The organism is Propionivibrio sp. (assembly GCF_049316945.1).
Lineage (GTDB): Bacteria > Pseudomonadota > Gammaproteobacteria > Burkholderiales > Rhodocyclaceae > Propionivibrio.
This window is the reverse complement of the sequence record NZ_JBMOJE010000026.1, coordinates 1-47254: the sequence shown is the minus strand read 5'-3', so window position 1 is coordinate 47254 and position 47254 is coordinate 1. Positions and strand designations below refer to the sequence as shown.

General features: G+C 57.8%; 34 protein-coding genes. 19 read left to right on the top strand and 15 right to left on the bottom strand.

Annotated features, from left to right (window positions below):
• Positions 1-361: 361 nt before the first annotated feature.
• The 3 genes from ACOYNV_RS08340 to ACOYNV_RS08330 form a co-directional block, all read right to left on the bottom strand.
• Positions 362-1633, bottom strand: coding sequence for a TAXI family TRAP transporter solute-binding subunit (locus ACOYNV_RS08340; protein ID WP_422899302.1), 1272 nt, complete (start codon positions 1631-1633; stop codon positions 362-364).
• Positions 1634-1709: 76 nt separating this feature from the next.
• Entirely contained in the window at positions 1710-2000 is a 291-nt protein-coding gene (locus ACOYNV_RS08335) for a hypothetical protein (RefSeq protein WP_422899301.1), read from the bottom strand.
• Positions 2001-2606 (bottom strand): copper-binding protein, encoded by a 606-nt coding sequence (locus ACOYNV_RS08330; RefSeq protein ID WP_422899300.1) that lies wholly within the window; start codon positions 2604-2606, stop codon positions 2001-2003.
• Positions 2607-3002: 396 nt separating this feature from the next.
• Between ACOYNV_RS08330 and ACOYNV_RS08325 the strand changes: the two genes are divergently transcribed.
• The 12 genes from ACOYNV_RS08325 to ACOYNV_RS08270 all read left to right on the top strand — a co-directional run bounded on the left by ACOYNV_RS08325 (position 3003) and on the right by ACOYNV_RS08270 (position 25100).
• On the top strand, positions 3003-5927 hold the full coding sequence (locus ACOYNV_RS08325; protein ID WP_422899299.1) for an HD domain-containing phosphohydrolase: 2925 nt from the start codon (positions 3003-3005) through the stop codon (positions 5925-5927).
• A gap of 209 nt (positions 5928-6136) precedes the next feature.
• On the top strand, positions 6137-6400 hold the full coding sequence (locus tag ACOYNV_RS08320; RefSeq protein ID WP_422899298.1) for a hypothetical protein: 264 nt from the start codon (positions 6137-6139) through the stop codon (positions 6398-6400).
• Positions 6400-6825, top strand: coding sequence for a type II toxin-antitoxin system VapC family toxin (locus ACOYNV_RS08315; protein WP_422899297.1), 426 nt, complete (start codon positions 6400-6402; stop codon positions 6823-6825). Before ACOYNV_RS08320 ends, ACOYNV_RS08315 begins: the two co-directional genes overlap by 1 nt.
• Positions 6826-7060: 235 nt before the next feature.
• Positions 7061-10357: a helicase-related protein gene (locus tag ACOYNV_RS08310; protein WP_422899296.1), complete on the top strand. Its 3297-nt coding sequence runs from the start codon at positions 7061-7063 to the stop codon at positions 10355-10357.
• A 30-nt stretch (positions 10358-10387) separates the two neighbouring features.
• The gene (locus tag ACOYNV_RS08305) at positions 10388-10639 is read left to right on the top strand and encodes an antitoxin (protein ID WP_422899295.1); all 252 of its coding nucleotides are present in this window, start codon (positions 10388-10390) and stop codon (positions 10637-10639) included.
• On the top strand, positions 10639-11046 hold the full coding sequence (locus ACOYNV_RS08300) for a type II toxin-antitoxin system VapC family toxin (protein ID WP_422899294.1): 408 nt from the start codon (positions 10639-10641) through the stop codon (positions 11044-11046). The genes ACOYNV_RS08305 and ACOYNV_RS08300 overlap by 1 nt, the downstream gene beginning before the upstream one ends.
• Positions 11047-11291: 245 nt before the next feature.
• On the top strand, positions 11292-15779 hold the full coding sequence (locus tag ACOYNV_RS08295; RefSeq protein WP_422899293.1) for an Eco57I restriction-modification methylase domain-containing protein: 4488 nt from the start codon (positions 11292-11294) through the stop codon (positions 15777-15779).
• Between the two features lie 104 nt (positions 15780-15883).
• Positions 15884-16813 carry a BRO-N domain-containing protein gene (locus ACOYNV_RS08290; protein WP_422899292.1) on the top strand — a complete coding sequence of 310 codons (930 nt, stop codon included), beginning with the start codon at positions 15884-15886 and terminating at the stop codon, positions 16811-16813.
• A 496-nt stretch (positions 16814-17309) separates the two neighbouring features.
• Positions 17310-19682, top strand: coding sequence for a TOTE conflict system archaeo-eukaryotic primase domain-containing protein (locus tag ACOYNV_RS08285; protein ID WP_422899291.1), 2373 nt, complete (start codon positions 17310-17312; stop codon positions 19680-19682).
• Positions 19683-19823: 141 nt separating this feature from the next.
• Complete coding sequence (locus tag ACOYNV_RS08280) at positions 19824-21773, top strand: DNA topoisomerase IV subunit B (protein ID WP_422899290.1); 1950 nt, start codon at positions 19824-19826, stop codon at positions 21771-21773.
• 168 nt (positions 21774-21941) lie between these two features.
• Positions 21942-24290 carry a DNA topoisomerase IV subunit A gene (parC, locus tag ACOYNV_RS08275; protein WP_422899289.1) on the top strand — a complete coding sequence of 783 codons (2349 nt, stop codon included), beginning with the start codon at positions 21942-21944 and terminating at the stop codon, positions 24288-24290.
• 348 nt (positions 24291-24638) lie between these two features.
• Positions 24639-25100, top strand: coding sequence for a CreA family protein (locus ACOYNV_RS08270; protein WP_422899288.1), 462 nt, complete (start codon positions 24639-24641; stop codon positions 25098-25100).
• A 382-nt stretch (positions 25101-25482) separates the two neighbouring features.
• On the opposite strand, the gene sodC is transcribed toward ACOYNV_RS08270, so the two are convergent.
• Positions 25483-26007, bottom strand: coding sequence for a superoxide dismutase [Cu-Zn] SodC (gene sodC / locus ACOYNV_RS08265; protein ID WP_422899287.1), 525 nt, complete (start codon positions 26005-26007; stop codon positions 25483-25485).
• 470 nt (positions 26008-26477) lie between these two features.
• Between sodC and ACOYNV_RS08260 the strand changes: the two genes are divergently transcribed.
• Together ACOYNV_RS08260 and ACOYNV_RS08255 are read left to right on the top strand one after the other, a co-directional pair.
• The gene (locus ACOYNV_RS08260; RefSeq protein ID WP_422899286.1) at positions 26478-27965 is read left to right on the top strand and encodes an ABC transporter ATP-binding protein; all 1488 of its coding nucleotides are present in this window, start codon (positions 26478-26480) and stop codon (positions 27963-27965) included.
• A gap of 7 nt (positions 27966-27972) precedes the next feature.
• Complete coding sequence (locus tag ACOYNV_RS08255) at positions 27973-28521, top strand: SRPBCC family protein (protein ID WP_422899285.1); 549 nt, start codon at positions 27973-27975, stop codon at positions 28519-28521.
• 43 nt (positions 28522-28564) lie between these two features.
• On the opposite strand, the gene aas is transcribed toward ACOYNV_RS08255, so the two are convergent.
• From aas to ACOYNV_RS08240, 3 genes are read right to left on the bottom strand one after another with little or no spacing between them, the layout of a single operon-like run.
• Complete coding sequence (gene aas / locus ACOYNV_RS08250; protein ID WP_422899284.1) at positions 28565-30712, bottom strand: bifunctional acyl-ACP--phospholipid O-acyltransferase/long-chain-fatty-acid--ACP ligase; 2148 nt, start codon at positions 30710-30712, stop codon at positions 28565-28567.
• Between the two features lie 18 nt (positions 30713-30730).
• The gene (locus ACOYNV_RS08245) at positions 30731-30961 is read right to left on the bottom strand and encodes a hypothetical protein (RefSeq protein ID WP_422899283.1); all 231 of its coding nucleotides are present in this window, start codon (positions 30959-30961) and stop codon (positions 30731-30733) included.
• A gap of 26 nt (positions 30962-30987) precedes the next feature.
• On the bottom strand, positions 30988-31242 hold the full coding sequence (locus ACOYNV_RS08240) for a hypothetical protein (protein WP_422899282.1): 255 nt from the start codon (positions 31240-31242) through the stop codon (positions 30988-30990).
• Positions 31243-31245: 3 nt separating this feature from the next.
• Here ACOYNV_RS08240 and murJ point away from each other — a divergent pair, with 3 nt between their 5' ends.
• Both murJ and ACOYNV_RS08230 read left to right on the top strand, forming a co-directional pair.
• Complete coding sequence (gene murJ, locus ACOYNV_RS08235; protein ID WP_422899281.1) at positions 31246-32784, top strand: murein biosynthesis integral membrane protein MurJ; 1539 nt, start codon at positions 31246-31248, stop codon at positions 32782-32784.
• 20 nt (positions 32785-32804) lie between these two features.
• Positions 32805-33434 carry a YbhB/YbcL family Raf kinase inhibitor-like protein gene (locus ACOYNV_RS08230; protein ID WP_422899280.1) on the top strand — a complete coding sequence of 210 codons (630 nt, stop codon included), beginning with the start codon at positions 32805-32807 and terminating at the stop codon, positions 33432-33434.
• A gap of 65 nt (positions 33435-33499) precedes the next feature.
• Here ACOYNV_RS08230 and ACOYNV_RS08225 read toward each other — a convergent pair whose 3' ends face one another.
• The 8 genes from ACOYNV_RS08225 to ACOYNV_RS08190 all read right to left on the bottom strand — a co-directional run bounded on the left by ACOYNV_RS08225 (position 33500) and on the right by ACOYNV_RS08190 (position 43726).
• Positions 33500-35560, bottom strand: coding sequence for a sodium-translocating pyrophosphatase (locus tag ACOYNV_RS08225; RefSeq protein WP_422899279.1), 2061 nt, complete (start codon positions 35558-35560; stop codon positions 33500-33502).
• Between the two features lie 173 nt (positions 35561-35733).
• Positions 35734-36387: an adenylate kinase gene (gene adk, locus ACOYNV_RS08220; protein ID WP_422899278.1), complete on the bottom strand. Its 654-nt coding sequence runs from the start codon at positions 36385-36387 to the stop codon at positions 35734-35736.
• Between the two features lie 127 nt (positions 36388-36514).
• Positions 36515-37279 carry a 3-deoxy-manno-octulosonate cytidylyltransferase gene (kdsB, locus tag ACOYNV_RS08215; protein WP_422899277.1) on the bottom strand — a complete coding sequence of 255 codons (765 nt, stop codon included), beginning with the start codon at positions 37277-37279 and terminating at the stop codon, positions 36515-36517.
• A gap of 15 nt (positions 37280-37294) precedes the next feature.
• Positions 37295-37471, bottom strand: a complete 177-nt coding sequence (locus tag ACOYNV_RS08210) for a Trm112 family protein (protein ID WP_422899276.1) — start codon at positions 37469-37471, stop codon at positions 37295-37297.
• 212 nt (positions 37472-37683) lie between these two features.
• Positions 37684-41622 carry a glycogen debranching protein GlgX gene (gene glgX, locus ACOYNV_RS08205; RefSeq protein WP_422899275.1) on the bottom strand — a complete coding sequence of 1313 codons (3939 nt, stop codon included), beginning with the start codon at positions 41620-41622 and terminating at the stop codon, positions 37684-37686.
• Complete coding sequence (gene lpxK, locus ACOYNV_RS08200; protein ID WP_422899274.1) at positions 41579-42655, bottom strand: tetraacyldisaccharide 4'-kinase; 1077 nt, start codon at positions 42653-42655, stop codon at positions 41579-41581. The genes glgX and lpxK overlap by 44 nt, the downstream gene beginning before the upstream one ends.
• A gap of 35 nt (positions 42656-42690) precedes the next feature.
• Positions 42691-43107 (bottom strand): ExbD/TolR family protein, encoded by a 417-nt coding sequence (locus ACOYNV_RS08195; protein WP_422899273.1) that lies wholly within the window; start codon positions 43105-43107, stop codon positions 42691-42693.
• Between the two features lie 10 nt (positions 43108-43117).
• Positions 43118-43726 (bottom strand): MotA/TolQ/ExbB proton channel family protein, encoded by a 609-nt coding sequence (locus tag ACOYNV_RS08190; protein WP_422899272.1) that lies wholly within the window; start codon positions 43724-43726, stop codon positions 43118-43120.
• A 314-nt stretch (positions 43727-44040) separates the two neighbouring features.
• Here ACOYNV_RS08190 and xseA point away from each other — a divergent pair, with 314 nt between their 5' ends.
• The 3 genes from xseA (at position 44041) to ACOYNV_RS08175 (ending at position 47100) form a co-directional block, all read left to right on the top strand.
• Positions 44041-45396 (top strand): exodeoxyribonuclease VII large subunit, encoded by a 1356-nt coding sequence (gene xseA, locus ACOYNV_RS08185; protein WP_422899271.1) that lies wholly within the window; start codon positions 44041-44043, stop codon positions 45394-45396.
• Between the two features lie 100 nt (positions 45397-45496).
• A complete protein-coding gene (locus ACOYNV_RS08180) occupies positions 45497-46084 on the top strand; it encodes a superoxide dismutase (protein WP_422899270.1) in 588 nt (195 codons plus the stop codon).
• Between the two features lie 230 nt (positions 46085-46314).
• The gene (locus ACOYNV_RS08175; RefSeq protein WP_422899269.1) at positions 46315-47100 is read left to right on the top strand and encodes a type I restriction-modification system subunit M; all 786 of its coding nucleotides are present in this window, start codon (positions 46315-46317) and stop codon (positions 47098-47100) included.
• Positions 47101-47254 lie beyond the last annotated feature (154 nt).

Sequence of the window (47254 nt, the reverse complement as noted above, 5' to 3'; positions counted from 1 at the left end):
ACTAATTTCCTATAAATACTGAATAAATACGGACTGGATCAGGAAGTCTGAAGGTGATGAACCTTGATCGCTTCGACCTTGCGTAACAGCAGTAAATCTAGCGGGTTGAAGTCCCGTCCGGGGAGTTGTCCGTACGCCCCGGTAGCATGAGGAAGCGGCGTCGTGGTAACACGGGGTCGTGCGTTTACAAACAGCAAGAGAGCAGGCCGTAACGCAAGCGAACCCATGCCTACCCTCGGGGTATAACCCCAGGCGAGGGAAGGGTCCCTGCTTTGTTCACGCACCCCAAGGGTATTTCCTACGGGGCAGCTTCGCGCTGTTCGCCGTGTTCGCTGTGGTCAACTGCCTTCTCTTGGTTGAATCAGGCCTTTCGTCTGCGTTCAATAAGCAAGCGAATCTGCGACAGCATGGCTGAAATTGCGTTTACCCGCTCTGCAGTAATCTGTTCCTGCGCGAAACGGTCGAGCATCCATTCCGCAAGGGTATCCAGTTCTTCCTCGATGGAATCCAACTGATCGGGGGCAGCCGTTCTTACCTCGTGCAAAATGGCCGACAGCCGCGCGAGATGCTGTCGTGTCTCGTTCGGCCGATGTCTGCGCCAATTGCTTCTAATCCAGTAGGCGACCGAACCAAAAAGACCGCCGATGATTGAAATATTGAACAGCATATCCATGGCTTGTTCAAAAAAGCTCACCTGACTGCCATCAAAATAGGCTGCAGCGCCCGGATGGACGGGAAGAACGCCTTTCTTGTCGGTATCCGGCGCTTCAATCTGCCCGACCAGCGGCATCGTTGCGGCAAGCTTGGCCCGGGTCATCATCAGCAAGCGCGTCATCTCGCCGGCGACGTCCTTGAACATGGATTTTTTGGCCACCAGTCGAACCGTGACCGCCACCGTAGTCACCTCTTCGCCCGGGATGGCGGGCGCTGCGACAAACGCGCCCCGAGGAATTTCCATCGCTTCATACACCGGGTATTGATCGGCAATCGCCTTGGCTTCCAGATCGATGAATTTCGGAGGCTTCTTTGTCGCCTTGACAATGGATTTGACCGCCTCGGCGACGGGGCCTGGTCCGACAGGACTGATGGCTAGCGCTGCAAAAACCCGCTTGTCGTGCAGCGCGGCGCCGATCTCTGCCGGACTCGTTTTGACGATATTGCCCGGTTCGAGGCCATAAAATTCCATTACTGTCCTGAGCAAGGGATCGTCCTCTGCCGTACCCTCAAGAACGGCAATCTTTTTCCCGACCAGGTTCTTCATTGAGGCAACGGACGATTTCGCTGGCGCCATGATGACGATTGGCATTCGCCGCAAAACGACGATCGTGCCGCCGTTGGCCACTGCCGGGTGATCACTCCTGGCAGCGGCGAGATCAAACTTGCCGCCCTGAAGTGCCAGGGCACTTTCCTCAAGGCTCGCAACTTCCTCCCAAACCAGGCGGGCACGGGGATGCTCTTCAGTCAGTTCACGCTTGAACGCGGCAATGAAAACTTGCCCATCACTCCCGATCGGGCCGGTTGTTATGCGGATGGTGTAGCCCGGAGATAGTGCCCAAGGGAACCAGAACCAGGCAGCAGCCGCTGCGCTGGCGGCAAAAACCAGCAATCCGGCGACCACAAATCGTTTAGCCATTCAACGACAGGCGCCAGGGAATGCAGGCCAGGAAAGCCGGATATTGTCGGCTTTCCTGGCGCTGAAAATCCGGCCTCTACGCCTTGCCCTGCTCATTCTCCAGCGCTTTGGTCGTAATGTCGCGATAGAGTCCCATCATCCGTACCGCCAGATCCTCATACTCCGGATGGCGTGCCAGAAGCGGCTTCAGTTGATTGGTATCGGCAAACACCAGTTCCAGAAAATCGATATCCATGTCATCCAGAATCCCGCCCTGGTCCACTTTGTCTTTCAGGTCGAGCGCTCGCGGCAGTCGCTGTTCCTGCATGCGCTTCACAATGACCGCGAGCATGCCCGCATCTTTAGCCTCTTGCGATTCATTAGCCATTTACTTCACCCCCTTCGCCGGCGTGCCCGGCCTGACAGAAATCACGGAGGCCTCGACAAAGGTCGACTCGACCTGATCGCCAACGGCGACGTCCTTCAACAAGGATTTATCCTTGACCTTCAGATCAAGCGTCCGCTGCGGGCCGCGCAAGCTTATCGTTCCGGCCTTCTTGTTCACCGCCGTAACATCCGAGATGATGCGAACGGATGTGGATTCTCCACCCATCGGTTTTTCACCGGGCTGGGCACTGATTGTTTCGCCACTCTCGACCCGCTTGCGCAACTCCTTGCCGCCCTTCTTCAGTTCAAAGGTCAGCGACTGAATGTAGTTCAGGGTCACGATATCGCCGACCTTCAACTGCGCAAAGTTTTTCACTTCGGGTCCGGCCACAAATGACAGCTCATTGCCGCTCCCGCCTTTGATCACCACGTGCCGGGTGGCCGGGTTGATGGCGGTGATGGCACCCTGCAGGACGATCGTCTCGGCGGTACTTACCGTTCCCTTGCCTTTTTCGACAACGACAGCACTGATTGGCGCCATCTGCGCAAAAGCCAGTGTTGGTAAAACCGCGAGAGCGGCAACAAGCATTGAAAACGAGTATTTCATGAAATATCTCCTGTAAAAATTGGAAAAAAACAACACACCGATCATTTGCCGGGTATGTGGCAGACAATCAATTCAAATCATCGTTCTTGTAATACCTGGTTCCCTTGCCGGTCGGAACGAAAAATACCGGGCGGGATTCGTACCCGCCGGAAGACAGCGCTTAAACACGGCGCACGTTAAACTCCGGTTAATCTTGAAGTTGCAGCAATCAGGATATGCCGTAACCCGGCTTCTGCCATTGTCTCAAACCTTTGTGCTGCAAGCCATACAGCCTTTTGTTTGGTGGTGTCTGTCGCACAAGGCAGCATTCCAAAGCAGTTCAAGAAGGCCATGCAGCCAGGTAACAGCAAGGTTTCTGGCTCTTTTATTGTCCATGCCTGAACGGGAGTAGTCACCATGAAACGCCGCTTTCCACTCCATATCCACATCTCGACGCTATTCCTGGCCCTGTTGCTGATTGTCGGAGGCGTGATCGGCGGGCTCGGTTACAAGATCAGTAGCGGCATCCTCAAGTCGACGGCTAACGAGCTAAGCGAACGCATCGGACGCGAGGCGCTGCGCGAATTCGCCAACATCATCGCTCCGGCCGAGATGGCCACCCGGCTGTTGAGCCTTGATGCTGTTACCCAGGCTACATCCCTTGAGCAAAGGCTGGAGAATCTTGGCTTCATGCGCGAGGCCTTAAGCAATTCTTCCGAACTCACGTCGCTCTATGTCGGCTATGGAAATGGCGACAGTTTTCTTGTCCGCCGTATCGCTAACGAGGCCGAACGAAATGACTTTGCCGCCCCGGAGCAGACGGACTACATCGTACAAAGCATTGACCATGAGCAGGGGATTTTGCGCGGTCGTTACATCTTTCTGGATTCGGCGCTGGCCACCCTGCGCAGCGATGACCGTCCCGACTATGCGAGTAGCTATGATCCGCGTACCCGCAACTGGTACAAAGCTGCGCTGATCGCCAGCGGGCAGATCAAAACTCCACCTTACCTTTTCTTCACCACCAAAAAGGTTGGCACCACGATCGCCAACCGAGCCGGCAAGGGTGATGCCGTGGTCGGCGCCGACATCCGTCTGGAAACACTTGACCAGACTCTGGCGCAACTAAAGGTGACGCCCGGGACGCAGATTGCAATGGTCAACCGGTCGGGACTAATCCTCGCCCACGAGAACAATGCGAGAAAAATCCGGCTGTCGGCCAATGCCAACGACAAGCCGGTTCTGGCCAACATCACCGATTATGGGGTTCCCGTTCTCGCGCAACTGGCACCGATAGTGCGCAGCATTAACAGTGAAATTGCCCAGAACCTGATGCAGGAGGTCGATGGTGAGCTATGGCACGTATCGGTCAGCCCCTTGAAGCTTGAAGGGGCCAACACCCTGTTCCTGATTACCGCCATTCCCGATGACGAACTGATGGCCGCTGCCCACACGCTGATGCGTCACTCTTTCATCGTCATGGCGCTCGTTATCCTGCTGGCGATTCCGATCACCTGGGCGCTGGCGCGCGCCGTATCGCAACCCTTGCGTAAACTGGCTGGCGAAGCCGATGCCATCCGCCACTTCGAATTCTCGAAACCGATCAGCGTCGAATCCAACGTACTCGAAGTCAGCGATCTGGCGCAGACGATGGACAGCATGAAGCATACGATCAGCCGCTTTCTCGACATCAGCCTGGCGGTCGCGGCGGAAAATAATTTCGAGCGACTGTTGCCACACCTGCTGAGCGAAACCATTTCAGCAGCAGACGCCGATGCGGGCGTGCTATACCTGACCGACGAGGATAAGTTGTTACCGGCAACCGGTCTCATGGCGGATGGAAGCGCCTTGCCCAGCAGCGCCCCGGTCGTTGATCCGGCTGCAAGCAGCCCGTTATTCAGCGCTGCCATGGCCGCCCGAACCGCTCACTCCGCACGCCTGACTGAGGCCGACATTCAAGCACTGGATCTGGCGGAAGCAATAAAGGCCAGTGGCGCAACCCACGCCATCGCGGTGCCGCTCCTCAACCGCCAGCAAAATCTGGTCGGCGCGATGGTGCTGCTACGTCTTGATGAAACGGACGACGCTCGCCTGAGCTTCATCGGTGCGCTTTCGGGATCAGCCGCCGTCTCTCTTGAAGCCAAAGAGTTGATCCAGGCCCAGAAGCAGTTGTTTGAAGCCATGATCAAACTGATCGCCGGAGCCATCGATGCCAAGAGCGCCTACACCGGCGGGCACTGCGCCCGCGTTCCGGTAATCACCAAGATGCTGGCCCGCGCTGCCTGTGACCAGACCACTGGCCTGTACAAGGATTTCCACCTGAGCGAGGATGAATGGGAAGCGGTGCACGTCGCTGCCTGGCTGCATGATTGCGGCAAGGTGACGACCCCGGAATACGTCGTCGACAAGGCGACCAAGCTCGAAACGCTTTACGACCGCATCCACGAAATCCGCATGCGCTTTGAAGTGCTCAAGCGTGATGCCGAAATCACCTGCCTCAAGTCGATCACCACCGGCGAGCCCGAGGCCACTGCCCGTGCGAAACTGGCGGCAGCCCTGGCGCAACTTGACGATGACTTTTCCTTCGTCGCCACCAGCAACGAGGGCGGCGAGTTCATGGCGCCCGAAAAGCAGGATCGCCTCAAAACAATCGCCGCGCGCACCTGGCTGCGCACCCTCGACGACCGGATCGGCATTTCCCACGAAGAAAATGAACGCAAGGCGCGCTCACCAGCGCCCGACTTGCCGGTCAGCGAAGCGCTACTCGCCGACAAACCTGAACACCTCTTTGGACGCCAAGCCCAGGACAGGATAGCGCCGGACAACAAATGGGGCTTCAAAATGCAGGTTCCCGAACTGCTCTACAACAAAGGCGAGCTCTACAATCTCAGCGTCGCGCGCGGCACGCTGTCGGAGGAAGAGCGTTACAAGATCAACGAGCACATCGTGCAGACCCTGATCATGCTCTCCGCACTGCCCTTCCCCAAGCACCTGCGCAACGTTCCCGAAATCGCCTCCGGCCACCACGAGAAAATGGACGGCACCGGCTATCCGAAACGGCTGCGCGGCGAAGAAATGAGCCCGCTGGCACGCATGATGGCCGTCGCCGACATCTTCGAAGCACTGACCGCCGTTGATCGCCCGTACAAGAAAGGCAAGACGCTTTCGGAAGCCATCAAGATCATGTCGCTGATGAAAAAGGACCAGCACATCGATCCCGACCTGTTCGATCTGTTCCTGCGCTCCGGCGTTTATCGTGAGTACGCCGAGCGTTACATGCGGCCTGAACAGATTGATGCGGTGGATATCGAGGCCTATGTCGAAAAAGTTGCGACGAACTGAACTCCTACTACTGGCAGAGCAATGCCCGTTCGGAAATCAAGCCTTACCGCCAAGTTCCAGAAATCTATCTGGCCTTTTTATGACCGTTCAATCAGGTGAAATCCGCTAGATTTGCACTTAGAAAATTCTCGATCACCAGGAAAAATGAATTGATCCGGCTTTCACAAGGCGGGTAAGATTTACGGGTTCCCATATTTACGGAGATCATCATGAAAACCACTATCGAGATGCCCGACGACCTGTTTCGCAAGGCCAAGGCGGTAGCCGCCCTGCGCGGGCAAAGCATGAAAGACCTCATTACCCAACTTCTGACACGGGAAATTGGCGCCCCACTTGCGCCTACGGCCAGCGCGAGGAAAAAGGCGGCTGATGCCTTTAGCCAGGAACTGGAAGCCCTCGCCACCCAAGTTTGCAACAAATGGAAAACCGGATTGAGCGCAACTGATGCCGTGCGCGAACAGAGACGCGGTTGATGGTGATTGATGCATCGGTCTGGGTCGCCGCCTTCCTTGCCCGTGATGCGCATCACCTTGACGCGGCTGTTTTGCTGCGTCGCCTGGTTGAAGAAGGCATCACGGTCACGACACCGCTTCTGGCGCTATCCGAAGTGGCCGGCGCCATCGCCCGCCAGACCGATGACTCCGGACTGGCTGAAAAAATCACGGCTTTTCTGCATATACAACCCTGGATTCAATTCGTGCCTTTAACCGACGATCTCGCGATGGAAGCCGCGACCTCCGCCGCACAGCAGCGTTTGCGCGGTGCCGATGCAGTTTATGTGGCTTTGGCAGCGCAGCGCACGCTGACTCTGGTCACGCTGGATCGTGAAATGTTAGAACGAACGAAAGAGGTAGTGACCAGCGTAACCCCGACAGATTGGTTGAAACAACACGGATAAATAATCGGGAAAATTCAAACATACCAATTTGCTTGTAGGACTAAAGTAAAAAAGGGAGTACTTTCCTGCAGATTATCCGATGACGATGCGATGTGCATCAACAGTCGGTTACACAAAAACCAATCGATATACTGTGGCCAGTGCGAACTCCCTCGATTCCAGGTAGCAAATTTCAAGGTGAAAATGATGAATTCGCATCCTCCAGCAGTGCAAAAAATTGAGGCAAGGGGAATCGATGGCTGCTAAAGGATCAAACAGTTTCGGAATCCGTGACAACTATGGTTGCGGCAGGGTTTCCGATTTTCTGGTTGAAAAAGTTTCGGATGGCAGCGCCCTCTCCGTCGTTTCAGCCTATTTCACCATATACGCCTACGAAGCTCTTGCAGATCGCCTTGATCGCATTGATACGCTTCATTTCCTGTTTGGCGAACCCAGATTTATCGCCACGCTCGACCCGGAAAAGACCGACAAGAAATCCTTCAAGATTGAAGACGAAGGGCTGGAACTTGCCAATCGCCTGCAACAGAAAGAAATCGCCAGGCGCTGTGCGGCCTGGATTCAAGACAAGGTCGAAATCCGCTCGATACGTCAAGCCAATCTGCTGCACGGCAAGCTTTACCACATCCACGACGGCCACCGGGAGCACGCCATTCTCGGCAGTTCCAATTTCACCCGGCGCGGGCTAGGGCTTTCGGCCACACCGAACATTGAACTCAACCTGATTGTTGACAGTGACCGCGACCGGGCCGAACTAAAGGAATGGTTCGACAACATCTGGACCGATGACAAATTGGTGGCTGACGTCAAGGAAGAGGTGCTGAGCTACCTGGCGCAACTCTATGTCAATCACGCTCCGGAGTTCATCTACTTCAAAACGTTATTTCACGTCTTTGAGCGCTTCCTGTCTGGACAGGATGATGATGCCCAGCTTTTTGACCGAACCGCCATTATCGATAGTGACATCTGGAAAGCGTTGTTCGACTTCCAGAAAGACGGCGCCAAGGGCGCCATTCACAAAATCAATGCCCATAACGGCTGCGTCCTTGCTGACAGCGTCGGCTTGGGCAAAACCTATACCGCGTTGGCCGTAATCAAATACTACGAGCTTCGAAACCTTCGCGTCATGGTGCTCTGCCCCAAGAAACTGCGCGACAACTGGACGGTGTATCTCGCCCAGAACAATAGCGAACTAAACCCCTTCCTGAAGGATCGCTTCGCTTACACCGTTCTCTCTCACACCGACCTTTCACGGGAGACCGGCAAGGTGGACGGTGTCGATCTCGCCACGCTCAACTGGGGCAACTTCGATCTCATCGTTATCGATGAATCGCACAACTTCCGCAACAACGTGAAGGGCAAACGCGACGAGAACGGCAACATCATCCGCAAGAGTCGCTACGAGCGCTTGATGGAAGACATCATCCAGGCCGGCGTAAAAACCAAAGTAATGCTGCTTTCGGCCACACCGGTAAATAACGACCTAAAGGATCTGCGCAACCAGATTTACTTCGTTACCGAAGGGCGTGATGCCACGTTCTCGCAAAGCCTGGGCATCCACAGCATCAAAGACACCCTTACCAGCGCGCAAAAAAACTTCATGGAATGGGCCAAGCGCGCTGGCGACAAAGATGCCGTTGAGCTGATGGATCGACTGCCGGCAGGTTTTTTCACTCTGCTTGACGAGCTCACCATTGCCCGCTCACGCAAGCACATCAAGCGCTACTACCGTGCCTCGCTAGCCACCATCGGACAGTTTCCGAAGCGTGCCAAGCCACAGTCGATTTACGCTGACATCGACAGCAAGCATCGCTTCCCGACCTATGACCGGCTGAATGAGGAAATCGAAAAATACCAACTCTCCCAGTTCAAACCCTCGGCCTATGTGCTTCCGCAGTTCAAGGCTTTTTACGCTGGCGAAGGTGCCATCAAAAACTTCAACCAGGAAACTCGCGAACGCTTCCTGATCGGCATGATGAAGGTCAACTTCCTCAAGCGTCTGGAGAGTTCTGTGCGCTCTTTCGCCATCACCATGGATCGCACCGTCAAAAAACTTGAAGACCTGGAAGCGCGCATAGGCAAGTTTCAGGAGTTACGCGATTCAAAGGCGCAGGAATTGCAGGCAGAACTATTCATCATGGAAGCAGAAGAAGATGAAGAATTGCGTGAGGCCTTTGAAGTCGGCACCCTAAAATATCGCCTGGAGCACATGGATGTTGATCGATGGCTCGCCGATTTGGCCAGCGACAAGCAGCAACTATCCATGCTGGCAGAAAGCGCCGATGGCGTAACCCCGGAGCGCGATGCCAAACTCACTGAACTTAAAAAGATAATCGAACAAAAGGTCAGGCACCCAAGCACGAATAACCACGGGGAAGAGAATCGTAAGATCATCGTCTTTTGCGCTTTTGCTGACACCGCTGCCTATCTGTATGAGGAGCTTGAAGACTGGGCGCGCGAAACACTGAGCGTGCATATCGCGCTGGTCTCTGGCGGCACCAAGCCCAACCGCACAAGCTTTGGTCACGCCGATTTCAGCCAGATACTCACCAACTTTTCGCCGCGCGCCAAGCAGCGCGCCAAGATGAAATCAATGCCGCAAGACGGCGAGATAGACATCCTGGTAGCAACCGACTGCATCTCCGAAGGCCAGAACCTGCAAGACTGCGACCTGCTGGTGAACTACGACATCCACTGGAACCCGGTGCGCATCATCCAGCGCTTCGGTCGTATCGACCGCATCGGCAGCCAGAACAAGGAAATCCAGCTCATCAATTTCTGGCCGACGCCCGACCTCAACAAATACATCAACCTGAAAAACCGTGTGGAAGCCCGCATGGCGCTGGTCGACATCGCCGCCACTGCCGAGGACAACATCCTGCAAGCGGAAGACCTGCGCGAACTGATTACCGTAGACCTGCGCTACCGAGACAAGCAACTGCTCAGGCTCAAGGACGAAGTGCTCGACCTTGAAGATTTCAACGAAACCATTTCCATCAACGAATTCACCCTCGACGATTTCCGCATGGAACTGGCCACCTACATCGAAGCCAACCGGGAAAAACTCGAAGAAGCCCCCTTTGGTCTCTACGCCGTCGTACCGCCGCACGCTGAATTTCAGACCATCAAGCCCGGCGCCATCTACTGCCTCAAGCAACGCGCCGAGGCAGTCGGCAATGAAGCGGTCAACCCGCTCCAGCCCTACTTCCTCGTCTATATCCGTGATGATGGCGAAGTGCGCTACAACTTCACCAGCCCGAAACAGATTCTCGAAATCTTTCGTGCCGTAAGCCAGGGCAAAGCCGAACCCTACGCCGCCTTATGCGATCTGTTTGATGTTGAAACAATGAACGGAGAAGACATGAGCCGTTATGGCGACCTGCTCGAAAAGGCCGTCAGCGCCATCGCCGCACAGTTCGAGCGCAAGAATGCCGGCAATCTTTTTTCCGGGCGCGGCGGCAAACTTACCGACGCGGGCAAGCAAGTGAAATCCACAGGTGACTTTGAACTCATTACCTGGCTTGTGATAAAGTAGCTACGATTCCATATGTACAAGGAGGCGGCCATGTTAGCTACCGCAAAACTGTTTCAAACCGGACACAGTCAGGCCGTCCGCTTGCCCAAAGCCTTCAGGCTACCGGGCGACGAGGTATGGGTACATAAGAACGAAGTCACTGGTGTGGTCACGCTCACCCCGAAAAAATGCAAGACCGATGGCCTGGACAAGTTATTCAGGTTGATTGAAGAAGCGACGGTGCCGGAAGAATTCATGGCCGAGCGAGATAATCGGGCAGGTGACTTCCGCGAGATTTTTTGATGCTGATTTATCTGCTCGACACCGACATTTGCAGCGATGCGATCAAACGCAAACAACCAGCGCTATTGAGCAAAATACGCGCTGGACTGGTTAGCGAAGAAATTGCCATTTCCGCCATAACCCGAGGCGAATTGCTCTATGGCCTTGAACTCGTCCCTGATGCCACGACGCTTAAAATCGCCGTTTTCGCATTTCTCGACTACATGCCCTGCCTGGAGTGGCCGGTTGCAGCGGCAGACCACTATGCCAAACTGCGGAGTGCACAAAAGATCACGGGAAACCTCGTCGGCTATATGGACACCCTGATTGCCTGCCATGCCCTCGCTGAAAATCTGATCCTGGTCACCAACAACGAACGGGATTTTGCGCGTATTCCTGGCTTGAGCATCGAAAACTGGACCGTTTGAGTAAGACTAGGAAAATTCCCTGAAACGACTAATCAGCACAACAGGTCTGCAAGCCTTATGAAATGGCGATCTACAAGGCATGCCTTCGAAGAATGGCGTATTCATTGGCTTACCTGGCAGATGAGTTGTAGAACGCCTATTGGCGCGGCTAACAGAAGGGCTTTGCCAGATTCGGCAGACTCCGGCAAGCCTGGAATCTTTACATCAACCTGCTTCGACAAGACCGTCTACTTGGGCCACATACAATGAGCGACATAAAGCTACGCACCCGCCTTGAAGTAGCCCTGAAGTCAACGGCCACGGGCGACTTGCACAAATGCGCTCTCGAATTACTCACCACCCTCGGCTACGCAAGCAACAAAACCCTGGACTGGCCCACACAGCCCGAGTCGTTTGCCAAAGAACTGGAAACACTGCTCGGCGGCAACCATCGGCTTAACGCCGAAGCGGCCTGCCTGGCCGACTGGCAAAGCGTGAACTTCCTGTTCCAACTCACCAACGACGAACTTCCTGCGCTCGCCGCCGGACAAATGAGTTTTTTCAGCGATACCGGAGTCCAGCCCTACCAGATAGAAAGCTTCATCTTTCTGGCGGTTGATCTTAAAACAGGCAACTGGTCTCGCACTCGACTGGCTCGCATCACGCGCGAGGTCAACCGCCTCTTCCCCATGCCGGTAATCATGCTGTTCCGGCATCCTGGGCACGACCAGGAACCCATGCTTTCACTGGCCGTGATCAACCGGCGCAGCCATAAACGCGATACCGCGCGCGATGTGATGGACGGCAAAATTTCCATCATCAAGGACATTGACCTTCATAAGCCGCATGCCGCCCATCTCCGAATCCTGGAAAGCATGGCGCTGGCACCGGTGAGCACGAAATACGTGCCTTCCAGCTTTAACCAGCTCTACGAAGCCTGGATGACCGCGCTGGACGTCAAGGCGTTGAACGAGAAGTTCTACAAGGAGTTGTCCGACTGGTACTTCTGGGCGCTGCGCGAAGAAACCGGGGTGCGCTTTCCCAAAGGCCAGCCGCTGGATGACTCTCACGACCCGGCCATTACCGGCCGCCCGTCAGTAGCCATGATCCGACTGCTTACGCGGCTGATTTTTGTTTGGTTCCTCAAGGAAAAAAGGTTAGTGCCGAGCGAACTTTTTGACGAGAAAGCACTTACCAGCCTTCTGCTCACCGCTCCTTGCTTGCAACCGCGCGAAGGCAACTATTACAAGGCGGTACTGCAAAACCTATTCTTTGCCACCCTGAACACGGAGACCACCGCTGAAGACGAAGACGGAAACAGGCAGCGCGTATGGCGCGAAGATGCTGGCTCCAAGCGACTTGAGAAATACCTTATCCATACGGTTTACCGCTACAAGAAGGAATTCAAGGCTCCTGACGACGCCATTTCACTCTTCCGCAAAGTGCCTTTCCTGAACGGAGGGCTGTTTGAGTGCCTGGACAAATTGGTAACGGATGAAGACCTGGAACGAGACCAAGACCTGGCCGCGCTGGTAGTAACCGAAGGTCGCCAAACCGTGCTGCGCGTGGATGGTTTTTCTGAACGCCCAGAAAACCCGATCTACCTACCTAACGAGCTATTTTTTTCCGACGGTAAAGACGGTGTTGATCTCAACGAGATTTATCAAACCAAGAACCGCAAATACAAACCACGCGGTCTGCTGAAGATATTTGAAAGCTACAAGTTCACCATCGAAGAGAACACCCCGGTAGAAGAAGAAGTCGCCCTCGACCCGGAACTCTTGGGAAAGGTATTCGAAAACCTGCTGGCCAGCTACAACCCGGACACCAAAACCACCGCCCGCAAGAAAAGCGGCTCGTTCTACACCCCGCGCGAAGTGGTCGATTACATGGTGGATGAGGCATTGGTGGCTTACTTTGCCCGCTACTTGAACCCATCTCCCGCAAGCGGGAGAGGGGCAGGGGTGAGGGCGGATAATCTACCACCACACCCCAACCCACCCGCCAAACTGCCAGATGACATTCGCGCTTATGCCCGTGAACTGCGCACCAGACAGACAGATGCAGAAACCCTGCTCTGGCATCTACTCCGTAACCGTCATTTCCTTGACCTGAAATTTCGTCGCCAACATCCTGAAAGCCGCTACATCCTCGATTTTTACTGCGCTGAAATTAAACTTGCCATTGAACTGGACGGCAGCCAGCACATGGAACAAGCGGACTACGATCAGGCGCGTACTGAATTTCTGGAAAAACAGGGAATTCGCGTATTGCGGTTCTGGAATAATCAACTACTTATGGAAACGGAAGGGGTGCTTGAGGCGATCTATCAAGCCGTGATGGATATCCAAGCCCCCTCACCCCCTGCCCCTCTCCCGCTTGCGGGAGAGGGGAGTGAAACCCGCCTGCGCCAGCTTCTCAGCTACCGCCACAGCGGGCACGACTTCAATGCTGGTGAAACACAGCAACTGATCCACGCTATCGAACAACTGCGCGTTCTTGATCCGGCCTGTGGTTCGGGCGCCTTTCCCATGGGTATCCTGCAAAAGCTGGTGCATGTACTGCGCAAGCTTGACGACAACCCTCCCAACGCGCTGTGGAAAGCACAAAACCGCTGCCCGCTGGAACAACATCTGGTCAGCGCCAAAACCTTGCCCGACCCCAACCTACGCGAAGAGCAGATCGCCCAGGCGCAGGCTGCCCTGATCAAATTCGACCAGGATTTCGCTGACCCGGACTATGCAGACTACGCCCGCAAGCTCTACCTGATCGAAAAATGCCTGTATGGCGTGGACATACAGCCCGTAGCGGTGCAGATCGCCAAACTTCGCTTCTTCGTCTCGCTGGTGGTCGAACAGAAGCTCGACGCCGGGCACAACCGGCTCACCCCGTTGCCCAATCTGGAAACCAAGATTGTCGCCGCCAACTCGCTGCTGCCTATCCCGCGCACCTCCCGCCAAGGCCAGTTGTTCGACAGCCCTGCCGTCGCCGAAAAGGAAGCTGAACTGCGCGAAGCCAACGCCAGTCACTTCGCTGCCAAGCGTTTCTCCGACAAGCGCAAGCGCAAAGCGCGCATCCTGCGCTTGCGCGACGAACTGGTAGCCTTGCTAAAAGCTGAACACATGTTGCGTGACCCCGGCGACGCTGACCGCATGGCTGCCTGGGATCCGTTTGACCAGAACCGTCACGCCGACTTTTTCGATCCCGAATGGATGTTCGGCTTCTCACGCGGCTTCGACGTGCTCATCGGCAACCCGCCCTATGTGCGGCACGAATCCATCAAGGACGACAAGCCGCGCTACAAGCCGCACTACGACTGCTACAACGGCACGGCTGACTTGTATGTGTACTTCTACGAACGCTCGTTCCAGTTGCTCAACCCCTACGGGTGCTTAAGCTTCATCACCAGCAACAAATGGTTCCGTGCCAAATACGGTGAAGACCTGCGCCGCTACATGGTCAGCCACACCAAGATGCGCCAGATCATCGACTTTGGCGACGAAGCCGTCTTCGATGCGCTGGCTTATCCGACCATCGTCATAGCCACCAAACGGGTCAAGCCGGTCGCCTTGGACGAAGTGCGCAACGACGTATTGGCCTTGAATTGGGACAGCAACAACCCGGCGCACCAGGTCGCGCACTTCCCGGAGGTGTTTGCCGCCGAGCATTTTTCCGTTCCACAAGCGGAATTGAAAGTGGGCGGCTGGCAACTGGAACCACCGACTCAGCGCCGCCTGCTGGAGCGTTTGCGTAAGGCCGGGCAACCCTTAGGAGATTACTGCCAGGGTTACTTCTATCGTGGGATTTTGACTGGACTGAACGAAGCCTTCGTCATTTCCCGCGAACAACGGGATGAAATGATTTCCCAAGACCCGAAATCGGCTGAAATCATAAAACCGTTTTTGCGGGGCAAGGACATCAAGCGCTGGAACGTCCAGTTCGCTGAGCAATACCTTATCAAGATTGAATCGTCTGAAAACAAGCAACATCCTTGGAGTGGATTGCTGCTGGCTAAAGCCGAAAAATTGTTTGCAAAAACTTACCCTGCCATTTACGCCTGGTTTATTTCCGAAGGAAAACGGCAACAGCTCATTGACCGGTCTGATCAAGGCCACTACTTTTGGGAATTACGGTCTTGCGCATATTGGGAAAAGTTCGAGCAGCCAAAAATCATCATCCCAGCTATTGCAGCGAGTCCAATTGCATCAGTTGACGAGCTTGGTTATTTCAGCAACAACAAATCCACAATTTTCATTCCCGCTTCTATCGCACTAGCCACATCATGCGTTAACTCGCCGATCGCAGCTTGGCTAGCGACCCAGACTTTTGCCACCAAACAGGGCGGGTTCTTCGACTTTGAGCCGCGCTACTCCGGGCAAATTCCGATAGCAACAACGACCCCGCCCCAACTTGCTTCAATCGAATGGCTCGTTAGGGCAATCACAATAGGAATTGCCGCGTTAGAGTATGAACGACTCCTCAATGGCCTAGTTTACGAACTGTTCTTCCCCGAAGAATTGCACGCCAAAGGTATCCGCCTGTTCGACGCTTGCACCGAGGCCGGCATCGCCGATTGGCCTGCGCCAGAGGTAATCGAGGGCAAGAAGAATCCCGAAGCGGTTGCGCGGCTTGGATGGAACCTACATGCCAAAAGCACAGCCGAAGAAATCTTCCAGCCCAGCCACCCTATCTACGGCATGTTGTTCGAGTTGCAAGCCGTGGAGGTTGTCCGCTTGATTGAGGGTGTAGCGTGACCGTACTCACACCCCATCTACGCCATGCTCTTCGAACTGCAATCGCTGGACGTGGTGCGCCTCATCGAGAGGCGTGAATAGTACGGAATCAGGGAGCAAACATAATGAGCAAGAAAATCATGACATCTGCCGAATCTGAAAAACACCTCGTAGTCTTTCAGGAAAAAGCAATCCGCCGAACCTGGCACAACGAGGAATGGTGGTTCTCGGTTGTCGATGTCTGCGGTGTGCTGACCGATAGTCCAGATCACGGCGCTTATTGGCGCAAGCTAAAACAGCGGCTGATTTCGGAGGGTAGTGAAGCTGTGACATTTTGTCACGGGTTGAAACTTGAAGCCCAGGACGGCAAGCAGCGAGTAAGCGACTGCGCCAACACCGAGGGACTGTTTCGCATCATCCAGTCCGTCCCCTCGCCCAAGGCCGAACCCTTCAAGCGTTGGTTGGCGAAAGTGGGTTACGAGCGCGTCAAGGAAATCGAAAACCCGGAACTGGCCGGCACCCGCGCTCGCGAGCTATACCAGGCCAAGGGTTACCCGCAGGCGTGGATCGAAAAACGCTTGCGCTCGATTGCCGTGCGCGGCGAACTGACCGACGAATGGAAGGAACGCGGTGTGCAGGAGGGCAAGGAATACTCCATCCTGACCGCCGAAATCGCCCGCGCCACCTTCGGCGTCACGCCGGGCGCCCATAGCCGGCTCAAGGGGCTGGACAAGGTCAAGACCGGCAACAACCTGCGCGACCACATGACCGATCTGGAGCTGATTTTCACCATGCTGGGAGAAGCCGGCACGACGGAAATCGCCCGGCGCAAGGATGCCCAAGGCTTTGCCGATAACCGCAGAGCTGCCAGGGAAGGCGGCACCGTTGCCGGCGATGCGCGCAAGGCGCTGGAAGCCAAGAGCGGCAAGCCGGTCGTGAGTAAAGCGAACTATCTGGAAGTGCCCGTCGCGGCAACCGCATTGGAAGATGCCGCCGTGTCGACTATTAAAAGCAAGGCGGCTATTCGCAAGAAATTGGGTGAGAGCAAGACGTAACTGCCTTGCTTGCCTCCGCCCAGTCGCAGCATGGATGTCGCGGGTTTATTTTCAACTTTCCATAAGATTTCGATGTCGAACGACCGCTCGACGCCAAGGGATTCCTTGGTGAGCGTATGGCATCCGGCACCTACCGTGAAACCACCGATCAACCTGCTTTCTCGAAGCTGATGAATTTACAACAGGCGATTGATAAAAGTCGCTCATTTCGCAAGCTATGTAGGGAATGGTCGAAACAGATGGCATGACGCATTTGAGCTGGTTCTGGTAGAAATTTCGGGGATGAGGAATGCGGTTATTACTTCACTGAATTTCATACGGGAAGGCTGCAGACCTCATGGATTGGCGTTATACAGACTATGTGCCTGAAGAATGGCGTATTTAATGCTTCTTCGTCTTGCTTGCTTGTAGAACGCCTATTAATGAGGATTACAGAGGATGTGTTTTTTTGGTAACTTAGCCAGGGACAACAAGAAATCCAGTCAGGACGATGCGCGTGACTCAGTCCCCACCTGAAGATGTAAGCCATCTGCGCGAAGAGAATGCACGCCTGGTGGCGCTATTGGAAGCCAGCGGGATCGACTGGCGTTTGCCGCCGAAGCTGGAACCTTTGGCGGCCAATCCGGTAGTGATTCCGGCAGCAATCGAACCGTCGCGATTCAGCCCCGAGCAAAAAGTATCGCTATTTCGCCGCCTGTTCCGGGGCCGTACCGACGTCTATCCGGTCCGCTGGGAGAGCAAATCCACCGGCAGGCCGGGCTACGCGCCGGCCTGCGCCAACGAGTGGCGTGTCGGCGTTTGCGAGAAGCCGCGCATCAAGTGTGCGGATTGCGGCAATCGCCTGCTGATACCGCTGTCGGACGAAGTCATCTACAAGCACCTCACCGGCGATCACACAATCGGCGTCTATCCGCTGCTGCCCGACGACACCTGCCATTTCCTCGCCGTCGATTTCGACGAGTCCGAATGGAAAGAGGATATTCTGGCCTTCGTTCAGTCTTGTCGCGAACTGGGTGTGCCGGTGGCCCTCGAAATTTCGCGTTCGGGCAATGGTGCGCACGCCTGGCTGTTCTTCGCCGGCAGCGTGTCGGCACGCGATGCGCGTCGGCTTGGCACAGCGATCATCAGCCACACCTGCGCCCGCACCCAGCAACTGAAGCTCGAATCCTACGACCGCCTTTTCCCCAATCAGGACACCCTGCCCAAAGGTGGCTTCGGCAACCTGATCGCCTTGCCCCTGCAGAAAAAGCCGCGCGAAAACGGCTGCAGCGTATTCGTTGATGACGCCCTGAATCCCTATTGTGACCAATGGGCCTTCCTCGCCTCAATCCAGGCGATGCCGGCTCACGACATCGAGCCAACCATCCTGCGTGCCACCGGCGGCGTGCATCCGCTCGATGTGGCGTTCATCGAGGAGGAGGATTACAAGGAACCGTGGAAGCGAATTGCACCGACCAGCAAACGGCTGGCTGGACCGATGCCGGAATCGCTCACCCTGAGGCTGGCCAATCTCATCTACTTCGAGAAGGCGCAACTGCCGCAAGCGCTGGCCAATCGCCTGATCCGCCTCGCCGCCTTCCAGAATCCGGAATTCTATAAGGCGCAGGCGATGCGCTTTTCGGTGTGGGACAAACCCCGTGTGATCTGCAGTGCGGAAAACTACCCGAAGCACATCGCCTTGCCGCGCGGCTGCCTGGATACGGCGCTGGACCTGCTGAAGGAAAATGGTATCCGCTGCGATGTGCATGATGAGCGCTTCGTCGGCCAGCCAATCGATGCTTCTTTCGCCGGGACGCTGCGACTCGATCAGGAAACGGCAGTGGCCAACATGCTGCATCACGACAGCGGCGTGTTAAGCGCACCAACCGCTTTCGGCAAGACGGTGATCGCGGCGGCGATGATCGCCCGGCGCGGCATCAACACCCTCGTTCTGGTGCACCGCACCGAGTTGCTGAGGCAATGGCAAGAGCGTCTGCAAGCCTTTCTCGGCGTTGGCAAGGGTGTGGTGGGAAGCATCGGCGGCGGCAAGCCCAGGCCTACCGGCAAGATCGACATCGCCGTGATGCAGTCGCTGTCCCGCCAGGACGAGATCAACCCGCTGGTCGAAAACTACGGCCAGGTCATTGTCGATGAATGCCACCACGTCGGCGCCAAGTCGTTTGAAGCGATCCTCAAGCGTGTCAGGGCCAAATACGTGCTCGGGCTGAGCGCCACGCCAATCCGGCGCGACGGCCAGCAGCCGATCATCTTCATGCAATGCGGACCGATCCGGCACACGGCAGCGCGCCCGGAGAGTGCGCCGCACGACCTGGAAGTCGCACCGCACAGGGTGGACACGCGCATCGATCTGCCGCAGGAAGCGGGCATTCAGGACGTTTTCCGCCACATTGCCAATGATCCGCAGCGGACGGCAGCGATTGCCGCTGAGGTCGAAACCGCCTACTGCCAAGGCCGCAAGGTGCTGGTACTGACCGAGCGCACCGAGCATCTTGATGCAATCCTGGCTGCCTTGCCTGAAAAGATAGCGTCGATCTTCGTGCTGCACGGTCGCCTGTCGAAGAAACTGCGCGCCACGCTGATCGCGGAACTCGACGCGCTATCACCGGATGCACCGCGTGTCTTGCTCGCCACCGGAAAACTGGTTGGCGAAGGCTTTGACCATCCGCCACTCGACACGCTGGTGCTGGCCATGCCGGTTTCGTGGAAAGGAACGCTGCAGCAATACGCGGGCCGTCTGCACCGCGAACATGCGACCAAAACCGACGTGCGCATCATCGACTTCGTGGACAGCGGCCACCCGGCGCTGCTGCGCATGTGGGATAAACGTCAGCGTGGCTACCGGGCGATGGGCTACAGAATCAAGGAATGATCCTCGGTTCTGTGCATTGCCACCAACAACAAGGAGTTCGGTAGTAAACTGCGCACCATCAAAACGCAAGGGCCGGATTCACGCTGGCCTTTGTCTTTCCGGCGAAGTACCGGAAACACGCATGCTGGAGAATCCCGCGCAATGAGTTACACCGCAGAATCCATTTCCGTTCTCAAGGGACTGGAGCCCGTTCGCCATCGGCCTGGCATGTACACGCGCACCGACCACCCGCTGCACATCATTCAGGAAGCCATCGACAACGCCGCCGACGAAGCGCTGGGCGGCTACTGCAAGCGCATTGTGGTGACCCTGCACAGCGACGGATCGGTGTCGATCCAGGATGACGGGCGCGGCATCCCGGTCGAGATTCACCCGGTCGAGAAGGTGCCGACGGTCGAAGTGGTATTCACCCAACTGCACGCCGGCGCCAAATTCGACAAGGCCGATGGCACCTCGGCTTACCGCTTTTCGGGCGGTCTGCACGGCGTCGGCGTTTCGGTCACCAACGCGCTGTCCACCCGCCTTGAGGTCGAGGTCACGCGCGAGGGTGCTCGGCACCAGCTCGCCTTCTCTGGCGGCGCGCTGATCGAACCGCTGCAACGCATCGGCGATGCGCCGAAAAAAGCCAGCGGAACCCGCGTGCGCACCTGGCCGGACCCGCAATTCTTCGATTCGCCCAACATTCCCGTCAACGAACTCGAACGTCTGCTGCGCAGCAAGGCGGTGCTGCTGCCCGGCCTTGAAATCGTGCTGGCCATCGAGAATGGCGCCACCACCACCTGGCGCTTTGCCGACGGAATGCAGCAATACCTGACCGAACAGCTCGACGGGGAATTGGTGGCGCCAATGTTCACCGCCGAGAAATACGCACCACCCGGCGACGAAAACTTCCCGGTCGGTTCCGGCGCGGCATGGGCCATCTGCTGGAGCGCCGAGGGCAATCTGGCGCGCGAATCCTATGTCAATCTGATCCCCACCCCGGCCGGCGGCACGCACGAAACCGGGTTGCGCCAGGCCGCTTTCGACGCCGTCAAGAGTTTTGCAGAACACCGCGCGCTGCTGCCCAAGGGCGTCAAGCTGGCCGCCGAAGATGTCTTTTCACGCGCCAGTTACGTGCTCGCCGCCCGTGTGCTCGACCCCTCTTTCCAGGGGCAGACCAAGGAGCGCCTGAACTCGCGTGATGCCGTGGCGCTGGTCTCGCGCATGGTGCGCGACCCACTCGAACTGTGGCTCAACGAACACCCGGACGACGCCAGGAAAATCACCGAACTGGCCATCCGCGCCGCTCAGGCGCGTTCGCGTGCCGGGCAGAAGATCGAGAAACGCAAGCAGTCGGGCGTCGCCATCCTGCCCGGCAAACTCTCGGATTGCCAGAGCGAAGACATTCGGCGCAACGAGATTTTCCTGGTTGAAGGCGATTCGGCCGGCGGCTCGGCCAAATCCGGCCGCGACAAGGAGTTACAGGCGATTCTGCCTTTGCGCGGCAAGGTGCTTAATACTTGGGAAGTCGAGGCCGGTAGCCTGTTTGGCAACCGCGAGGTGCACGACATTGCCGTCGCGCTCGGCATCGATCCGCACGCCGCGCATGCGCCAGCCAGCGTGCTCGACAACCTGCGTTACGGCAAGGTGGTGATCATGACCGATGCCGACGTTGACGGCAGCCACATCCGCGTCCTGCTGTGCACGCTGTTCTACCGCCACTTTCCCAGACTGATCGAACAGGGCCACCTGTATTTCGCGCAGCCGCCGCTCTACCGACTCGACGTGCCGGGCCATGGCAAGAACCGCCCGCCGCGCAAGCTCTACGCGCTCGACAACACCGAGCGCGAAGCGATGCTCGACCGCCTGCGTCTGGAAGGCATCAAGCCCGAAGCGGTGGTTCTTTCGCGCTTCAAGGGTCTCGGCGAAATGAATCCGGAACAGCTCTGGGAAACCACCATGTCGCCCGACACCCGCCGCCTGATGCGCATCCGCCAGCCCGGCGCCGATGAGGCCAACCCGGTAATGAACATGCTGATGGCCAAGAACGAATCGGCCGGACGGCGGGCGTGGATGGAAGCCAATGGGGCGCTGATCGGGGCGGAGATTTGATTGAAAGACTGAAATTAACCACGGCGAACACGGCGGGCACGGCGAAATGCAAAAAGCGAAAATCGTTATTCATATTTGCCAAACTACGTACCTCAAGATATTGCCCTCTTATGATTTTCGCCGTGTTCGCCGTGCCCGCCGTGGTTAAACAGCTTTTTAAAGATTGATATGCCCAGCACCCCTGACCTGTTCGACGATTTGTTGCCCCCCGCGCCACCAACGCCGCCAGCTCCAGCAATACCGGAAGACGACGACGGCGAAAGTATCCTGCTGCACGAATCGGCCTCGCGCGATTACCTTGAATACGCCATCGCCGTGGTCAAGGGTCGCGCTCTGCCGGATGTGAAGGACGGCCAGAAGCCGGTGCAGCGTCGCGTCCTTTTCGCCATGCGCGAGCTCGGACTGATGGGCGGCGCCAAGCCGGTGAAGTCGGCACGCGTCGTCGGCGACGTGATCGGCAAATACCACCCGCACGGCGACACCTCCGCCTACGACGCCATGGTGCGCGTGGCGCAGCCCTTTTCGCTGCGCTACCCGCTGGTCGACGGGCAAGGCAATTTCGGCTCGCGCGACGGCGACAACGCGGCCGCCATGCGCTACACCGAAGCGCGTCTGGCGCCGATTGCCGAACTGCTGCTCGGCGAACTCGGCGAAGGCACCGTCGACTTCCAGCCGAACTACGACGGTTCGTTCGAGGAACCGGCCTTCCTGCCCGCCCGCCTGCCGTTCGCGCTGCTCAACGGCGCGTCGGGAATCGCCGTCGGCATGGCCACCGAAATGCCTGCGCACAACCTGCGCGAAGTCGCGGCGGCGGCCATCCACAAGATCCACAATCCCTCAGCCGGCGTCGCCGAACTGATGGAGCACATCCCCGGCCCCGATTATCCGGGTGGCGGCCAGATTATCTCTTCCGCCGCCGAAATCGCCAGCGCCTACAGCACGGGGCGCGGCAGCCTGCGCGTGCGCGCCCGCTACGAATTCGAGGACATGGCGCGTGGCGCCTGGCAACTGGTGATCAAGGAACTGCCGCCCGGCGTTTCCAGCGCCAAGGTACTTTCCGAAATCGGCGCACTGATGAACCCGCAGCCCAAGCCCGGCAAGAAATCGATCGAACAGTCGGCGGCGCAGTTGAAGGCCCTGTTCGCCTCGCAACTCGAACGTGCACGCGACGAATCGGGCAAGGATGCCGACATCCGTCTCGTCTTCGAGCCGAGCAGTTCGCGCCTCGACCGTGACGAATTCGTCGCCCTGCTGCTCGCCCACACCAGCCTTGAAACCACCGCGCCGATCAACCTGGTGGCCGTCGGCATCGATGGTCGTCCGTGCCAGAAGACGCTGGCCGACCTGGTCGGCGAGTGGTGCCGGTTCCGCCTGCAGACGGTTGTCCGGCGTACCGAATTCCGCCTGGCCAAGACCAACGACCGCATCCACATCCTCGAAGGCCGGCACATCGTCTTCCTGCATATCGACGAGGTGATCCGCGTCATTCGCGAGTCGGACGAACCCAAGCCGGCGCTGATCGAACGCTTCCTGCTCTCGGATCGCCAGGCCGAAGACATCCTCGAAATCCGCCTGCGCCAGCTGGCGCGGCTCGAAGGCATCAAGATCGAGCAGGAACTGGCGAAACTGCGCGGCGAGAAGGAAGAACTGCTCAAGCTGCTCGGCAACGATACACTGCTGCGCAAGCTGGTAGTGCGCGAAATCAAGGCCGACGCCGCCAAGCATGGCGATGAGCGCCGCACCCTGATCCAGTCGGCGGCGATGGCTTCGCGCTCGGAAATGGCGGCCGTCGCCGACGAGCCGGTAACGCTGATCGTCTCCGAAAAAGGCTGGGCGCGCGTCCGTCAAGGGCATAACCTCGACCTCTCGGCGGTCACCTTCAAGGATGGCGACAGCCTCGGTTCGACACACGAATGCCGTTCGGTCGATTCGCTGGTCATCCTGTCGACCGAAGGCCGCGCCTTCACCCTGCCGATTTCCAGCCTGCCCGACGGGCGCGGCATGGGTACGCCGCTACCTTCCTTCATCGAAATCGGTGCCGGGAAAATCGCCCACGTGCTGATCGGCCAACCGGAAGACGAGTTGCTGGTGGCCAAGACCTCCGGCTATGGTTTCGTATGCACCTTCGGCGACCTGCTCTCGCGCCAGAAGGCCGGAAAATCCTTCCTGACCATGGAGGACGGCGCGCTCATCCTGCCTCCCGTGCGCGTAGCCGGCAAGGATCACGTGGCGGCACTGACCGAAGACGGCCGCCTTCTCGTGTTCACGCTCGACCAGATGAAGCGGCTTTCCAGCGGCAAGGGCGTGCAGATCATCGGCCTCAAAGGCAAGGAAACGCTAAAGGCGATCATCGCCGCCAAGGGGCCGGTAGTCAGCATCAAGGGAACGTTCCGCAACAAGGCCAAGACGCTGCTGTCGGATGAAAAACATGTCGGCCAACGCGCACGGCGTGGTGCGGTCGTCGGCCTGGTCAATCAACCGTCGATTGAGTGCCTGCCGGAGAAAGGCAATTCTTAGCCCGTCACATTCAAATGCTTCACCACCAAGTCGACCGCAGGAAGTGCAGAGCCACCAAGGCAGGGTAAATTTGTTCTAACCCATCCGGCGTCATACCGGCGAAGGCCGGTATCCAGATTCGTCCATCTGATCAAGATGTTAAAAGACCTATTTGATCAACGAACTGGATTCCGGGTCAAGCCCGGAATGACGGCGGATTGTTGAACAAATTTACCCTGAAGTTAACTTCCTGTCTTTCTTGGTGAAACTTGGTGCCCTTGGTGGCTCTGCACTTCCTACGGTCGACTTGGTGGTGAGTCTTTACCTTGTCTTTTCGTCACTCGCAACTTGCCTACCGGAGCTCTTTCCATGCACAAGAAACCCACTCTGCTCCTCGCTCTCACCCTGCTCTCCACACCCGCCCTGGCCGAGAAGATCGGCTGCGTCACCACCGAATGGAAGCTGATCGGCGCCAACCACAAGGTCTGCGTCGAATCGTTTGCCGACCCGAAGGTGCCGGGCGTTACCTGCCACGTCAGCCAGGCCCGGACCGGCGGGGTCAGCGGCAGCTTCGGACTGGCGCAAGATCCGTCGCAATTCTCGCTGGCCTGCCGGCAGACCGGCCCGATTACCTTGCCCGACAAACTGCCCAAGGAAGCCACGGTATTCACCGAGGATACCTCGATTTTCTTCAAGGAAACCCGCGTCATCCGACTATGGGATGAAGCCAACCGCACCCTGGTTTATCTGGCCATCAGCCGCAAGCTGATCGACGGCGCACCGGCCAACAGCATCTCGACCGTCCCTGTCATGCCTTGGGGCCCGCGCTAAAGTTATGCAACGGCATGGTCTGGAAGGCGCATGAAATGGTCGTCTACAAGTATAGTGCCGTGCACGCCAATAGCCATGTGGCTTGCACGGCATGCCTCTCCGGGATCGCCTATTGACGTGCATTACAGGGCAGCAGCCAAGAAAAACCCCACTGCCGTGGGGCTAGTCTTGCGACGCTGGCAAGTGCCTGACAGGCACTTCAAAAAAGTCTCTACTTGTAATAGCCGACCGCACACACCTGGTCGCCTATCTTGGTTACGTAAACAACCTTCGCTACAGGATCGGTCTGTCCGGGACGCGGCCACATGTAGGAAACTTCGGAAATCGCTCCGTCCTTGGCGGAGGCGGATGAAACTTGCAGGTTGTTCAGTGCCTCCTGGCACTACGGAATGACACCGCAAACAACGCGCACACCGCCACCACCCAGCGGCGCCGGATGATCGGCGTGATTGTCGCCACCGGCATGAACCATCAGCGAACGACCCTTGATATCGGCCATCTTCAGCCTCGGCGCCAGCACCGGATTGGTGGCTGTCCCCGTGGCATCGACATAAAGCGCCGGCAAATCGCCGAGATGCCCGTCACCCCAGGGCGAGCCATGCCGCTTGGTCGCGGCCGGGTCATAGTGCCCGCCAGCCGCCAGGGCGGGAACCACCTTGCCATTCATTTCCCTGGCCTGGCAACTCGAGTTCTCATGCACATGAAAACCGTGCAGGCCCGGCGAAAGACCGGTCAGCGATGGCGTAAAAACAAGGCCATAGGTACTTTCGCTGACCACCACCTGCCCTACCGACTGGCCGACACCTTTATCGTCAACCGCATTCATCTCAACGGCCACATCGGCTTGCGCCATAGCGCAGGCCGAAAGTGTGACCGTCGCCAAAAACACTCTTGTTCGCGCGTCCATGAATCCTCCTGTAGCGGTTTAAACAGAGGCCGAACCCTTGGCCAGTGGCCATTCGCAGCGTGCCCAGTGGCAATCCGGACAACCGGGTCAAGCTCAAAACAATCGACATGCGGATAACAGGAACGATTCCCGAAATCAGGTTATTTATTTTGAGATCAAAGCGGCCAGGTTCAATTTCTGATACATGAGGCGGATTACAAATTCTTACAAATTCTTGATTCCATCCTTACCGTCGTTTGCATACACTTCTCTTCGCGACTTGATCGCTGTGTTTCTTTCGATAATCTCTACTGGAGTCCTCACCATGGCCGCAAAGAAAAAAGGCAAGGGCAAGAAAAAAGCTTCCTAAGCTGATCCCGGGCAGGCTCAGCCTGTTTCGCGAACGACAAGAAAGCAGGCGCGAGTCTGCTTTTTTGTTATCTCATCGGGCATTTGACACAATGCCTGAATCCTTCTGAATGCAGGCTTTGATGACTTTCGCACTGCCCACCGCTTTCCGTCCCCGCGATTTTTTCCGTTTCCTGATCGGCTCGGCGATGTTCGCCATGCTGGCGATGATTCTGGTGCAGGAATTCTGCGGGGCAGCGACAACCTGGCTGGTAATCAAGATTGCCCGCGACATCACCGAAGACAACATCTCGGCGGGCCACTTCGGCTGGATCGTCGTTGCGCAAACGGTCTCTTATCTCGCCGGTGCGGTGAGCTGGATCTTCGCCGAGCGCGCCGGTTTCGGCGCCTACTCGCGCTACATGCTGCACTTCGCCCGCCAGAACCGCTACCAGACGGCCTTGCTGGGCGACACCAGTGCCCGCGAACAGACCGAGCCCTTTCTCACCAGTGAAACCTTCCACGTCTGCTTCGAGCTGATCTACACCTTGCAGTTTCATCTGCGCCTGTTCTTCCAGTTGTTGTTCAACTCGCTGGTACTCGGGATGGAAATCGACGCCGGTTTGCCGATGGCCTTTGCTGCCGCCTTCATCATTCTTGCGACCTTGCAATGGTTCCTGCGCAAGCCGCTGGCGGAGGCCTACCTGCACAACCAGCGCATGACCAACCGCATGACGGCCCGCACCTATAACGCCTGGGACAACATCTTCAGCGGCAACCGCTACAACTTCGCCTTCTGGCACCGGGATTTCCGGCAGCGCCTGACCGAGGCGCTGGCTGCGCAGATTCGCGCCATCCTGCTGCGTGAAGGCTGGAGCGCGGTCAGCGGCTTGATTGCGCTAGTACTGGTGTTATCGACCACGGCCTGGATCGCCATTCAGGATGTCGGCGATACCGTGCTGCTGATCGCCCTGGCCGCCACGCTGCCCAGACAGATCGAGATGACGCTGGACATGCACCAATTGACGGCGGGGCTCACCGACCTGCTGGCGGTATGGACGCGCATCAAGGGTGTCTGCGAACACTTGCGACCGCTGCCTGATGCCGGCTTTATCGGGCGTATCGGTTTCGGCCGCATCTTGCTCAAGGAGGGTGAACACGAACGAAGCTGTACCTCGCTGGCCGACGCCGTGCAGCACGCGCTGGCAGGACAAAGCGGACTGATTACGGTGCGCGGCGGCAACGGCAGCGGCAAATCGACGCTACTGGCCGCACTCAAGGCGCAACTGCGCGGCAAGGCCTACTACTGGCCAACTCAGGATCGGCTGGCTTTCGCGTTCAACTCCGGCAAGACATTACCCGCGGCAACGGTAGAAAACGAGGCCGATTCCGACGATGCTGAAGAAATACGGGCCGCCGAAGAAGCGGCACAGAAGAAAGGCTACTCGTCGGGCGAACGGCAACTGCAGGTGTTGCGCGAGATCGTCGCCAACACCGACTATCCGGTTTATTTGCTTGACGAGTGGGATGCCAACCTCGATGCCACCAACCGTGCCGCCGCCGTCGCGCTGGTTGAGGAACTTGCACAGCGGGCCCGGGTGATTGAAATATCGCACCGGGATAAACATTGACTCGGCCATGCTGAATCTGCCCCGCATTGCGGCCTGTTTCCTGATGATCATGAGTGGTGCAGCATTCGCTGTCGAGCCAGAGATTGTGGTCAACATCGAGAAAATCGGGGAAGCCTTTGTCGTAGAAGCAACGATCGATGTCCAGGCGCCTTTGCGTATGGCCTGGGAGGTTCTCACTGACTTCGACAACATGGCCGGCATTCTGAGCAACCTGACATCAAGCAAGATCATCCGGCGCAAAGACAACATCGTGTTTGTGCTGCAGGAGGGAAGTGCGAGGTATGGAATCTTTTCCTATTCATTTGCGTCAGAAAGGGAAATCCGGATGGAGCCGATGAAGCGGATTCTTGCCCGTCAGATCGCCGGCAATGCAAAGCGCTTTGAAAGCGAGCTTGAACTGACGCAAAAAGGGCAGCGCACACTGCTTCGCTACCATGCCGAGATCGTTCCTGATTCAGGCATTGCCCGAACCTTTGGCGGCCCCTTCATCCAGCATGAGGTCGAGGAACAGTTCACCGCCATGGCCGCAGAAATGATGCGACGGAAAACCCCTTAGAAACCTGTGGGCCATTTTCCTGGAGGAGATTGGTTCGGCCGGTTCAGGCGTTCGCGACTTCGCTGGCGGTCACCTCGGCCATCCGCTGCAACGTCACGTAGTCGGTCTTGCCGGAGCCGAGCAGCGGAATCGCTTCGACCTGCCTGATCACGCGGGGCACGGAGAGTTCAGGCGATCCGGCGGTTCGGGCGGCGGCGAGCAACTGTTCGCGCAGCAGATCCGGGGCGGTTGTGAACAGCACCAGGGCTTCGCCTTTTGCGGCATCGGGTCGCGTCGAGGCGGCATGGACAAAGCCGGGCGCAGCAATTGTCGCGATTTTTTCGACAACTTCAAGCGACACCATTTCACCGGCAATCTTGGCAAAACGTTTCAGGCGGCCGCGAATGTGCAGGAAGCCGTCATCGTCGCGTTCAACGATGTCGCCGGTCGAATACCAGCCGGCGCCTTTCGACTCCGGCGCCTGAATCACGCCGGGCTGATCGAAGAGGAAATAGCCCTTCATCACGTTCGGCCCTTTCACATGCAGGGCACCGCCGTGGTCGATGCCGGGAACCGGTTCGAGTTCGTATTCCATGCCCGGCAGCAGTTGCCCGACGCTGCCGATGCGGCAGGCCATCGGCACATTCACAGCGACCACCGGCGCGCATTCGGTGACGCCGTAGCCCTCCAGAATGCGGATGCCGAACTTCTCGATCCACAGCTTGCGCACGTCTTCCGAGAGTTTCTCGGCACCGGCCACCACATAGCGCAAGCGTCCGAAATCGTAAGGATGCGCGTACTTGCCGTAGTTGCCGAGAAAGGTCGAGGTCCCGAACAGCACGGTGCAGTCGCGGTCATAGACGATCTCGGGAATGATCCGGTAATGCAGCGGGCTCGGGTAGAGGAAGACCTTGCAGCCGGAAACCAGGGGCAGCAGCACGCCGCAGGTCAGGCCGAAGGAATGGAAGAGCGGCAGCGCCATCATGAATTTGTCGAGCGGGGTGAAATCCGCCACCGCGCGCACCTGGGCGACATTCGAGAGAACCGAGGTGTGCGAGTGAACAACGCCTTTCGGTTTGCCCTCCGAGCCGGAGGTGAAAAGAACGATCGCCGGATCGTCCGGCACCTGCGCAAGCGCCGCGCTCCTGGGGAAAACAAGATGCCAGAGCACCCACAGCTTGTCGCCGAGGCCTATGGTCGACTTGAGGTCTTCGAGGTAATGGACGCGGATGCCGGGTAGCTGTTCGACCAGTGGCGTCAGCCGCGCTTTCTCCAGGAAGGTTCGGGAGGCGATGATCGTCTTGATGTTGGCGGCGGTGCAGGCGGCGCGCAGGCCATCCGCACCCGCCGTGTAGTTGAGCAGCGCCGGCACGCGCTTGCCGGCCGACAGGGCGAGCACCAGGCCAAGGGTCGGCGCGGCATTGGGCGTCAGCACACCGACCACTTCGCCGGGGGCGGTGAGGCGGGACATCAGCCGCATCATGCCAAGCGCCATCTTGAGCAGCGAGCCGTAGGATTCTTCCTGCAGGCGAATGTCTTCAACCAGCTTGTAGTTGGCGCCGAAAGTGGCCATGCCGTCGAGAAAGGCTTCGAACAGCGTCCGTTGCGGACGCGTGGCCACCAGCATGTCGAGCAGGATCTGGCGCAGCAGTTCGCCGGCACGGCGGCGGCGTTGCTTGGCGCTCGGCAGGTCGGGCATCGGAATGTGGCGGCGCGGCTGGATGGAGATCGTTACCTTGGGAAACAGCTTGCGCGGATAGACCCCGGCCAGACGGCCGAAGTAGCTGCGCGCGGCACCGTCGATGCGCACCGGGATGATGGTCGCTCCCGTCTTGGCGGCGACGAAGGCGGCACCGTCATAGACCTTCATCAGCGAACCGGTCTTGGTGATCCGCCCTTCCGGAAAAATCACCACCGGCTGTCCGGTTTCCACCAGTTTGACGATCTGCTTCATCGCCAGCGGGCTGGCTGAATCGACTGCCAGGTGCGGAACAAAGCGCAGCATCAGGGAGAACAGCGGACGGCTGGCAATCTGCGTATGCACCACGAAGACGGCGTGCACCGGCATCATCAGGCCGAGCAACAGGCCATCGATGAACGACTCGTGGTTGGCCACGATCAGCGTGCGCGGATTGATGAAGGTACCCGGATCGCCGTTCACCTCAACGCGGAACAGCGCTTTGAAAATGATGCGCAAAATGGCTTTGAACATGATCACTCCCTGAATTTGTTATTGAAGAATACGTTTGATCACTGATCGCCCGCCAGGCAGGGTGCCCGGACCGCGCACCAGACAACCAACGATACCGGCCGTCGCCCCGGTGGCCAGCAGATGCTTGAGCGTTTGTCCGGCCGGAGCGCCAAGCAGGGCAGCAATCTGGTGGTCATTCAGTTCGGCGAACTTGGCAATGACATAGAGTAGCAGAGCCCCGCCAAAGGCCCAACGTTCGCTGCGCGGCATCTGGTAAATCCACTGCCAGAGCGGAATCAGGACGGGCCGATCGCGGTGAGGAACAGTCCGATCAGAAACAGTCGGTAGCCGGCCCAGCCATTGGCTATCCCCGGGTGCTGCCTGGCCGTAGCCAATTGCCACCCGCCCCACAGGGCGACCAGCGCAAACCCGAAGTTCGAGAGGACATCGGAGAAATGCGCAACACCCGGTACTAACTCCTGATCGGCGAAGTTACGCAGGCGTTCGTAAGCGGCTAAGATGGCGGCTTTCGCCAGAAGCCCAGAAAACACCGGATGAATCTGCTTAAAGCTCTCGCTACGGTCAGTGGCATGACACTCTTATCGCGCATTCTTGGTTTCGTGCGTGATTTCGTTATCGCCCGACTCTTCGGCGCCGGAATGCTGACCGACGCTTTCTTCGTCGCCTTCAAACTGCCTAATCTGCTGCGCCGCCTGTTTGCCGAAGGTGCATTCTCGCAAGCCTTTGTCCCGATTCTCGGCGAATACAAGAACAAACTCGGGGAAGCAGAGGCCAAACGACTCGTCGACCACGTTGCCACCCTGCTTTTTCTCGTTCTGGTAGCCGTCACCCTGATCGGCATGGCGGCGGCACCACTCATTGTCTACATCTCCGCGCCAGGATTTGCTGCAGACACCAGCAAGTTCGCTCTGACGGTCGAACTGACACGCCTTACCTTTCCCTACATTCTGTTCATGTCCCTGGTCGCACTCTCCGGTGGAGTACTCAACACCTGGAGCCGATTTGCGGTGCCGGCCTTCACCCCCGTATTACTCAATCTGTCGTTTATCTGCATGGCGCTGTTTGCCGCCCCGTGGTTCGAACCACCGGTGATGGTTCTCGGCTGGGCGGTTTTCGTCGGTGGTGCATTGCAACTGGCTTTCCAGCTACCCCACCTGAAGCGCATCAACATGCTGCCGCGTTTTTCGCTTGACTGGAAGGACGCCGGGGTGCGCCGCATCCTCAAACTGATGGCGCCGGCCGTACTCGGCGTCTCGGTGGCACAGGTCAGCCTGCTGATCAATACCATCTTCGCTTCCTTCCTCGGTACCGGTAGCGTCTCCTGGCTTTACTATGCCGACCGCCTGATGGAGTTCCCCTCCGGCATGCTCGGCGCAGCGCTGGGCACCATCCTGCTGCCCTCGCTGGCCAAATACCACGCCGGCGAAAAGCTCGACGACTACTCGAAGCTGCTCGACTGGGGACTGCGCCTGACCCTGCTGCTGGCGGCCCCGGCGGCCTTGGCCCTGGCTATCCTCGCGGTACCGCTGATCGCCACCCTCTTCCACCACGGCGCCTTCAGCGCTAACGATGTGTTCATGACACGCGATGCGCTGGTCGCCTATAGCATCGGACTGCTTGGACTGATTCTGGTAAAAGTGCTGGCTCCGGGCTTTTATGCCCGGCAGAACGTGCGCACACCGGTCAAGATCGCACTCGTCACCCTCTTCGTCACGCAACTGCTCAACCTTGCGCTGATCGGCTGGCTCAAGCATGCCGGACTGGCGCTGTCCATCGGGCTGGCCGCCTGCCTGAATGCCACCCTGCTTTATCGCGGCCTGCGCCGGCACGGGATCTACACGCCACAGCCCGGCTGGCCGATGTTCTACGCCAAACTCGGCGTTGCCCTGCTGGTCATGGGCGTCGCCCTGTGGTTTGCCGGCGGCGATGCAGCCGACTGGATACGCTGGAACTTGACGGAACGTCTGCTGCGCTTGTCGGTCATTGTTATCGTAGGCGTAGCCGTCTATTTCGCCACCCTATGGGTAACCGGTTTCCGTTTGGGCGATTTCAAACGACGAGCAGCAGAATGATCAACATGGAGGAGTAAAAAATGAAACTGACCAGCAGCAGCTTCAGCGATGGACAAAAAATTCCGGGCGACTTCGCCTTCTGCATTCCCGATGCGGATCATCACGTATGCCTGGGCAAAAACCTCAACCCGCACCTGCAGTGGAGCGAGGCGCCAGCAGCGACCAAATCATTCGCCATCATCGTTCATGACCCGGATGTGCCAAGCAAGGGCGACGATGTAAACAAGGAGGGACACAGCGTTCCGGCGTCATTGCCGCGCGTCGATTTTTTTCACTGGTTGCTGATCGATCTGCCACCCACGCTCTTTGAAATCAGGCAGGGCGAGTTCTCGGACGACATCACGCCGCGCGGCAAACCCGGCCCTTCGGCGCCCCACGACGCGCGTCAGGGAATCAACGACTACACCAGTTGGTTTGCCGGCGACAACGACATGCGCGGCGACTACTACGGTTACGACGGCCCCTGTCCGCCCTGGAACGACGAGATTCGCCACCGCTACGAATTCACCGTCTTCGCTCTGGACGTCAGCAAGTTGCCGCTTGATGGCAAGTTCACTGGCCACCAGTTGCGCGAAGCGATGCAAGGCCACATTCTTGATCAGGCCAGCCTGACCGGGCTTTATGCGTTGAATCCTGATATCGCAATATAACAGCGAAACCAAAGCAAACGGGGCAGCCAAAGGCTGCCCCGTTTTCGTTTAAGTTGCCTGAAGAATCAGGAAACCAGCGGAAGAATCGGCACGATCATCAGTGCCACGATGTTGATGATCTTGATCAGCGGATTGACAGCCGGACCAGCCGTGTCCTTGTACGGGTCGCCGACGGTATCGCCGGTCACCGAGGCTTTGTGTGCTTCTGAACCTTTGCCGCCGAAATGGCCGTCTTCAATGTACTTCTTGGCGTTATCCCACGCACCACCGCCGGTGGTCATGGAAATGGCGACAAACAGGCCGGTGATGATGGTCCCCATCAACAAGCCACCGAGCGCCTTCGGCCCCAGCAGCAAGCCAACAACCACCGGCACGAGCACCGGCAGGAGTGACGGAACGATCATTTCCTTGATTGCCGCCGTGGTCAGCATACCAACCGCACGCGAGTAATCCGGCTTGGCCGTACCATCCATGATGCCCGGAATTTCCTTGAACTGACGACGCACTTCAACGACCACCGCACCAGCCGCACGCCCGACCGCTTCCATGGCCATGGCACTGAACAGGTAGGGGATCAAACCGCCAATGAAGAGACCGATGATAACCATGTGATCTGACAGATCAAACGACATGACGTAGTTGAGCCTGGCCTCGAGCGCATGCGTGTAGTCGGCGAAGAGAACCAGCGCCGCCAGACCTGCCGAGCCGATTGCGTAACCCTTGGTCACGGCCTTGGTCGTATTACCCACGGCGTCAAGCGGGTCGGTCACGTCACGAACTTCCTGCGGCAAACCGGCCATTTCCGCGATACCACCCGCGTTATCGGTAATCGGTCCGTAAGCGTCAAGAGCGACGATGATGCCGGTCATGGACAACATTGAGGTCGCGGCAATGGCGATACCGTACAGGCCCGCCAAGGCAAAAGTGATGTAGATAGCCAGACAGACGGAAAGCACGGGCAGCGCCGTCGCCTTCATGGACACACCCAGACCAGCGATGATGTTGGTTCCGTGACCGGTAGTTGAAGCTTCCGCCACGTGTCTTACCGGGGCGAAATCAGTACCCGTGTAGTACTCGGTTATCCACACCAGCAAACCGGTCAACACCAGACCAACCGTCGCCGCACCAAAAATACTCAGCGAACTGATCAGTTTGCCGTCGGCCAACGTGATCCCGTTACCCAGCATCCAGGTCGTTATCGGGTAGAAAGCGAGCAGCGCGAGTACGCCGGCTACTGCCAGACCACGGTAGAGGGCGTTCATGATCTTGCCGCCATCATTGGCTTTGACAAAGGAGCAGCCGACAATCGAAGCGATGATCGATACGCCACCAAGAACCAGCGGATAGATGATCAGGTTATCGTTGGGATTGGCGACACCCTTGAGCATCATGGCACCGAGCACCATGGTTGCCACGACTGTTACGGCGTAGGTTTCGAAAAGGTCAGCCGCCATGCCGGCGCAGTCACCGACGTTGTCGCCGACGTTGTCGGCGATAACCGCCGGGTTGCGAGGATCATCCTCGGGAATACCGGCTTCGACCTTGCCCACCAGGTCGGCGCCGACGTCAGCACCCTTGGTGAAAATGCCGCCGCCAAGTCGCGCAAAGATGGAAATCAGCGATCCGCCGAAAGCCAGCCCGACCAGCGGCTCGACCGCGTGCTGAAAATCGGCACCGCCGCCACGCAGGTAGGCGTAGTAGCCCGCCACACCGAGCAGACCAAGACCGACGACCAGCATGCCGGTAATTGCACCGCCCTTGAAAGCCACGTCAAGCGCCGCAGCAATACCACTACGCGCCGCTTCGGCCGTACGGACATTGGCACGGACCGATACGTTCATGCCGATGAAGCCGGTGGCTCCGGAGAGCACGGCGCCGATGACAAAACCGATGGCCATCAACTTGCCCAGGAAAACAGCAATGAAAACAGCAAGGACAACGCCAACGACAGCAATCGTCGTGTATTGCTTGTTCAGGTAGGCGGAAGCTCCGACCTGAATCGCCTTGGCGATTTCCTGCATTCGATCGTTGCCGGCCGGCAACGAAAGAATCCACCTGGTCATTACAGCACCATAAAGTACCGCGACCACCGCGCATACGAGCGCAAATACAAGACCTGCCGACATGAATACCCCCTATCAAGATTACTCAGGCCCTTTGGGAGACTCCTCGGGTGCCGGATCACTCAACCATCTTCAATAAACCTATACTTACCTCCTCTATTGGGAGGTGCAACACATGCAAAGATGCAACATTTTAGCCGACGAAATGAGGTAAATGTTGATCCCTGCTGCTGATATTAGTTCAATGCCTCAAAGGCAGCCTGCTTGATTTGATCGATACTCCCTACGCCGGCAATCTTGCGACACTTGGGTGCCGCGGCATCGCCCGTAGAGAACCACTTGCTGTAGAACTCGACCAATGGTTTGGTCTGCGAATGATAAATCTGGAGCCGCATTTTAACTGTTTCTTCCTTGTCGTCGTCACGCTGTATCAAGGCTTCGCCAGTCACATCGTCCTTCCCCTCAACTTTTGGCGGATTGAACTTGACGTGGTAGCTTCGACCTGAAGCCGGATGCACACGGCGACCGCTCATGCGCTCAACGATTTCAGAATCGGCGACTTCGATCTCCAGCACGAAATCCAGACCCACACCGGCAGACCTCATCGCCTCTGCCTGGGGAATCGTACGCGGAAAGCCGTCAAACAGGTAGCCAGCCTTGCAGTCATCCTGCAGCAGTCTTTCCTTGACCAGCCCGATGATGATGTCGTCGGACACCAGGCAACCGGCATCCATCACTTTTTTTGCTTCAATTCCGAGTGATGTTCCGGCCTTTATCGCTGCCCGCAGCATATCGCCGGTGGAAATCTGTGGAATACCGTATTTTTCACGGATGAATTGCGCTTGCGTACCTTTACCGGCACCTGGTGCGCCCAGCAAAATAAGTCTCATTGCCTTTCAACCCCGAGAAAATCAAACAGAATTATGAATATATACCACTGGCACGGCACGTTGATGCGCAACTACCGTATCCAAACTTTTGAAAAATACCTTTATTTGCTCGAACGGTCAAACATTTTCATATCTTTCGGAAGTAATCTTGCATGCTAAAAGCATCTTCCTCGGTATCTACGCCCGCCATCGGCAGATGATCTGAAATCACCACGCTGATCCGGAAACCATGCCACAGAGCGCGTAACTGTTCCAGCGCCTCGAAGTGCTCAAGCGGCGATGGTATCAAACAAGCATAAGCGCGCAAAAAACGTGCTCGGTAGGCATAAAGCCCGATGTGCCGGTACGCCGGCATCCCATGCGGCAACATTTGTTTTCCCGCCGCACCGGCAAAGTGGTCGCGCGCATAAGGAATCGGTGCGCGGGAAAAATACAAGGCATCGCCGTCTGACTTGCAAACCACCTTGACAACATTCGGATTGAAGAAATCGGCGGCGTTGTCGATCGGATGCGCCACGGTGGCGATATCCGCCCCGCTCTCAGCCAGTTGGCGTGCCGTCTGTGCAATCAGTGCCGGATCGATCAGCGGCTCATCGCCCTGTACATTGACCACGATGGTCTCATCGTCCCAGCCCCGTTGCTCCACCACTTCAGCCAGGCGATCCGTTCCACTCGGATGATCAGTACGCGTCAATAGCACCGACAAGCCGTGCTGAACGGCAGCCGCCATTATGTCGGCATGGTCGGTCGCTACCCAGACTTCTTCGGCACCTGAAAGCATAGCGCGCTCGGCCACCCTGGCAACCATCGGCTTTCCGCCAAGATCGAGCAGCGGCTTGGCCGGCAAGCGGGTTGAAGCATAGCGGGCGGGAATGACGACCTTGAAATTCATGCCATCACCTGGAATTCAGGCTTCCTCCGCATCAAGCTGGCGAGCTTCTTCCTCAAGCATGACCGGAATGTCGTCACGCACCGGGAAAGCCAGTTTGCAGGGCTTGCAGACCAGTTCCAACTCGGCCTTGCGGTATTCGAGATTGGCTTTGCAGATCGGGCAGACCAGGATATCAAGCAAGCGAGCGTCCATTTCGAATTCTCTCAGTGGTAAATGTTACTGGCAGGCAATGAAAAAACGACGGCATATCGCTATCCAGCAATCGGCTGCCGCCCCATGCAGCCATGGAGCAGTTCAGGGCTGTGAATGGCAACGATGGGCAGTATAGCCGATACCTTCGATGACAGGCTGAGCACGGCGCTGCGCGGCCTTTACCCACCCGGCCCAGACTGTTCTGACAAACTTCAGGCGGCCGCGTGCAGCAACCACACCACCGACCACGGCGGCAGCCAGCCTTGATTCAGCGCATGGTCCGCGTCGCCCGGCTCGGCCCAGAGGACCGCACCTTCCGGACGTTGCAGCCCTTCCAGCGGAACCTCACCGTAATTGGCCAGCAGGGTTAACACCGAGCCATCCCCCAGGTGCCACTGGATCGATAAGCCCCGCTCGCCAAGCAAGGTGTAGCGTACCGCTTCTTCATGCATCCCGGCCAAGCGGGGCGAAATTTCCCGGTGGCGTACCGCCAGCAGGCGACGATAGAAAGACAGCCAGTCCGCATGCGGTGCGTGGTTCACGCTATTCCAGTCCAGTTTGCAGCGCTGAAATGTGACCCGATCCGTGGGGTCGGGGATCGCTTCCCGGGCGCGGGGCGTACGAAACTCCTGAAGATGGGCGAAGGACTTGCGCCGATCCTGGGCGATGTTATTGACCGAGTCCGGGTTGAAATCACAAAAATACAAGAACGGCTGCGCGGCAGCGAACTCCTCGCCCATGAACAACGCAGGCGGCATGGGCGCCAGCAGAGAGGTAGCCACCATGGCCCCCAGGGGGCGCGGCGACACCAACTGGTGGAGCCGCTCACCCAGAGCCCGGTTACCGATTTTGGCATAATCCTGCAGGAAGGTTACAAAAGCCGTCGGCAGCAGTGAATCTGGCCCGTCTACGGGAAACCCCTTGCTCAAGCAAGCGCCCAACTGTTCGAGCGGCCGAACGTTGCAGCCTACGCCTTCCTTGGTGCCGATCAGCACCTCCTGCATGGCGTGCTGGGCGGCATCATTCCAGACGGCTTCGTAACGGCGTGGATCGCCATGATTTTCCCAATGCAGATAAGGTGCGGCCAGTCGATCATAGCCCAACAGCAGATGGCAATGCCGGTATTTGCCAGGCCCCCCGTGAACGGCACCGGCCAGTTCCAGCAATAAATCTGCCTTTCCGGCATGCTCCTGGAGCAGCGACGAATCCAGGCGCAGGCCGTCCAGGTGGAACTCCTCCAGCCAGTACAGTGCATTGTGGATAACGAACTCGCGGACCACCGCAAGCGTTATATCGATACGGCTGGCAGCCTGGCCGGCCCCGGGTTTCGCGAAGAACGCCGGGGCGTAAGCGGACAGATAATTACCCTCGGGACCGAAGTTGTGACAGGCCAGATCCAGCAGGACCATCAGTCCCTTATGATGGGCGCTCTGAATCAGATCTTTCAGTTCGTCCGGATGGCCATAGCTGGCGGCGGGCGCAAATGGCAGCACGCCGTCGCAACCCCAGTTGTGCGCCCCGGCAAAGGCGCCGACCGGCAGCAGTTGAATGGCGGTCACGCCCAGTCCCACCAGATAGTCCAGCCGTTCCCTGAGCGCTGCAAAGGTGCCCTGCGGGGTGAAAGCGCCGACATGCAGTTGATAGATAACCGCTTCTTCCCAGGGCCGGCCCCGCCAGTTGCGGTCATTCCAGACGAACTGACCTGGCTCCAGCACCTGGCTGGGACCGTGCACCCCGTGGGGATTGTAACGGGAAGCCGGATCGGGAACATCGCCCACGCCATCGATCCGGTAGCGGTAGAAGTCGCCCACCTTGGCCCGGTCGGTGGTCAATTCGTGCCAGCCAGCTTCCCTGCACGCCATCGGCAGGGTGATGGCGCCGCCACCCGCTTCTTCCAGCAACACGAACACCCGCTCCGCCACTGGCGCCCACAGTCGAAAACTGATCCGGCCACCTTCCAGCACCTGGGCGCCGAAGGGCATGAAATAACGCCGCCGCAGGAGCGGCACCGCCACTCGGCCAGCCTCCCGCCGCTGGGTCAGCAGCGCCAGCGAACCGCCCTGCAACAAATAGGACTGGTCGATGGGCGGCTGGCCGTTGCCGCCCCCGGCCAGGGCGGTATCCAGCACCAGTTCGCAGTTCCCTTTCCACGGCAGGGTGAAACTGATGGCCTCGTGATGGGCATTCAACAACAGCAGCAGATCATCATCCTTGATTGATTGACCGTGCTCATCCTGTTCTTCAAGAGCCTCGCCGACCAGGTACAAGCCGAAGCAGCGCGAAAAATGATGGTCCCAGTCATCATCGCTGATCTCGTTTCCGGCGGGATGCAGCCAGATGATATCCCTGACGCCCGCGCCACGGATGCGCTGGCCCTGAAAGAAATGCTGCCGGCGTAGCGCCGGATGCTTGTTGCGCAACTCGATCAGGCGACGGGTAAATTCGAACAGCTCATGGTTGTCCTGTAGCCATGCCAGATCCCAGTTAACCCAGCTCAGTTCGTTATCCTGACAATAGGCATTGTTGTTGCCGCGCTGGGTGCGGCCCATTTCATCGCCGGCCAGCAGCATCGGCACGCCTTGCGATAACATCAACGTCGCCAGTAGATTGCGCCGCTGCCGCTGACGCAACTGCAGCACCTCCGGATTGGTCGTATCGCCTTCCTCGCCGCAGTTCCAACTGCGGTTATGCGAGTCGCCGTCACGGTTGTTTTCCAGATTGGCCGCATTATGTTTTTCGTTATAACTGACCAGATCGTATAGCGTAAAACCGTCGTGTGCCGTAATGAAATTGATGCTGGCATAGGGCCGGCGACCGCTGCGCTGGTACAGGTCGCTGGAACCGGTCAGGCGGTAGGCCAGTTGGCCCATCAGCCCCCCTTCGCCGCGCCAGTAATCGCGCACCACATCCCGGTACTTGCCATTCCACTCGGCCCAGCCGACCGGAAAGTTACCCACCTGATAACCGCCCTCCCCCAGATCCCAGGGCTCGGCAATCAGTTTCACCTGGGACAATATCGGATCCTGGTGAATGATGTCCATGAATGCGCCGAGTTGATCGACTTCGTGCAGTTCCCGCGCCAGGGCCGCAGCCAGATCGAAGCGGAAACCATCCACGTGCATCTCGATCACCCAGTAACGCAGGCTATCCATGATCAGTTGCAATACCCGCGGATGCATCATGTTCAAGGTATTGCCGCAACCGGTGTAATCCATGTAGTAGCGGGGATCACTCTCCACCAGGCGATAGTAGGCGGCATTGTCGATACCCCGGAAGCACAGCGTCGGACCCAGGTGATTGCCTTCGGCCGTGTGGTTGTAGACCACATCCATGATGACTTCGATGCCGGCGGCGTGCAGCGTCTTGACCAGGTGCTTGAATTCGTTGAGATGGCCACTGGCGCTATAGCGTGGATCGGGGGCGAAATAACCGATCGAATTGTAGCCCCAGTAATTTTTCAGCCCATTCTCCAGCAGATGCCGGTCGTCGACGAAGGTGTGCATCGGCAGCAATTCCACCGCGGTAACGCCCAGGCGCTTGAGGTGGTCGATGACCGGCCCGGCACTCAGCCCGGCATAGGTACCGCGCAATTCCGGTGGAACTCCAGGATGCAGTTGGGTGAAGCCCTTGACGTGCAGTTCATAGATGATGGTTTTATGCCAGGGAACGTTTGGGCGCCTATCCCCTTCCCAGTCAAAACCCGGATCGATCACCTGGCACTTGAGCATGCCCGGCGCACTGTCGCGGCGGCTGAAGCTCAAGTCCGCCTGGGGGCTGCCGATACGGTAGCCGAATTGAGCGTCGCTCCACTCGACGGCGCCGACGATGGCTTTGGCGTAGGGGTCCAGCAGCAACTTGTGCGGATTGAACCGATGCCCCTGCTCCGGCCGGTAAGGACCGTAAACCCGGTAACCGTAGAGCTGGCCCGGGCGAACTCCGGGCAGATAGGCGTGCCAGATTTGATCGGTCTGTTCGCCTAACTCGATGCGTTGTTGCTCATGCCGTCCGCTGGCATCGAATAGGCACAACTCAACCTTGTCGGCATGCTCGGAAAACAAGGCGAAATTGACCCCTCCCCCGTCCCAGGTAGCGCCCAGGGGATACGGTTTACCGGGCCAAACGGCGGTTACCACTGTCGCTGCGTGGATCATCGAGTTTCTCCAGTATGGTCTGAAGCAATGACATGCCATCGGCTGCGGCAACAATTTGCGCATCGACCGGAAGCACCCATGCTTCGCGGGTAGTCAAAGCCGCGCATTTTACCGCGTCTTTCTCGGTCATCAGCAGCACACCATCGTGCGCGAATGCGAGGTCTGCAGCGCTGTAATCGTGATGATCGGGGAACGGATGCGCCTCAAACTTGAGTCCCAAGGCCTCAAGCTGCGCAAAGAAGCGTGAAGGATCGCCAATACCGGCCATCGCGTACAAGCGTTTGCCATTCAGATCTTCGGCATTACAGCGTTGCCGGGCATCCGTCAGAGCATGGAAACGCTGACCGTCCAGACGCATCGCGAACTGCGGCAAGGCGAGCGTAGCGCTGGCCTGCTGTAATTGTGCTTCGGAAGCCGCGTTCCACACCACCGCCGTTGCCGCCGATAAACGCTGGAGCGGCTCACGAAGGGGCCCCGCCGGCAACAGTTGAGCGTTTCCCGCGCCACGGCCGTCAAACACGGCAATTTCGACCGTGCGCCGCAAGCGGTAATGCTGCAACCCGTCGTCAGAAATGATGACATTGCATTCAGGATGAGCGGTCAGCAAGGCCTGTCCGGCGGCCACACGATCACGGCTGATAAAAACCGGAGCCTGGCCGCGCCGCGCCAGCAGCAGCGGCTCGTCACCGACCAGCGAAGAAGCAGAATCCAGCCCAACCGACTGCACGCCGTCGACCGCACCGCCATAGCCCCGACTGATGATCCCCGGCGTCCAGCCCTGTTCACGCAAGCGTTCAACCAGCCAGAGCACAAGCGGGGTCTTGCCACTGCCACCGACGGTCAGATTGCCAATCACGATGACTGGCACCGGCAAACAGAATGAGCGCAGCACGCCACAGCGATACAGGCCATGCCGCAACCAGACGATCAGCCGAAACAGCCAGGAAAGGGGTAACAGTGGAAGGAGCGCAACGGCCAGTTGCGGCCGGTACCACAAGCGTGGCAAACGCCATGCGATGCCGGAAAAACTCATCAGCAGCTCATCAGCAATTCAGCAGCAGTGAGCCATCAGCGGGGCGATTGCGTGGCAAAGGAAATGTGCGGATAGCCGGCAACCTGTGCCGCCTGCATGATATCGACCACGCTTTGATGCGTTGCCTTGGCGTCGGCATTGATGACAATAACCGGATCCTTGCCATCCCCTGCTGCACGGCGCAATGCTTCGCTTATCGCCTTCACATCGGTCGCCGCCAGTGGTGCCTTGTTGACCAGCACCTGACCGGTCGCCGTCACGGCTACGCTGACTTCATTCGGCTGCTCGGCCTGCTTGCTGGCATCGGCCGTCGGCAGATTGATTTCCAGCCCTGAGAATTTGGCATAAGTCGTGGTCAGCATCAGGAAAATGATGATCACCAGCAGCACGTCAATCAGCGGGATCAGGTTGATCTCGGGCACATCATGGTCACGACCGCGTTGAAAATTCATCGCGCGATCCTCAAGCCTTGCGCTCGCCGTGCAATATCTCGACCAGACGCACGGCCTGCTGCTGCATTTCAATGACAAAACCATTGACCAGCGCGCGGAAATGGCGCCAGAAAATCATTCCCGGAATGGCGATGATCAAGCCGAAACCCGTGTTGTAAAGCGCCACCGAAATTCCGTGCGCCAGTTGCATCGGATTGGTTCCGGTCGGCGACTGCGAACCGAAAATTTCGATCATGCCGACCACGGTGCCAAACAAACCCATCAGAGGGCTGATTGAGGCGATGGTACCCAGTGTCGTGAGATAGCGTTCAAGCTCGTGCGCCACCACACCACCGGTCTCCTCGATCGACTCGCGCATGATTTCACGCGAACTGCCGACATTGCGCAAGCCGGCAGAGAGCACGCGGCCAAGCGGGGATTGCGCCTCAAGGTTGGCCAGCATCGCCTCGCTGGCGCCGTGTTGCCGGTACTCGGCAACCACGCGCTGCAACAAACCGCTTGGCAACACCTTGGCACGACGCAACGCCACCAGACGCTCGATGATCAGTGCGACGGCAATGATCGACGCGAACAGCAATGGCCAAATGGGCCAGCCGGCAGCCAGAATGATTGAAAACACGCTATCCCCTCAAGATTTCTTCAGCCACGGACTTTAGCCTGTGCCGACGCCAGCGGCAAGCCCTGCACTAAAGTAATATCAATAATCTTGTCCACAAAATCTGTGGATAACCGGGTGGATAAAAGACAATCGTGCACCCTAAGTACCGTTGGCAAAAGGATTTTTTACACTATGCAGGAAAAACAGGCGGTAAAATTAATCATTAAAAATCAATACGTTAAAAAACCTTCCTTATTCCGCAGGGGTTTCAGACCACTTCCGGGCTGAAACCGGCGCAGGGTGTGAATGATTTCACATGGATGTAGAATTGGCGCATGCCAGAAAGCACCCGCCCCGGCGCAAGCCTTGCCCCATCAGCCCCCGTCATCCCGGTTTCCATGCTCAACCGGCTTGCACGGGAGCGACTCGAATCCGCCTTCCCGCTTTGCTGGGTCGCCGGAGAAATCTCCAACCTGACTTACGCGGCTTCCGGCCACGTCTATTTCTCCATGAAGGATGCTGCTGCACAGGTGCGCTGCGTCATGTTCCGCAACCGCGCCCAGCTTCTCGGCTGGCGCCTTGAGAACGGCCAGCACATCGAAGCGCGAGTACTGGTCACGCTTTATGAGGCACGCGGCGACTTCCAGCTCAATGTCGAAGCCGCGCGCAAAGCAGGTATCGGCAATCTTTACGAACAGTTTCTCCGCCTCAAGGAAAAACTTGAACGTGAGGGACTTTTTTCCAGTGCAGACAAGCGGCCGCTGCCCGCCTATCCGCACCGCATAGGGATCGTCAGCTCGCCACAGGCAGCCGCGTTGAAAGATGTTCTGACTACGCTCAATCGTCGCGCACCGCACATCGGCATCGTCCTCTACCCGACGCCAGTACAGGGTGAGGGCTCCGCAGCGCAAATCGCCGGCGCCATCCGCAACGCCAGTGAAAGGCGAGAGTGCGACGTACTCATCGTCTGCCGGGGCGGTGGCAGCCTTGAAGACCTGTGGGCGTTCAATGATGAAGAGCTGGCTCGGGCAATCCGTACCTGCTCGATCCCGGTGATTACGGGCGTCGGTCACGAGACCGACTTCACCATCGCCGATTTCGTTGCTGATCAGCGCGCGCCCACCCCAACGGCCGCGGCTGAGCTGGCAGCTCCGGAACGTTCTGCTCTGATGGCCGGCCTTGTCGATTGTCGGCGCACCCTGTGCCGACAGTTCAGGCAAAGCCACAATCAGCGCAGTCAGCACCTCGACTGGCTGGCACATCGTTTGCAGCACCCGGCACAGCGTCTGGCGCAACAGCACGAAAACCTGCTCAATTTGCAGCGACGCCTTGACAGCGGCCTGACACAGGCCAGCACCCGCGGTCGCCACGCGCTCGCCAGCCTGACCCACCGCCTTCTGCTCGCCCGCCCGGATACCAGTCGGCTCGCCCGACGACTTGAATCACTGGCAGCAAAGCTGCATGGCGAATGGCAAGAAAACCTGCACGGAAAATCCGCCGACCTCGCTCGCATTGCCTCCAGCCTCTCCCACCTCAATCCGGACGCCGTCCTCGCGCGGGGCTACAGCATTGTCAGCGACAAAGAGGGAAATATCCTTCGCGACAGCCGGTCGCTTGAACCAAACGACCGGATCACTGTCTGTTTTCACAGCGGTCGGGCGGATGCTACCGTTACTTCTGTTTCGAAATAACCGGATCCATCAAACACGCCAAAACCCCTCGCAGAAAAAACAACAACCCACCTAACGTGCGTGTCATCAACTTTCACGCCAAGCAACTCAAGGATAAATTATGGAACATCAACTGTCGCAACTGCCTTTTGCCATGGATGCCCTGGCTCCCCACATGTCGAAGGAAACCTTCGAATACCACCATGCAAAGCACCATCAGGCCTACGTCACCAATCTAAATAACCTGATCAAGGGTACCGAGTACGAAAACCTCGATCTCGAAGCCATCATCAAGAAGGCACCAGCCGGCGGCATCTACAACAACTCCGCACAAGTCTGGAATCACAGCTTCTTCTGGAACTGCCTCAAGCCCGATGGTGGCGGCGCTCCGAACGGTGCGCTGGCCGATGCCATCAATAAGAAATGGGGCTCCTTGGACGAATTCAAGAAAGCCTTCCAGACCTCCGCCGTCGGCAATTTCGGCTCCGGCTGGACGTGGCTGGTCAAGAAATCCGATGGTTCGGTTGACATCGTCAACATGGGCGCCGCCGGCACCCCGCTGACCACTGGCGACAAGGCACTGCTCTGTATTGACGTATGGGAACATGCCTACTACATCGACTACCGCAATCTGCGTCCGAAGTTCGTTGAAACTGTCCTGAATAACCTCGCTAACTGGGATTTCGCCGAGAAGAACTTCGCCGGCTGAAACAATGTTGTCACGTAAGAATATAGTCGTGAAAAAACGATCAGGGTGAAATTAATAAAGTCATGAAAAATCTGGGGAGCCTTGTGCTCCCCAGATTTTTTTATGCCAGCGTACCGCGGATTGACGACCATCGCCCACACATTCCGCCTGACTTGCGCGTGAATGCGACCTCTGTCAATAAAAAAGCGGCTTGGCGATTACGCTGCCAAGACCGTTCCCCCGAAGACGCCATGCCGCTGACCCTGCCCCAACTCGAACGCCACCTGTTCAAAGCCGCCGACATCCTGCGCGGAAAAATGGACGCCTCCGAATTCAAGGAATACATTTTTGGCATGCTGTTCATCAAGCGCTGCTCAGACGTCTTCGACCAACGCCGCGACGAAATCATCAAGTTCGGACTCGATGCCGGAAAAAGTCAGGCCGAGGCCGAGCAGTCGGCCAAAAACAGCCGCTGGTACAAGCGCGACGGCTACTTCTGGGTGCCCAAGCAATCGCGCTACGCCTACCTGCTCGACAACTCCCGCCAGGCCAACGTCGGCAACCTGCTGAGCAAGGCGCTGGCGGGAATTGAAGGCGAAAACATCAGCCTCTACGACGTGCTCGAACACATCGACTTCACACGCAAGATCGGCCAAAGCAAGACTCCCGACATCAAGCTGCAGCAACTAATCACCCACTTCGGCAAGTACCGGCTACGCAATGAAGACTTCGAATTCCCCGACCTCCTCGGCGCCGCCTACGAATACCTGATCGGCGAATTCGCCGACTCGACGGGCAAGAAAGGTGGCGAGTTCTATACGCCGCGCTCGGTCGTGCGCATGATGGTGCGGCTGATCAAGCCCGAACTCAAGCACGACATCTACGACCCCTGCTGCGGATCGGGCGGCATGCTGATCTATCTGGATGCCGATTTGGCGATGAAGCAGGCCGTTCTCGACAAGACGAAACCACCAGAGGGCAAACCCGGCCGATACCGGCCCGATGATCCGCTACTCGCTTTCCTCAAGGGCTTGTAGCGCATCCACCTATGTCCCGCGAAGTGCATGTGCATGCCCGAAAAAGGCGTTTTCATGTGCTGCGGGACAAAGTCCGGCGCGGGAGATAGTCCAGCCTATCCGAAGTTTAACAAGCGACAAAAAACATCTTTCTTAATCAACCAGTTACAGCGTA

What these genes read in the sequence shown, in the direction of transcription:
- ACOYNV_RS08225 (WP_422899279.1), bottom strand. Translation starts at nt 35,560, where the DNA reads ATGTCGGCAGGTCTTGTATTTGCGCTCGTATGCGCGGTGGTCGCGGTA.
- ACOYNV_RS08195 (WP_422899273.1), bottom strand. Translation starts at nt 43,107, where the DNA reads ATGAATTTTCAACGCGGTCGTGACCATGATGTGCCCGAGATCAACCTG.
- kdsB (WP_422899277.1), bottom strand. Translation starts at nt 37,279, where the DNA reads ATGAATTTCAAGGTCGTCATTCCCGCCCGCTATGCTTCAACCCGCTTG.
- ACOYNV_RS08315 (WP_422899297.1), top strand. Translation starts at nt 6,400, where the DNA reads ATGGTGATTGATGCATCGGTCTGGGTCGCCGCCTTCCTTGCCCGTGAT.
- ACOYNV_RS08175 (WP_422899269.1), top strand. Translation starts at nt 46,315, where the DNA reads ATGCCGCTGACCCTGCCCCAACTCGAACGCCACCTGTTCAAAGCCGCC.
- ACOYNV_RS08180 (WP_422899270.1), top strand. Translation starts at nt 45,497, where the DNA reads ATGGAACATCAACTGTCGCAACTGCCTTTTGCCATGGATGCCCTGGCT.
- ACOYNV_RS08270 (WP_422899288.1), top strand. Translation starts at nt 24,639, where the DNA reads ATGCACAAGAAACCCACTCTGCTCCTCGCTCTCACCCTGCTCTCCACA.
- parC (WP_422899289.1), top strand. Translation starts at nt 21,942, where the DNA reads ATGCCCAGCACCCCTGACCTGTTCGACGATTTGTTGCCCCCCGCGCCA.
- ACOYNV_RS08340 (WP_422899302.1), bottom strand. Translation starts at nt 1,633, where the DNA reads ATGGCTAAACGATTTGTGGTCGCCGGATTGCTGGTTTTTGCCGCCAGC.
- ACOYNV_RS08320 (WP_422899298.1), top strand. Translation starts at nt 6,137, where the DNA reads ATGAAAACCACTATCGAGATGCCCGACGACCTGTTTCGCAAGGCCAAG.
- ACOYNV_RS08325 (WP_422899299.1), top strand. Translation starts at nt 3,003, where the DNA reads ATGAAACGCCGCTTTCCACTCCATATCCACATCTCGACGCTATTCCTG.
- adk (WP_422899278.1), bottom strand. Translation starts at nt 36,387, where the DNA reads ATGAGACTTATTTTGCTGGGCGCACCAGGTGCCGGTAAAGGTACGCAA.
- ACOYNV_RS08300 (WP_422899294.1), top strand. Translation starts at nt 10,639, where the DNA reads ATGCTGATTTATCTGCTCGACACCGACATTTGCAGCGATGCGATCAAA.
- sodC (WP_422899287.1), bottom strand. Translation starts at nt 26,007, where the DNA reads ATGGACGCGCGAACAAGAGTGTTTTTGGCGACGGTCACACTTTCGGCC.
- murJ (WP_422899281.1), top strand. Translation starts at nt 31,246, where the DNA reads ATGAATCTGCTTAAAGCTCTCGCTACGGTCAGTGGCATGACACTCTTA.
- ACOYNV_RS08305 (WP_422899295.1), top strand. Translation starts at nt 10,388, where the DNA reads ATGTTAGCTACCGCAAAACTGTTTCAAACCGGACACAGTCAGGCCGTC.
- ACOYNV_RS08255 (WP_422899285.1), top strand. Translation starts at nt 27,973, where the DNA reads ATGCTGAATCTGCCCCGCATTGCGGCCTGTTTCCTGATGATCATGAGT.
- ACOYNV_RS08335 (WP_422899301.1), bottom strand. Translation starts at nt 2,000, where the DNA reads ATGGCTAATGAATCGCAAGAGGCTAAAGATGCGGGCATGCTCGCGGTC.
- lpxK (WP_422899274.1), bottom strand. Translation starts at nt 42,655, where the DNA reads ATGAGTTTTTCCGGCATCGCATGGCGTTTGCCACGCTTGTGGTACCGG.
- ACOYNV_RS08330 (WP_422899300.1), bottom strand. Translation starts at nt 2,606, where the DNA reads ATGAAATACTCGTTTTCAATGCTTGTTGCCGCTCTCGCGGTTTTACCA.
- ACOYNV_RS08230 (WP_422899280.1), top strand. Translation starts at nt 32,805, where the DNA reads ATGAAACTGACCAGCAGCAGCTTCAGCGATGGACAAAAAATTCCGGGC.
- ACOYNV_RS08210 (WP_422899276.1), bottom strand. Translation starts at nt 37,471, where the DNA reads ATGGACGCTCGCTTGCTTGATATCCTGGTCTGCCCGATCTGCAAAGCC.
- ACOYNV_RS08295 (WP_422899293.1), top strand. Translation starts at nt 11,292, where the DNA reads ATGAGCGACATAAAGCTACGCACCCGCCTTGAAGTAGCCCTGAAGTCA.
- aas (WP_422899284.1), bottom strand. Translation starts at nt 30,712, where the DNA reads ATGTTCAAAGCCATTTTGCGCATCATTTTCAAAGCGCTGTTCCGCGTT.
- xseA (WP_422899271.1), top strand. Translation starts at nt 44,041, where the DNA reads ATGCCAGAAAGCACCCGCCCCGGCGCAAGCCTTGCCCCATCAGCCCCC.
- glgX (WP_422899275.1), bottom strand. Translation starts at nt 41,622, where the DNA reads ATGATCCACGCAGCGACAGTGGTAACCGCCGTTTGGCCCGGTAAACCG.
- ACOYNV_RS08290 (WP_422899292.1), top strand. Translation starts at nt 15,884, where the DNA reads ATGAGCAAGAAAATCATGACATCTGCCGAATCTGAAAAACACCTCGTA.
- ACOYNV_RS08280 (WP_422899290.1), top strand. Translation starts at nt 19,824, where the DNA reads ATGAGTTACACCGCAGAATCCATTTCCGTTCTCAAGGGACTGGAGCCC.
- ACOYNV_RS08310 (WP_422899296.1), top strand. Translation starts at nt 7,061, where the DNA reads ATGGCTGCTAAAGGATCAAACAGTTTCGGAATCCGTGACAACTATGGT.
- ACOYNV_RS08245 (WP_422899283.1), bottom strand. Translation starts at nt 30,961, where the DNA reads ATGCCGCGCAGCGAACGTTGGGCCTTTGGCGGGGCTCTGCTACTCTAT.
- ACOYNV_RS08260 (WP_422899286.1), top strand. Translation starts at nt 26,478, where the DNA reads ATGACTTTCGCACTGCCCACCGCTTTCCGTCCCCGCGATTTTTTCCGT.